5 protein-coding genes are annotated in these 47,274 nt (G+C 71.9%); 3 read left to right on the forward strand and 2 right to left on the reverse strand.

Features of this window, described 5'->3' with window-relative positions; all coding sequences use genetic code 11:
• Both ACFYY7_RS41095 and ACFYY7_RS41100 read right to left on the reverse strand, forming a co-directional pair.
• The coding region (locus ACFYY7_RS41095) for a type I polyketide synthase (RefSeq protein ID WP_388670194.1) at positions 1–13,622 on the reverse strand (13,622 nt) is incomplete at its 3' end.
• 25 nt (positions 13,623–13,647) lie between these two features.
• Entirely contained in the window at positions 13,648–24,831 is an 11,184-nt protein-coding gene (locus tag ACFYY7_RS41100) for a type I polyketide synthase (RefSeq protein WP_388670197.1), read from the reverse strand.
• A gap of 384 nt (positions 24,832–25,215) precedes the next feature.
• Here ACFYY7_RS41100 and ACFYY7_RS41105 point away from each other — a divergent pair, with 384 nt between their 5' ends.
• The 3 genes from ACFYY7_RS41105 to ACFYY7_RS41115 all read left to right on the forward strand — a co-directional run.
• A complete protein-coding gene (locus ACFYY7_RS41105; protein ID WP_388670200.1) occupies positions 25,216–26,502 on the forward strand; it encodes a 3-deoxy-7-phosphoheptulonate synthase in 1,287 nt (428 codons plus the stop codon).
• A gap of 288 nt (positions 26,503–26,790) precedes the next feature.
• Positions 26,791–36,924 (forward strand): type I polyketide synthase, encoded by a 10,134-nt coding sequence (locus ACFYY7_RS41110; protein ID WP_388670206.1) that lies wholly within the window; start codon positions 26,791–26,793, stop codon positions 36,922–36,924.
• A gap of 88 nt (positions 36,925–37,012) precedes the next feature.
• The coding region (locus ACFYY7_RS41115; protein ID WP_388670203.1) for a type I polyketide synthase at positions 37,013–47,274 on the forward strand (10,262 nt) is incomplete at its 3' end.

Here is a 47,274-nt window from a genome sequence, read left to right on the forward strand (position 1 = left end):
GTGGTGTCGGGGTGGTCCTCGTCGAGCCAGGTCTGGAGGCGGGTGAGGGTGTCGGTGACCCGGGTGTGGACGTCGGTGATCTGGTCGACGCCGGTGTCGGGGCCCGGGATCTCCAGGACTTCGAACTCCCCGGCCGGTGCGGTGTCCGGAACTGCGGGGGCCGGGACCCATTCGAGCTGGAAGAGCGAGTCGGTGTGGGGGTGGGGGGTTGCTCCGTCGATTTGTTCGGCTGTGACGGGGCGGAGGGTGAGGGCGTCGATGTGTCCGACGGGGGTTCCGGTGCCGTCGGTGAGGTCGAGGGTGATGGTGGCGTTCTGGTGGTGGGTGATGCGGGCGCGCAGGACGGGGGAGCCGATGGCGGTGAGGCTGACGCCGGTCCAGGCGAAGGGGAGGCCGGGGCCGTCGAGTCCGGTGGGGCCGCCGGTGGCTGCGATGGCGTGGAGGGTGGCGTCGAGGAGTGCGGGGTGGAGGCCGAAGCGGTTTGCTTCGTCCCAGAGGTCCTGGTCGAGGGCTACTTCGGCGAACACTTCGTCCCCGCGTCGCCATGCTGCCCGCAGGCCCTGGAAGACGGGGCCGTAGCCGAATCCGGCGGTGGCCATGTTCTCGTACAGGCCGTCGGTCTCGACGAGGACCGCGTCGCGCGGGGGCCATTCGGTGAGGGGGGTGGCTGGGGTGGCGGGTTCGGTGGAGAGGGAGCCTGTGGCGTGCAGGGTCCAGGTGTTGGTCTCGGTGCTGGAGTGGATGGTGACCGAGCGGCGGTTGTCGGCTTCGGCGGGGCCGACGACGACCTGGAGAGCGACCGTGCCGTGTTCCGGGAAGACCAGCGGGGCCTGGATGGTCAGCTCGTCCAGCACACCGCAGCCGATGCGCTCTCCGGCGTGGAGTGCGAGTTCGACGAACGCGGTGCCGGGCAGCAGGACCGAGCCGAACACGGCGTGGTCGGCGAGCCACGGGTGCGAGTCCAGCGACAACCGGCTCGTCAGCACGAGTCCGTCGCCGTCCGCGAGGAGAACCTCGGCACCCAGCAGCGGGTGCTCCGCAGCACTCATGCCGAACCCTGTCGGGTCCTCGGCCCTGGTGCCCGAGAGGAGCCAGTAGTGCTGGTGGTCGAAGGCGTAGGTGGGCAGGTCGGTGCGCTGGGCGCCGGTGTTGGCGTAGTACGTCGTCCAGTCGACGGCCCGGCCCCGGACATGGAGTTCTGCCACAGCCGCGACGAGCGCTGCGGTCTCGGTACGGTCCTTGCGCAGGGCGGGGAGGAAGGCGCCCTCGTCGTCGGTGACGCAGGACTGGCCCATGGCGGAGAGGACGCCGCCGGGCCCGAGCTCCAGGTACGTGGTCACGCCCTGGGACTCCAACTGCCTTACCCCGTCGAGGAAGCGGACGGCCTGGCGGACGTGGTCCACCCAGTAGTCGGCGGTCAGCAGTTCCTCGCCGGCGAGTTCGCCGGTGAGGTTGGAGACGATGGGGAGCTTCGGTGTGTGGAAGGTCAGGCCTTCGGCGATGGTCTTGAACTCGGCGAGCATGGGTTCCATGCGCGGCGAGTGGAAGGCATGGCTGACCCGCAGCCGCTTCGTCTTTCCGAAACCCGACGCGATGGCGAGTACGGCGTCCTCGTCGCCGGAGATGACGACAGAATCCGGGCCGTTCAGAGCGGCGATCGAGACACCGTCGACCAGCAACGGCAGGACTTCCGCCTCGGTGGCCTGGACGGCGACCATCGCCCCGCCCGTCGGGAGCGCCTGCATCAGGCGGCCCCGGGCGGCAACGAGGGCTGCCGCGTCCTCCAACGACCAGACGCCCGCGACGTGCGCGGCGGCCAGCTCACCGATCGAGTGGCCGAGGAGGTAGTCGGGGGTGACGCCCCAGTGCTCCAGCAGCCGGAACAGCGCAACCTCAACAGCGAACAGGCCGGCCTGGGTGTACACGGTCTGGTCGATCAGCTCCGACCCACCGAACACCACGCCCTTGACCGACGCGTCCAAGTGCTTGTCGAGTTCCGCACACACCGCGTCGAACGCGTCGGCGAACACCGGGTACGCCTCGTACAGTTCCCGGCCCATCCCGGCCCGCTGCGAACCCTGACCCGAGAACAGGAACGCCGAACGGCCAGCCTGCACAGCACCACGGGCGACACCTGCCGCCGTACCGCCGGAGGCCAGGACCGTGAGCCCCCGCAGGAGCCCCTCGCGGTCATCGGCCACCACCGCGGCCCGGTGCTCGAAGCGTGCACGTGTTGCGGCCAGGGACCAGGCCACATCGAGCGGGGACGTGTCGGTGTCCTCGCCGATCCGGGCCAGCAGACGCTCCGCCTGACCGGCCAGAGCCCTCTCCGACTTTGCCGACAGCACCCACGGCACTGCCGGCAGCGCGGCAACGAGGTTCTCGGCCCGCTCGGGCTCGGCCTGCGGCTGCTCGATGATCACATGCGCGTTGGTGCCGCTCACGCCGAAGGAAGAGACAGCGGCCCGGCGCGGACGGTTGCCCTGCTGCGGCCACTCGCGAGCCTCGGTGAGCAGCTCGATCGCACCTGACTCCCAGTCCACCTTCGTGGACGGGCGGCCGACATTCAGTGTCTGCGGCATGATGCCGTGGCGCATAGCCATGATCATCTTGATGATGCCCGCGACACCGGCGGCGGCCTGGGTGTGGCCGAGGTTGGACTTCAGCGAGCCGAGCCAGAGCGGCCGGTCCTCGGGCCGGTCCTGGCCGTACGTGGCCAGCAGGGCCTGGGCCTCGATGGGGTCGCCCAGCGCCGTGCCGGTGCCGTGCGCCTCGACGACGTCGACCTGGTCGGCGGAGACCTTGGCGTTGGCCAGGGCCTGGCGGATGACGCGCTGCTGCGACGGACCGTTCGGGGCGGTCAGGCCGTTGGACGCACCGTCCTGGTTGACTGCCACTCCCCGCACGACCGCCAGGACCTGGTGGCCCTTGCGGCGGGCGTCGGAGAGACGCTCTACGAGGAGCATGCCGACGCCCTCGGACCAGCCGGTACCGTCCGCGTCGTCCGAGAAGGACTTGCAGCGGCCGTCGGCGGCGAGGCCGCCCTGGCGCTGGAAGTCGAGGAATGCGGTGGGCGTGGCCATCACCGTCACACCGCCGGCCAGCGCCATCTCGCACTCGCCCGAGCGCAGCGCCTGGGCCGCGAGGTGCAGGGCGACCAGCGAGGACGAGCAGGCCGTGTCGACGGTGACCGCCGGGCCCTCCAGCCCGAGGGTGTAGGCGATGCGGCCGGTCACGACGCTGCCGGTGTTCCCGATGCCGAGGAACGCCTCCACGCCTTCGGGCACGGAGTTCGGCGACATCGCGTAGTCGTGGTACATCAGGCCGGCGAAGACGCCGGTACGGCTGCCGCGTACGGTCGCCGGGTCGATCCCGGCCTGCTCCATCGCCTCCCAGGAGGTCTCCAGCAGCAGTCGCTGCTGCGGGTCCATCGCCAGGGCCTCGCGCGGCGAGATCCCGAAGAACGCCGGGTCGAAGAGGCCCGCGTCGTGCAGGAAACCGCCCTCCAGGGCGAGTTCTTGGTGGTCACCGTCCGTATCGAGGAGACGTTCCAGGTCCCAGCCGCGGTCGGTGGGGAAGGCGGAGATGCCGTCGGTGCCGGTGGCGACGAGGTTCCAGAGGTCTTCGGGGGAGGTGATGTTGCCGGGGTAGCGGCAGGCCATGCCGACGATGGCGATGGGTTCGTCGTCGCCGGCAGTGGTCGTGGTGGTGGTCGTGTTCGTGGTGGTGGTTTCGCCGGAGAGTTCGTCGGTGAGGTGGTCGGCGAGTTGTCCGGCGGAGGGGTAGTCGAAGACGAGGGTGGCCGGGAGGCGCAGGCCGGTGACGGTGTTGAGGCGGTTGCGGAGCTCGACGGCGGTGAGGGAGTCGAAGCCCAGCTCGGTGAAGGCACGTTCGGCCGGGACCGCGTCGCCGGACGTGTGGCCGAGGACGGCCGCGACCTCGCCTCGTACGGTGTCCAGGATCAGCTGGGTGCGCTCGTCGGTGCCGAGGGTCAGCAGGCGTTGCACGAGCGCGGAGGACTGACTGCTGCCGGCCCGTGCCGCACGACGATGCGTCGTACGGATCAGACCACGCAGCAGGGACGGGATGGCAGGGGCCTTGCGGAAGGCCGCCAGATTCAGGCGGACCGGGGCGAGGACCGCCTCGTCCACGCGGAACGACGCGTCGAAGAGCTCCAGGCCCTGCGAGTGCGTGAACGGCGCGATGCCGTTGCGGCTCATCTTCTCGATGTCCGCCGCGTCGAGCCGGAGCATGCCGCTGTCGGCCCAGGGGCCCCAGGCGAGGGAGGTGGCGGGCAGGCCCTGGGCGTGGCGCTTGGAGGCCAGGGCGTCGAGGAAGGCGTTCGCGGCGGCGTAGTTGGCCTGGCCCGCGGAGCCCAGGACACCGGCGGCCGAGGAGAACAGCACGAAGAACGACAGATCGAGACCGGCCGTGAGCTCATGGAGATACCAGGCCGCATCAGCCTTGGGACGCAGAACACCCGCGACCCGCTCCGGGGTCAACGACTCCAGCACACCGTCGTCCACGACACCCGCGGCATGCACCACACCCGCCAGACCGCCCTCCCGGACGATCCCGGAAACCACACCCTCCAGCGCACCCCGGTCCGTGACATCACACTCCACCCACCGGACCGACGCCCCCAGCCCCTCCAGCTCCGCGACCAGCCCGGTGCCCGCCCGCCGCGACACCAGCACCAGATCCCGCACACCCCGCACCGTCACCAGATGACGCGCCACCAACCCACCCAGCGCACCACCCGCACCCGTGACCAGAACCGCACCCCCGGACCCGGAAGCCCCCGCAGCCCCGGCAGCGTCCGAGCCGACGGGGGGCACAGCAACCCGCCCCAGCCGGGGCACCAGCACCTCACCCCCACGAACCGCCACCTGCGGCTCACCCAGACCGACCAGACCCGCAACCCCATCGAACCCCGCGGGATCACCCTCCACATCAACAAGAACAATCCGCTCCGGATGCTCCGACTGCGCCGAACGCACCAGCCCCCACACCGCAGCCGCACCAAGATCCGAAACCTCACCCACCGCACCACACGTCACCACCACCAGACGGGCGGCCGCGTCCCGGTCGGTGGCAAGCCACTCCTGCACCTGTGCCAGTACGTCGACGACGGTCGTGTGCACGCCCGATACGACATCGGTGTCCGCCTCGGCGGTCGGCACGACCAGGACATCGAACTCCGCCGCGTCCTGCGCGGCCGGAGCGGAGCCGGTCGGTACCGGGGTCCACTCCAGCCGGAAGAGGGAGTCGGAACTGTCGCTCTGCGCGGCGCCGTCCAGCTGCTGAGCGGTGACCGGGCGCAGGACCAAGGATCCGATCCGGCCCACCGGCGAACCGGTTCCATCGGCCAGATCGAGCGAGACCGTGCCGTCGGTGGCGGTGATCCGGGCCCGCAGAACGGGGGACCCCACCGCGAACAGGCTCACACCGGTCCAGGCGAACGGCAGCCCCGGGCCCTCAAGACCGGCCAGGCCGCCGCCCACGCCGATGGCGTGCAGGGCGGAGTCGAGAAGCGCCGGGTGCAGACCGAACCGGCCCGCCTGCTCGACGGCGTCCTCGGGCAGGGAGACCTCGGCGAACAGCTCTCCACCGCGCCGCCACACGGCTCGCAGGCCCTGGAAGACGGGGCCGTAGCCGTAGCCGATCTCGGTCATGGAGTCGTACATGCCGTCGACCGGAACCGCCTCGGCGTCACGCGGCGGCCATTCGGCCAGCTCCGCGCCCGGGACGAGGGTCTCGGCAGAGACGACACCGGAGGCGTGCAGCGTCCACGTCCCGTCCTCGGCACCTGCGGGGGCCGAATGGACGGTGACCTGGCGCCGGCCGTCCGCGTCCGCCGTGCCCACGACGACCTGAAGCATCATGGCGCCGCGCTCGGGCAGGACCAGCGGAGCCTGCAGGGTGAGCTCTTCCAGGGCCCCGCAGCCGATGCGCTCCCCTGCGTGGAGTGCGAGTTCGACGAACGCGGTGCCGGGCAGCAGGACGGAGCCGAAGATCGCGTGGTCGGCGAGCCACGGGTGCGAGTCCAGGGACAGCCGGCTCGTCAGTACGAGTCCGTCGCCGTCGGCGAGGAGCACCTCGGCACCCAGCAACGGGTGCTCGGCACTGTGCAGACCGAATCCGGTGACATCACCGTTCAGCCCCGGCACGACCTCCGGCCAGTAGTGCTGGTGCTGGAAGGCGTAGGTGGGCAGGTCGATGCGTCGGGCGCCGGTGTTGGCGTAGTACGCGGCCCAGTCGACGGAGGCGCCGTGCGCGTGCAGCTCCGCCACGGCGGTGGTCAGCGCCTCGGTCTCGGTACGGTCCTTGCGCAGCGCCGGTACGAAGCCGGCGTCCTCCGTCACGCACGACTGGCCCATCGCGGAGAGGACACCGCCGGGCCCGAGTTCCAGGTACGTGGTCACGCCCTGGGACTCCAACTGACGCATTCCGTCGAGGAAACGGACGGCCTGGCGGACGTGGTCCACCCAGTAGTCGGCGGTCAGCAGTTCCTCGCCGGCGAGTTCGCCCGTGAGGTTGGAGACGATGGGGAACTTCGGTGCGTGGAAGGTCAGGCCCTCGGCGATGGTCCTGAACTCGGCGAGCATGGGTTCCATGCGCGGCGAGTGGAAGGCATGGCTGACCCGCAGCCGCTTCGTCTTTCCGAAGCCGGACGCGATGGCGAGTACGGCGTCCTCGTCGCCGGAGATGACGACGGAGTCCGGGCCGTTCAGGGCGGCGATGGAGACGCCGTCGGTGAGCAGCGGCAGGACTTCCGCCTCGGTGGCCTGGACGGCGACCATTGCCCCGCCCGTCGGGAGCGCCTGCATGAGGCGGCCCCGGGCGGCGACGAGCGCTGCCGCGTCCTCCAACGACCAGACGCCCGCGACGTGCGCGGCGGCCAGCTCACCGATGGAATGCCCGAGGAGGTAGTCGGGCGTGATTCCCCAGTGCTCCAGCAGCCGGAACAGCGCAACCTCAACAGCGAACAGCCCCGCCTGGGTGTACACGGTCTGGTCGATCAGCTCCGAGCCGCCGAAGACGATGTCCTTGACCGGCTGGTCGAGATGCCGGTCGAGTTCGGCGCAGACCGCGTCGAACGCGTCGGCGAACGCCGGGTACGCCTCGTACAGCTCGCGGCCCATCCCGGCCCGCTGCGACCCCTGACCCGAGAACAGGAACGCCGAACGACCACTCCGCACAGTGCCACGGACAACACCCGGCACCGACCGGCCCTCGGACACCGCCCGCAGCAACGCCTCACGGTCCTCACCGACCACCACCGCACGGTGCTCGAACGCCGTACGCGTCACAGCCAGCGAGTAACCCACATCGACCGGCGACGCAGCACCCACCAGGCCGAGCAACCGCTCCGCCTGACCCGCCAGCGCCTCCTCCGACTTCGCCGACAGCACCCACGGCACCACCGGCAACACCGACCCGACAGCCGAAGGCTCGACCGCCTCCGGCTCCTCCTGCGCCTGCTCCAGAATCACGTGCGCGTTCGTCCCACTGATCCCGAACGACGACACACCCGCCCGGCGCGGGCGTTCGCCCACCTCCGGCCACTCCCGCGCCTCCGCCAGCAACTCCACCGCACCCGCCGACCAGTCCACCTTCGACGAAGGCACACCGACATTCAGAGTCTGCGGCAGTACGCCGTGGCGCATGGCCATGACCATCTTGATCACGCCACCGACGCCGGAAGCGGCAGCCGCGTGGCCGATGTTCGACTTGATCGAGCCGAGCCAGAGCGGCCGGTCCTCCGGGCGGTCCTGGCCGTACGTGGCCAGCAACGCCTGGGCCTCGATGGGGTCGCCCAGCTTCGTACCGGTGCCGTGGGCCTCCACGGTGTCCACATCGGCGGTGGTCAGGCCGGAGTTGGCGAGGGCCTGGCGGATGACGCGCTGCTGCGACGGGCCGTTCGGGGCGGTCAGGCCGTTGGACGCACCGTCCTGGTTGACGGCCGAGCCGCGGATGACAGCGAGCACCTGGTGGCCGTTGCGGCGCGCCTCGGAGAGGCGCTCGACGAGGAGGACGCCGACGCCCTCGGACCAGCCGGTGCCGTCCGCGTCGTCCGAGAAGGACTTGCAGTGGCCGTCGGCGGCCAGGCCGCGCTGGCGGCTGAACTCCACGAATCCCGTGGGGGTCGCCATCAGGGCGACACCTCCGGCCACGGCCATCGTGCATTCGCCCGAGCGCAGCGACTGGGCCGCGAGGTGCAGGGCGACCAGCGACGACGAGCAGGCGGTGTCCACCGTCACCGCCGGGCCCTCCAGGCCCAGGATGTAGGAGACGCGGCCGGAGAGCACGCTGGTGGCCATGCCGGTGAGCAGGTGGCCCTCGGTGCCGGTGCCTTCGGCGGTGCGGCCGAGGTCGGCGCCGTAACCGGAGGCGGAGGCACCCGCGAAGACGCCGATGCGGTGGCCCCGTACGGATCCGGCGTCGATGCCGGCCCGCTCGAAGACCTCCCAGGACGCTTCGAGCATCAGTCGCTGCTGCGGGTCCATCGCCAGGGCCTCGCGCGGCGAGATCCCGAAGAAGTCCGCGTCGAAGCCGGGGGCGTCGTGCAGGAATCCGCCGTCGCGCACGTACGAGGTGCCGTGCGCCTCGGGGTCCGGGTCGTAGAGCGAGTCGAGGTCCCAACCACGGTTCGTGGGGAAGGAGCTGATGCCGTCGCCGCCGGAGGCGACGAGCCGCCACAGGTCCTCCGGGCCGGCCACGTCGCCCGGGAATCGGCAGGCCATGCCGACGATCGCGATCGGCTCGTCGTCGTCGCCCGCTCCGGCCACGGCTGCCGCGTCCCCGCCGGGCACCGTGCCGGTCACGAAGAGTTCGGACTCGATGAAGCGGGCCAGCGCGGTCGGGTTGGGGTGGTCGAACACCAGGGTGCTGGGCAGCCGTACGCCGGTCTCCTGGACCAGCCGGTTGCGCAGGTCGACCGCGGTGAGGGAGTCGAAGCCCAGGTCACGGAAGGCGCGGTCGGGACGGATCTCGTCGACGGTGCCGTGGCCGAGCACCGCGGCCGCCTCGGTCCGTACGAGTTCCATGAGCAGCGCCGTACGGTCGGCCGGGGACAACCCCGCCAGCCGGTCGCGCATCCGGGACTGGCTGTCGTGCGCCTCGCCGCCGGACGCGGTGTCCACGGATTCCCCGTCGGCCAGCGCGATGGCCTCCGGAAGCTCACTGAGCAGCGGTCGCGGGCGGGCAGCGGTGAACGCGGGCAGGAAACGGTCCCAGTCGACATCGGCGACGGCCACATGGGTGTCGTCGTGGTCGAGGGCGTGCTTGAGCGCGCCGATGGCGTGCTCGGGGGACATGGTGCGGATGCCGCGCCGGGCCAGCCGCTCGCCCTCGCGGCCGTCGGCGAGCCCGCCGCCGCCCCACGCGCCCCAGGAGACCGAGGTGGCGGCGGCACCGCGTTCGCGGCGCCGCTGGGCGAGCGCGTCGAGATAGGTGTTTCCGGTGGCGTATGCGCCCTGGCCCCGGCTGCCCCAGACGCTGGAGATGGAGGAGAACAGGACGAACGCGTCGATCTCGTCGTCCTGGTCGCGGAGCAGCTCGTCCAGGTGGGCGGCACCGGCCGCCTTGGCCCGTATCTCGTCCCCGAACGTGCCGAGGTCGATGTCGGTCAGCGGGGTGTCGCTGGCGATGCCGGCCGTGTGGAACACCGAGCGCAGGGCCGGGCCGCCGTCCGTCCGTACGGACTCCAGCAGCGCCGCCAGGGCCTCCCGGTCGGCGACGTCGCAGGCGACGACGGTCGCCGGGGCGCCCAACGTGCCCAGTTCGGCGACGAGTTCGGCCGCTCCGGGAGCCTCGGGGCCGCGCCGGCTGGTCAGGACGATCCGCTCGGCGCCGTTCGCGGCGAGCCAGCGGGCGGTGTGTGCGCCCAGGGCGCCGGTACCGCCGGTGATCAGAGCCGTGCCGCGCGGGACGAACGCGGGGCGCCCTGCCGGGGCGGCGCTGCGCGGGTCGTGGGCGAGACGGCGTACGAACAGGCCGGAGGAACGCAGCGCGATCTGGTCCTCGGTGCCGTCGGCGAAGGCCGCGCACAGCCGGTCGGCGGCGCGCTCGTCGAGCTCGGCGGGCAGGTCGATCAGACCGCCCCAGCGCTCGCCGTGTTCCAGTCCGATGACCCGGCCGAGGCCCCACAGGGGTGCCTGCGCGGGCTGGTGGAGGGACTCGGAGCGGCCGATGGTGACCGCGCCGTGGGTGGCGATCCACAGCGGGGCGTCGAGACCGGCGTCACCGAGCGCCTGGGCGAGGAGCACGGTCGCACGGGTACCGGCGGGGACGGCGCCGATCGCGAACGCGTCGTCGGAGCCGTTCGAGGCGTCGGAGGCGAGCGCCAGCAGCGAGAGCACGCCGGCCGGACCGCCCTCCACCTGCCCGGTCAGGAGGTCCGCGAGCGACGCGCGGTCCAGGCCCTGGGGGTCGACGTCGACCACGGTGACCGAGTCGCCCCGGTCCCGGAGCGCCTCCGTCACCCGGTCGACGAGTGCTCCGTACGCGGTCCGGGTGGGCGTCAGGACCAGCCAGTCGCCCACCGGGGAAGCGGGGCCGGCCGTGGTGGCCGGCTTCCAGTCGATGCGGTGGCGCAGCCCGTCGACGATGTCGAGATCGCGGTTGCGGCGACGCCACGCGGCCAGCGCGGGAAGCGCGGCGGCCAGCGGGTCGACGTCCACGGGACGCATGGCGTCGGCGAGGGCGGTGAGGTCCTCGCGTTCCACCGCTTCCCAGAAACGGGCCTCGTTGCGGAAGGTGGCCAGCACCTCGGCCGCGTCCTGCGCGGCGGTCGGGGTCGGCCAGAAGCGCTGCCGCTGGAAGGCGTACGTCGGCAGGTCCACCTGGCGGCTGCCCGTTCCGGCGTAGAAGGACGCCCAGTCCACGGCCGTGCCCCGGACGTGCAGCGCGGCGAGCGCAGCGGTGATCGCATGGGTCTCGGGCCGGTCCTTGCGCAGGGCGGCCACGAAGGAGACGGAGTCGGTGCTCCCCTCGTTCCCAGCAGTCCCAGCAGTCCCAGCAGTCCCCGCAGTTTCCGCGTCGGCGACACTGGCCTGGCCCATGGCGGTCAGCACGCCGCCCGGTCCGAGTTCGAGGAACGTGGTGACGCCCTGGTCGGCCAGCATGCGCACACCGTCGGCGAAGCGGACGGCCTCGCGGACGTGACGCACCCAGTAACCGGGGTCGCGGACCTCCTGCGAACGCAGCATGCGGCCGGTCACGTTGGAGACGACCGACAGCCGGGGCGGGTGGAACGTCAGGCTCTCCGTGACCCGGCGGAACTCGTCGAGCATGGGCTCCATGAGCGGGGAGTGGAAGGCATGGCTGACCTGCAGCCGCCGTGTTTTACGGCCCTGCTCACCGAGGGCGGCGGCGATCTCGGCCACGGCTTCCTCGGCACCCGAGATCACCACGGCGCGCGGCCCGTTGACCGCGGCGACCGACACATCCGCACGACCGTCGAGAAGCCCGGCCACCTCTTCCTCGGTGGCCTGCACGGACACCATCGCGCCGCCCGCGGGCAGCGCCTGCATGAGCCGGCCACGGGCGGCGACCAGCGCACCCGCGTCCTCAAGTGTGAGCACACCCGCCACATGGGCGGCCGTGATCTCGCCGACCGAGTGCCCGAGCAGGTGATCCGGGGTGACCCCCCAGGAGCTGACCAGACGGAACAGGGCCACCTCGACGGCGAACAGACCAGCCTGCGTGTACACGGTGGCGTCGAGCAGCGCCGCCTCGGCGCTGCCCGGCTCCGAGAAGACGACCTCGCGCACGGACAGGTCGACATGACCCGCCAGGTGCCGGTCCAGCTCGGCACAGACCGCGTCGAAGGCCTCGGCGTACACCGGGTACGCCTCGTACAGCTCACGGCCCATGCCGGGCCGCTGCGAACCCTGCCCGGAGAACATCAGGCCGAGCCGGCCCGGCACCGCCAGGCCGCGCACCGCGCCCGGCGCGTTCTCGCCCCGGGCCAGCGCCCGCAGGCCGTCCAGCAGGGTGTCCCGGTCCTCGCCCAGCACGACGGCCCGGTGCTCCAGCGCCGACCGTCCGGTGGCCAGCGAGAAGCCCAGGTCGAGGACGCGTCGCCCGGTGCCCTCGGCACCGTCCGCCGCGAGATGCGTCAGCAGCCGGTCCGCCTGGGCCGCGAGGCCCTGCGCGGAGGCGCCGGACACGAGCCACGGGTGCACGGCGACCGATCCAACCGATTCATCCGGGTTGGATACTGAGTCGGACACCGGGTCGGGAGCCTGCTCGACGATGATGTGCGCGTTGGTGCCGCTCACGCCGAAGGACGACACGGCGGCCCGGCGCGACCGGCCGGTCTCCGGCCAGTCGCGCGCCTCGGTGAGCAGCTCCACCTCGCCCGCCGCCCAGTCGACGTGCGGGGTCGGCTCGTCGACGTGCAGGGTGCGCGGCAGCACACCATGACGCATCGCCATGACCATCTTGATCACACCGGCCACACCTGAAGCGGCCTGCGCGTGACCCATGTTGGACTTCATCGAGCCGAGCCACAGCGGCTGTCCCGCCGAGCGCTCCTGCCCGTACGTGTCCACCAGGGCCTGCGCCTCGATCGGGTCGCCCAGCACGGTGCCCGTGCCGTGCGCCTCGACCGCGTCGACCTCCGCCGACGCCAGGTCCGCGTTGGCCAGGGCCTGGCGGATGACCCGCTGCTGGGCCGTACCGTTCGGGGCGGTCAGCCCGTTGGAGGCGCCGTCCTGGTTGACCCCCGTACCGCGCACGACGGCCAGGACCTGGTGCCCGTTGCGCACCGCGTCGGAAAGCCGCTCGACGAGCAGCACACCGACGCCCTCGGCCCAACCGGTGCCATCGGCGGCCGCGGCGAAGGACTTGCAGCGCCCGTCGACGGCGAGCCCGCCCTGCTTGCTGAACTCGGCGTACGCCTCGGGCACCGCCATCACGGCGACACCACCGGCGAGCGCGAGCTCGCACTCGCCGGACCGCAGAGCCTGGACGGCCATGTGGAGTGCGACCAGCGACGACGAGCAGGCCGTGTCGACCGTCACCGCCGGGCCCTCAAGACCGAGGGTGTAGGCGATGCGGCCGGAGACCACACTGCCCGCCGTACCGGTCAGGAAGTAGCCCTCGACGTTCTCGGAAGCGTTCTGCAGCTTGTTCTCGTACCCGGACACCGCCGCACCGGCGAATACACCGGTACGGGTGCCGCGCAACGCCGACGGAGCCACCCCGGCCCGCTCGACCGCCTCCCAGGCGGCCTCCAGCAGGAGTCGCTGCTGCGGGTCCATGGCAAGCGCCTCACGCGGCGAGATCCCGAAGAACCCGGCGTCGAACTCGGCGGCATCGGGGACGAACCCGCCCTCGTACGCACCCGAGCCCGCCGGACTCGTCGCGTACAGGGCGTCGATGTCCCACCCCCGGTCGGCCGGGAACGGGCCCACCGCGTCGCGGCCCTCGTCCACCAGCCGCCACAGGTCCTCGGGGCTCGCGACACCGCCGGGGTACCGGCAGCTCATACCGATGATCGCAATGGGCTCCCGGGCCGCCTCGGTGATCCGGGCGTTCTCCTTCCGCAGCCGCTCGGTCTCCTTGACCGACGCCCGCAGAGCCTCGAGAACCTTGTCCGCCGAAGTAGCCATCATGCACTCCACATTTCGCACGTCATCATGAGCCGTTGTCTCCCAGAGCCAGCTGGATCAGGCTTTCGGCGTCCATGTCGTCAATCGAGTCGTCGTCAATCGAGTCGTCCGCTGCCACGGCCGGGGCCGGAGCCGTTGCCGCGTCGGGCGCCGGAACAGGTACCGGCTCCGCGGCGCCGGTCGCCACCGGCAGGTCGAACTTGGTCCGCAGGAAAGCGGCGAGCACCACAGGGGTCGGGTGGTCGAAGACCAGCGCGGCGGGCAGCCGCAGCCCCGTGGCCCGGGTGATCCGGTTTCTCAGGTCCACCGCGGTCAGCGAGTCGAAGCCGAGGGTCCGGAAGGGCTTGTCGGGCCGTACGTCGGAGGGCCCGGCCAGACCGAGCACCGCCGCCGCGTGATCCCGTACCAGTTCGAGCAGCGTGTACTCCTGCTCGGGACCGGGCAGTTCGGCGAGTTCGGCACGCAGCACGGCCGCCGCGTCCTGCCCGGAGTCCTGACCGTCCGCCGCCTCCGTGGCGTCGTCCGTCGGCACCGCACCGCGCACCTCCGGCAGGTCACCGATCAGCGCACTCGGGCGCAGTCCGGTGAACGCCGGGGCGAAGTCCCGCCAGTCGATGTCGGCGACGACGACCGCCGTCTCCCCGTGCTCGACGGCCTGCCGCATCGCGGACACCGCGAGGTCCGGTGCCATCGCCGACAGGCCGAGGCCGCTGAGCGCGCCCCCGACACCGGCGCCGCCGGCCAGCCCGTCGCCCTCCCACCAGCCCCAGGACACGGACGTCGCGGACCGGCCCAGGGACCGGCGCCGGTGGGCCAGCGCGTCGAGGGACGCGTTGGCCGCCGCGTACGCAGAGTGCCGGGCATTGCCCCACACCCCGGAGATCGACGAGAAGAGGACGAACGCGTCCACGGAGTCGCCCAGCGCCTCGTCGAGGTGCAGGGCGCCGTTGACCTTGCCGGACAGGACGGTCGCGTAGGCGGCCGCATCCGTGTCCTGCACGGCCGCCGTGTCGTCCACGCCCGCCGTGTGGAAGACGCTGCCCACCGGGCGGCCCTCCGCCCGCAGCCGCTCGACGAGCACGTCGACCTGGTCCCGGTCGGCCACGTCACAGGCCACGACCGACGCGGAGGCACCGGCCAGGGCCAGCTCCTCCACCAGCTCCGCCGCTCCCGGACTGTCCGGACCGCGGCGGCTCGTCAACACGATGTGCTCGGCGCCCTCGGCGGCCAGCCAACGGGCGACATGCCCGCCGACGGAACCGGTGCCGCCGGTGACCAGCACCGAACCACGGGGCTCGAAACGGCGCACGGACTCGCCGAGCGAAGCCCGGCCGATCCGCCGGGCGAAGACGCCCTCGCCGCGCACCGCGGCCTGGTCCTCGGCGCCGTAAGCGCCGGACAGCACGGCGCACACCTGTTCCGCCACCGATGCGTCGCCCCCTTCCGCCGCCGCGTCGGGCAGGTCGATGAGACCGCCCCAACTTCCCGGCGCCTCAAGGGCGATGGCCTGGCCCATGCCCCACAGCTGTGCCTGCACCGGACTGCTTGCCGGATCGCTGTAACCGGTCTGTCCAATCTGGACGCCGCCACTGGTGAGGCACCACAGCGGTGCTCGCACGGCGGTGTCGTCGAGAGCCTGCACGAGGGCGAGCGTGCGGGCGGTCGCGGCCGGAAGCTCCGAACCCAGAGCCGGATCGGCACTCTCGTCCAGGGCCAGCAGCGACAGCGCACCGCTGTACGCGGGCGCGTCCCCGTCACCGAGAGCCGTCACCGCCTTGGCGATCCCCGCCCGGTCGCTCTGGTGCTCGGTGACCACCAACGGCACCACCCCGGCCCCCCGTTCGGCCAGCTGCCGGGAGCATTCGGCCACCAGCGCCCCGTCGGCCAGCGCCTCGGGCAGCACCAGCAGCCACGCGCCGGAAAGAGCACCGGGGGCACCCGAGGAAACCAACGGCTTCCAGGTGATCCGGTACCGCCACGAGTCCAGGGTGGTGAGAGCGGTAGCAGTCCGCCGCCACCCGGCCAGCGCCGGCAGTACGGCACTCAGCGGTCCGGCATCGACACCGCCCAGCTGTCGGGCGAGCGCCTCGGCGTCACCGTCCTCCACGGCCTTCCAGAACTCCGCTTCCGCGGTGGACTGTTCGGCCGTTACGGAGGTGGCGGAGGCGGTGGCAGGAGTCTCGGGCTCGTCCTTGAGCCAGTAGCGGGTGCGTTGGAAGGCGTAGGTGGGGAGGGTGGTGCGGGTGGCGTCGGTGTCGGCGAAGACGGTTGTCCAGTTGATGGTGGTGCCGTGGACGTGGGCTTCGGCGAGGGAGGTGAGGAAGCGGTCGAGTCCGCCTTCGTCGCGGCGGAGGGTGGCGAGGACGGCGGCGTCGGTGCCGGTGTTCTCGGTGGTGCCCTGGAGGCCGAGGGAGAGGACGGGGTGGGGGCTGACCTCGATGAATACGGTGTGGCCGTCGGTGAGGGCGGTGCGGGTGGCCTGTTCGAACTCGACGGTTTCGCGGAGGTTGTTGTACCAGTAGCCGGCGCCCATTTCCGTGCCGTCGAGGAGGGTGCCGGTGAGGGAGGAGTAGAGGGTCGTGCCGCCGGTCTGCGGTGCTATGCCTGCGAGGAGCTTCGCGAGCTCGGGTTCGATCTCTTCGACGTGGGCGGAGTGGGAGGCGTAGTCGACGTCGATCTTGCGGGCGCGGATCTCGTTGGTCTGGCAGTCGGTGACCAGCTCGTCCAGGGCCTCGGGGTCGCCGGAGACGACGACGGAGGAGGGTCCGTTGACGGCGGCGATGGAGATCCGGCCGTCCCAGGTGGTGATCTTCTCCCGTACCCAGGTTGCGGGCTGGGCGAGGGAGACCATGCCGCCGCGGCCGGCGAGGGCGGTGATGGCCTGGCTGCGCAGGGCGACGACCTTCGCCGCGTCGCTCAGCGACAGGATGCCTGCGACGGCGGCTGCGGCGATTTCGCCCTGGGAGTGGCCGATGACGGCTGCGGGTTCGACGCCGTACGCCCGCCATAGTTCGGCGAGGGAGACCATGACGGCCCAGAGGACGGGCTGGACGACGTCGACGCGGTCGAGGCCGGGCGCGCCGTCGGCGCCGCGTACGACGTCGAGCAGCGACCACTCCACGTACGGCTGCAGCGTGGCGGCGCATTCGGCCATGCGTGCTGCGAATGCGGGTGAGGTGTCGAGGAGTTCCACGGCCATGCCGGTCCACTGAGCTCCCTGCCCCGGGAAGACGAATACGGGGCGGGGTGAGGTCTGGGTTTCGGCGGTGGTGGTGTTGGTGGTGGGGTGGTTGTGGGTGAGGGCTTCGAGGGCGGTGAGGTAGTCGTCCCGGTGGGTGGCTGTGATGGCTGCGCGGTGGTCGAAGTGGGTTCGGGTGAGGGCGAGTGAGTAGCCGATGTCGGTGAGGGAGGTGTTTGTGTCCTGACGCATGCGGTCGAGGAGTTTCCCGGCCTGGGCGCGCAGCGCGGTCTCCGACTTGCCCGACAGGACCCACGGCACCGCCACCGGCGACGGGGCCGATGGTGTCGCGGGCTCGGTGTGCGGGGCCTCTTCCAGGATCAGATGGGCGTTCGTGCCGCTCATGCCGAACGAGGACACCCCGGCCCGGCGAGGGGCGTCGGTCCGTGGCCAGGCACGGTTCTCCGTGAGGAGTTCGATGTCGCCGTCGGTCCAGTCGACGTGGGTGGAGGGGGTGTCGATGTGGAGGGTCTGTGGGAGGAGGCCGTTGCGCATGGCCAGGACCATCTTCATCACGCCGGCGACGCCGGCGGCGGCCTGGGTGTGGCCGATGTTGGACTTGATGGAGCCGAGGAGGAGGGGCTGGTCCTGGGGGCGTTCGCGGCCGTAGGTGGCCAGCAGGGCCTGGGCCTCGATCGGGTCGCCGAGCTTCGTGCCCGTGCCGTGCGCCTCGACCACGTCGACATCGGCGGTGGTCAGACCCGCGTTGGCCAGGGCCTGGCGGATCACCCGCTGCTGCGACGGACCGTTCGGAGCCGTCAGACCGTTCGACGCACCGTCCTGATTGACCGCCGAACCACGCACCACGGCCAGCACCTCATGCCCCAGACGCCGCGCCTCCGACAACCGCTCCAGAAGCAGAACGCCGACCCCCTCGGCCAGCCCGAAGCCGTCCGCGGCCTCCGCGAACGCCTTGCACCGGCCGTCCGCGGCCAGCGCCTGCTGGCGGCTGAACTCGACGAAGGACGTGGGTGTTCCCATGACCATCACTCCGGCGGCCAGGGCCATCGTGCACTCGCCGTTGCGCAGCCCCTGGACGGCCATGTGCAGCGCGACCAGGGACGACGAGCACGCCGTGTCCACGGTCATCGCGGGGCCTTCCAGACCCAGGGCGTAGGAGATGCGGCCCGAGACGACGCTGCCCGCCGTGCCCGTCAGAAGATGGCCCTCGAAGCCGTTCGGCCGGCTCCGGGTCGTGCCGCCGTACCCGGAGGCCGCCGCGCCCGCGTACACACCGGTACGGGTTCTGCGTACGTCGACCGGGTCGATGCCCGCGTTCTCGAAGGCCTCCCAGGAGGTCTCCAGCAGCAGCCGCTGCTGCGGGTCCATGGCCAGGGCCTCGCGCGGCGAGATCCCGAAGAAGGCCGGATCGAACTGCCCGGCGTCCCGCAGGAACCCGCCCTCACCCACGTACGAGGTGCCCTGGCTGTCACCCTCCGTGTGCCGGAACACATCGAGGTTCCATTCGCGGTCGAGCGGTACGCCGCCGATGGCGTCGCGGCCCTCGGCGAGGAGCTGCCACAGGTCCTGCGGCGAACGGACCCCGCCCGGGAACCGGCAGCCCATGCCGATGATGGCGATCGGGTCGTCCGCATCGGCGGGGCCCGTGCCCGGCACCGCCGCAGCACCGGCCGCGACCGCGCCCGGCCGGGAGCCGACCAGCTCGGAGTACAGGTGGTCGGCGAGCACCTCGGGTGTCGGGTAGTCGAAGACCAGGGTTGTCGGGAGGCGTAGGCCGGTGGCGGTGTTGAGGCGGTTGCGGATCTCTACGGCGGTGAGGGAGTCGAAGCCGAGTTCGCGGAAGGCTCTGCCGGTTTGGATGGTGTCGGCGGAGGCGTGTCCGAGCACGGCGGCGACATGGGTGCGGACGAGGTCGAGCAGGGTGCGTTCGGCCTGTTCTGCGGGCAGGGCGGCGAGTTGCTGGGCGAACGAGGACGCCTCGACCGCCTTCGCCGCACCGAGGGAGCGGCGCGCGGGAGCCCGTACCAGTGCTTGGAAGAGTGGCGGCACGCCCGTACCCGTGGTCTCGCCGTGCCTGCGCATGGCGGCCAGGTCCAGGCGCGCGGCGACGAGCAGGGCCTGTCCGGTTGCGGTGGCCGCGTCCAGCAGGGCGAGGCCGTGGTCGGTGGGCAGCGGTTGCATGCCCGTCCGGGTCATGCGGGCGATCTCAGCGTCGCCGAGGTGCGCCGTCATGCCGCTGCGCTCTTCCCACATGCCCCAGGCCACGGCCGTGGCGGGCAGGCCCTGGGCCTGCCGGTGCTGGGCCAGCACATCGAGGAACACGTTCGCCGCCGCGTAATTGCCCTGCCCCGGACCACCGAACGTGCCCGCTCCACCGGAGAAGAGGATGAATTCGGCGAGTTCGTGGTGGTGGCGGGTGAGTTCGTGGAGGTTCCAGGCGGCGTCGGCCTTGGGGCGCAGGACGGTGTCGATGCGGTCGGCGTCGAGTTCGGGGATCACCCCGTCGTCCAGGACTCCGGCGGTGTGGACGATGCCGGTGAGGGGGTGTTCGGCCGGGACGGTGGTCAGGGCGGCGGCCAGTGCGTCCCGGTCGGCGGCGTCGCAGGCCACCAGCGTGACCCGGGCGCCGGCCGCTTCCAGCTCCGCGACCAGTTCGGCCGCGCCCGGGGCGGCGGTGCCCCGGCGGCTGAGGAGGAGCAGGCTGCGTACGCCTCGTGCGGTGACCAGGTGGCGGGCGACCAGGCCGCCCAGGGTGCCGGTGGCCCCCGTGACCAGGTACGTACCCTCGGGATCGGGGATGCGCGGCATCGTCACGACGACCTTGCCCACGTGCCGGGCCTGGCTCATGAACCGCAGCGCTTCCGGGGCCTGACGGATGTCCCACGCCCGCACCGGCGGCAGGCTCAGCACACCCTCCCGGAACAGTCCCAGCAACTCCAGCAACATGCCCTGAAGCCGGTCCGGACCCGCATCCAGCAACTCGAAAGCCTGGTACCGAACGCCTTCGTGGCTCTGTGCCACTGCCGCCGCATCCCGGATGTCGGTCTTGCCCATCTCCAGGAACCGGCCGCCTCGCGGCAGCAGACCGAGCGAGGCGTCGACGAACTCCCCGGCCAGGGAGTTCAGCACGACGTCCATGCCCCGCCCGCCCGTCTCCGCGGCGAAGGCCTCGGCGAAGTCGAGGGTCCGGGAGGAAGCGATCCGCTCGGCGGGAATGCCCATCGCGGCCAGGACCGGCCACTTCGCCTCACTCGCCGTGCCGTACACCTCGGCACCCAGATGCCGGGCCAGCTGCACCGCAGCCGTCCCCACACCCCCGGACGCCGCATGCACCAGCACCGAATCACCCGGCCGTACCTGCGCGAGGTCTACCAGTGCGTAGTAGGCGGTCAGGTAGACGGACGGGACCGTGGACGCCTGGACGTAGGACCAGTCGTCGGGGATCGGGGCGAGCATCCGGCGTTCGGTGACCGCGCTCGGGCCGAACGAGCCGGAGAACAGACCCATCACCCGGTCGCCCGGACGCAGATCCGTCACCCCCGGACCGACCTCCGCGACCACACCCGCCCCCTCGGCACCCATCGGCACCTCAGGGCCCGGATACATCCCCAGCGCGTTCAGCACATCACGGAAATTGACCCCCGCCGCCCGCACATCCACCCGCACCTGACCCTCGGCCAGCCCCAGCCCCAGCCCCGACCCCTCGACGGGCAGCAACGCCAGATTCTCCAGCGTGCCCTTGCCCGTGCTCTGCAACGACCACTCCGCCACACCCGACGGAACCACCAACCCACCACCAGCACCACCAACGCCACCAGCCGCAGCCCGCACCAACCGAGGCACGAACAACCGACCCTCACGCACCACAACCTGCGGCTCACCCAACCCCGCAACACCACCGACATCGACACCGTCACTGTCACCGTCGACATCGACGTCCACCAGCACGATCCGACCCGGGTTCTCCGTCTGGGCGGAACGCACCAGGCCCCACACGGAGCCCGCCCCCATGTCCTGGATCCCGCCACCGGCGACGGCCACCGCGCCCCGGGTCACCACGACCAGACGCGCATCCGTCTCGCTCTCGGCGGCCAGCCACTCCTGCAACCGGGTCAGTACGTGGACAACGCGCTCACGCACGCCCGGGAGCACATCCGTACCGGTCCGCGCACCGGGGACCGTCAGGACCTGGAACCCGGCATCGGCACCCGGATCCGTCGCCGCACCCGTACCCGCCTCCGGAGCGCCCGTGACCGGGACCCACTCCAGGCGGAACAGCGACTCGGCCGCCGCCCGGTTCTCCGCCTCCCGCAACTGGTCCGCGCTCACGGGCCGGAAGGCCAGGGACCGGACCGAGGCGACCGGAGCACCGGCGCCGTCGGCGGCCTCGACCGAGACGGCCTGGCCGCCCGCCGACGCCAGCCGCACCCGCAGCGACGAGGCGCCCGCCGCGTACAGCTCCACGCCTTCCCAGGCGAACGGCAGTTGCAGCCCGGCCTCACCCGGGAACAGCCCGCCCGCGCCCACCGCGTGCAGGGCGGAGTCCAGCAGTGCCGGATGCAGGCCGAACCGGCCCGCCTGGCCGGCGGTCTCCTCGCCGAGAGCGACCTCCGCGAACACCTCGCCCGCCCGCCGCCACACCGCCCGCAGGCCTTGGAACGCAGGGCCGTAGCCGTAGCCCGTCGCCGCCAGTTCCGCGTAGAAGTCGGACACGTCCACCGCCTCGGCGTCCTGCGGCGGCCAGACGGCGGCCCAGGACGCGTCCGACGGCTCATCCGCACCGCCGCCTGTGGTGGTGGCGGTCAGCACGCCGGCCGCGTGACGGGTCCAGGTCTCGGCGCCCTCGGCCTGCCCGTACACCGTCAGCGGGCGTGCGCCGGATCCGACGCCGTCCTCGCCCTCCGCACCGACGACCACCCGGACGACGGCCGCGCCGTTCTCCGGCAGCACCAGCGGGGATTCCAGGACGAGTTCGGACACGGTGCCGTGGCCGACCTGGTCCCCGGCCCGGACCGCCATCTCGACGAGAGCCGTGCCCGGGACGAGCACCCGCCCGTCGACCACGTGATCGGCGAGCCAGCCATGCGTACGGAGCGCCAGCCGGCCGGTCAGCACCACACCACCCGGGCCCGGCAGGTCCAGCACGGCACCCAGGAGCGGATGCTCCGCGCCCTCCAGGCCCACCGAGGCGACATCACCGGTGAACTCGGCCGCGCGCGGCCAGTACCGCTCGCGCTGGAAGGCGTACGTCGGCAGGTCGACGGTACGGGCATCGGTGCCCTCGAAGAAGGTGTCCCAGTCCACGTCCACGCCGAGCACCCAGAGCTCGGCGACGGACTGAAGCATCCGGTCGAGTCCGCCTTCGTCGCGGCGGAGGGTGCCGAGGACGGCGGCGTCCGTGCCGGTGTCGTCGATGGTGCCCTGGAGGCCGAGGGAGAGGACGGGGTGGGGGCTGACCTCGATGAATACGGTGTGGCCGTCGGTGAGGGCGGTGCGGGTGGCCTGCTCGAACTCGACGGTCTCGCGCAGGTTGTTGTACCAGTACCCGGCGCCCATCTCCGTGCCGTCGAGGAGTCCGCCCGTGAGGGAGGAGTAGAGGGTCGTGCCGCCGGTCTGCGGTGCGATGCCCGCCAGCAACCGCGCGAGCTCGGGTTCGATCTCTTCGACGTGGGCGGAGTGGGAGGCGTAGTCGACGTCGATCTTGCGGGCGCGGATCTCGTTGGTCTGGCAGTCGGTGACCAGCTCGTCCAGAGCCTCCGGATCACCCGAAACCACCACGGACGAAGGCCCGTTGACGGCGGCGATGGAGATCCGGCCGTCCCAGGCCGCGATCTTCTCCCGCACCCAGGCGGCAGGCTGGGCGACGGAGACCATGCCGCCACGGCCCGCGAGCGCGATGATCGCCCGGCTGCGCAGGGCGACGACCTTCGCCGCATCCCCCAGCGACAGGATGCCCGCGACGGCGGCCGCCGCGATCTCGCCCTGCGAGTGACCGATGACCGCCGCCGGCTCGACACCGTACGAGCGCCACACCTCGGCGAGGGAGACCATGACGGCCCACAGGACGGGCTGGACGACATCGACGCGGTCGAGGCCGGGCGCGCCCTCCGCGCCGCGTACGACGTCGAGCAGCGACCACTCCACGTACGGCTCCAACGCCGCCGCGCACTCTGCCATCCGCGCCGCGAACACCGGCGAGGAGCCGAGCAGCCCCACCGCCATGCCTGCCCACTGAGCGCCCTGGCCCGGGAACACGAACACAGGCTTGGCGTATCCGCCGACCGTGCCGCGGGCCGTGCCGGCGGGCAGGGTGCCACCGTCCGCGGCTTCCCCGGCCAGGGCCTGGAGGCGGTCCGTCATGTCCGACGTGCTGTCGGCGATCACGACCGCCCGGTGGTCGAACGCCGTACGCGTCCGGGTCAGTGAGAGGCCGATGTCGTTGAGGGCGGGCGCAGTCGGGGCGTCGAGCACATGCGTACGCAGCCGGTCCGCCTGGGCGGCCAGGGCCTGCGCCGAGCGTCCGGAGACGAGCCACGGCACCGGACCGGAAGCCGTGCCGTCGCGCCTGGCGGAAGGTTCGGCTGAGGGCTCGGCGGCGGTCTCGGCGGACGGCTCGGAGGTCTCGGCCGGTGGCGCCTCGATGATGGCGTGGGCGTTGGTGCCGCTCATGCCGAACGAGGAGACGGCGGCCCGGCGGGGGCGGCCCGGGGTGTCCCAGGTCCGCTCCTCGGTGAGCAGTTCCACCGCGCCGGCCGACCAGTCGACGTGCGTGGAGGGGCGGTCGACGTGCAGGGTGCGTGGCAGCACACCGTGGCGCATCGCCATGACCATCTTGATGATGCCGCCGACACCGGCCGCCGCCTGCGTGTGACCGATGTTCGACTTCAGGGAGCCCAGCCACAACGGCTGTCCCTCCGGGCGGTCCTGGCCATAGGTGGCCAGCAGGGCCTGGGCCTCGATCGGGTCACCCAGCGTCGTACCCGTGCCGTGCGCCTCGACCACGTCGACATCGCCCGCGCCCAGGCCGGCGTTGGCGAGGGCCTGGCGGATCACCCGCTGCTGAGCGGGGCCGTTCGGGACGGTCAGGCCGCTGCTCGCGCCGTCCTGGTTGACCGCGGAGCCCCGTACGACGGCGAGGATCCTGTGGCCGTTGCGCCGGGCGTCCGAGAGCCGCTCCAGCAGCAGCATGCCGACGCCCTCGCCCCAGCCGGTGCCGTCCGCGGAGTCGGCGAACGCCTTGCACCGGCCGTCGGCGGCCATCGCGCGCTGGCGGCTGAACTCCTGGAAGGTGCCCGGCGTCGACATCAGCGCCACACCGCCCGCGGCGGCCAGTGAGCATTCCTGCTCGCGCAGCGCCTGGCACGCCCAGTGCAGGGCCACCAGGGACGACGAGCAGGCCGTGTCCACGGTCGCGGCCGGTCCTTCGAGGCCGAGGGTGTACGAGACGCGCCCGGAGATGACACTGGCCGAACCGCCGACGACGAGATAGCCCTCGACGTTCTCGGCGCTGTTCGGCAGGAGGGTCGGGTAGTCCTGGCCGTTCGTGCCGACGAACACGCCGGTACGGCTGCCGCGCAGCGACTCCGGATCGATTCCGGCCCGCTCGAAGAGTTCCCAGGAGGACTCGAGGATCAACCGCTGCTGCGGGTCCATCGTGAGCGCCTCGCGCGGGGAGATGCCGAAGAAACCGGCGTCGAACTCCGTGGCGCCGTACAGGAAGCCGCCCTCGTCGCTGATCGAGGATCCGGGGCTGTCCGGGTCGGGGGCGGTCAGCGCCTCCAGGTCCCAGCCGCGGTCCTGCGGGAACGCCGCCACGGCATCGGTGCCCGAGGCCACCAGCCGCCACAGGTCCTCGGGGGAGTCGACCCCGCCCGGGTAGCGGCAGCTCATTCCGACGATCGCGATCGGTTCCTGCTCACCCGAATCCACTTCGCGCAGGCGTTGTTTCGCCTGGCGCAGCTCAGCGGTCATCCACTTCAGGTGATCAAGCAGCTTCTCTTCGCTTGTCATGGAAAATTCCCGCCCTCTTAGGAACCGTCGCTCTTCGTCCGCTCATGGCGATCACGCTTTGTCCGGATCGATGCCGATGGAATACGGACACGGCGGCCGACAGGCGGCGTCATCAAAAGCACCCATGATCGCCCTCAATGGTGGAAGCTATGTGGCTGCACGGGCGGCCGACAACCCCTAACAACGGGCCCGGAGCAGTCCCCTAATCGGCATCGACGCAGTGATTGAGCGGCGCCGGAGCAGCCATTCCATTAATCGTCGACCGGAATTCGAGGGCACCTGGATCAAATGTGTGGTGATTTTCGTCCGCGCGGCAGGACGCTCACTGTGCCTGCTGGTCCCTCCGGCGTACGCGACTTCCCTGCGACATGACGAGGCCGTCTGATGCAAACCTCCCCAGTCCGTCACTCCGTTGCCCAGCGACCCGTTGCCCAGTGCTCCGTTGCTCAGGAGCCCGTTTCCTGGCGCCCCGTTGCTCAGCAGCCCGGCTGGCCCGACACCGAGGTGCTCAGCAAGGTCAAGCACCGCCTGGCCGTGAGCCTCCCGCTCGTCATGCCGCGCGAGAGCGACCTGCTCAAGCACCGGCTGGCCGCGGTGGCCGAGGGCCGGGCCGTGCTGCTCCAGGGCGGCGACTGCGCGGAAAGCCTCGACACCTCCCTGTCGGTCATGGAGAACCGGCTCGACACGCTCTCCCGGATGGCTGCCGCGCTGTCCGGCCGCACCGCCCTGCCCGTCGTCGTGCTCGCCCGGATGGCCGGGCAGTACGCCAAGCCCCGGTCCAGCGCCGTCGAGGTACGCGACGGCGTCACCCTCCCCTCGTACCGGGGCGAGTCCGTCAACGGACAGGAGTTCACGGCGGCGGCCCGCACCCCGGACCCGTACCGGATGCTGCGCGCCCACGAGGCCGCCGCGGCGACCCTGAACCTCGCCCGCGCCCTGGTCGGCGGCAGCCCCACGACGACCCGCGGGCAGGTACCCGAGGAACTGTTCGTCTCCCACGAGGCGCTGCTCCTCGACTACGAGATGCCGTTGACCCGCATCGACCCGTACTCGCGCCGCCCGTACGCCGGATCCGGTCACCTGCTCTGGGCCGGCGAGCGCACCCGCGACCCCGATGGCGCCCACATCGCCTACCTGGCCGGGATCCGCAACCCGGTGGCGGTGAAGATCGGGCCGACGGCCGAGCCCGACGAGCTGCTGGCGCTGATCGAGCGGCTCGACCCCGACCAGGAGCCGGGCCGGCTCACCTTCGTCGTGCGCATGGGGGCCACGGTCGTACGCGAGAACCTGCCCCTCCTGGTGGAGAAGGTCGCCGCCTCCGGTGCGCGCGTGGGCTGGGTCACCGACCCCATGCACGGCAACACGTACACCGCGCCCTCCGGCCACAAGACCCGTGGTTTCGACGCCGTCCTCGACGAGATCACCGGATTCTTCGACGTGCACCGCGCGCTCGGCACCCACCCCGGCGGAATCCACCTGGAGATGACCGGGGAGGACGTGACCGAGTGCGTCGGCGGCCTCGCCGGAATCGGCCACGACGACCTGGCTTCCCGTTACGAATCCGCCTGCGACCCGCGCCTCAACCGCGAACAGTCCCTGGAACTGGCCCAGCGCGTCGCCGAGATCGTGGCCACGCGTCGCGTGCCGACCGCCGCCGCTGTCTGGACATGAACCCGCTAGAGAAAAACTCGGGAAACGATCCGGACCGCCCTCATAGGGGGGCCTCGGATCCCTTCAGGGGTTGAAGGCCACTCACCGGCTGGAATAGCTTCGCGTCGAGAGTTGTATTGAGGAGAATAATGCGGACCTGAGATCGGGTCGGGTCGGTCCTGATGTCGTCCTGAATCCCTTCGCGTTTTCCCTCGATACGGAGAAGAACTCCCAAAGACGCGATGCGCTGGCTGCTGCCCAGGGTGGGGATGAATGGCGAACGAAGAGACGCTTCGGGATTACCTGAAGCTGGTTGCGGCGGACCTGCACCAGACACGTCAGCGCCTGCGGGAAGCGGAGGCCCGCGACAGCGAGCCGATTGCCGTCGTCGCCATGAGCTGCCGGTATCCGGGCGGTGTACGGAACCCCGAACAGCTGTGGCAGCTGGTCGACTCCGGCATCGACGCGGTGTCGGACTTCCCCGAGGACCGGGGATGGAGCCGTGGCGACACCGGCCCCGGGCCCCAGGAGGGCGCTTCCTTCCGCGAGGAAGGAGGCTTCATCTACGACGCCACCGACTTCGACCCGGCGTTCTTCGGCATCTCGCCCCGCGAGGCCCTTGCCATGGACCCGCAGCAGCGGCTGCTGCTGGAGTGCGCCTGGGAAGCCCTGGAGACCGCCGGGATCACCCCCGACTCCCTCGCGGGCAGCCGCACCGGCGTGTTCACCGGAACCACCGGCCAGGACTACTCCCATCTGCTGGCCCCGCCCCCCGCGGGCACCGAGGGCTACATCCTCACCGGCACGGCGGCGAGCGTCGTCTCCGGCCGCATCGCCTACACGCTCGGCCTCGAAGGCCCCGCCGTGTCCGTCGACACGGCCTGCTCGACCTCCCTCGTGAACATCCACCTCGCCGCCCAGGCCCTGCGCAACGGCGAATGCACGCTCGCCCTGGCCGGCGGCGCGACCATCATGTCGACGCCCAGCGCCTTCGGCGGCTTCAGCGAGCAGGGCGGCCTTGCCGCCGACGCCCGCTGCAAGGCGTTCTCCGCCGCCGCGGACGGCACCGGCTGGAGCGAGGGCGTCGGAATCCTGCTGCTGGAACGGCTCTCCGACGCCCGCCGCAACGGCCACGACATCCTCGCCGTCGTACGCGGCTCCGCCGTCAACCAGGACGGCGCCTCCAACGGCCTGACCGCCCCCAACGGCCCCTCTCAGCAGCGAGTCATCCTCGATGCCCTCGCCAACGCCCGCCTGACCACCGCCGATGTCGACGTCGTCGAGGCGCACGGCACGGGTACGAGGCTGGGCGACCCGATCGAGGCCGAGGCGCTGCTGGCGACCTACGGCCAGAACCGGCCCGAGGACCGCCCGCTGTGGCTCGGCTCGCTGAAGTCGAACATCGGCCACACCCAGGGCGCCGCCGGTGTCGGCGGGGTCATCAAGATGGTGATGGCCATGCGGCACGGCGTCCTGCCGCAGACCCTCCACGCCGACGAGCCCTCGCCGCACGTCGACTGGTCCGCCGGTGCCGTCGAACTGCTCACGGAGGCCCGCACCTGGCCCGCGACCGGTGCGCCGCGCCGGGCCGGCGTGTCCTCGTTCGGGATGAGCGGCACCAACGCACACATCCTCATCGAGCAGGCCCCGGAGGCCGTCGCCGAGCCGGCGGAGGGGGCGGCGGACGGTACGGCGGGCGAAGCGAAGTCCGAAGCCACGGGTGGCGCCGCTGGTGGAGCCACTGATGGAGCCTCGGACGAAGCATCCAAGGCCCCGGCCCTGCGCACCCCCGCCGTACCGTGGGTGCTGTCGGCCAAGACCGAACAGGCCCTGGCCGCCCAGGCCGAACGCCTCCACGCGCACCTCCGCGACCACTCCGACATCCCGCTCGCGGACATCGGCCACTCCCTCGCCCTGACCCGGACGGCGTTCAACCACCGGGCGGCCGTGGTGGCCGGTGAGCATGCGGACTTCCTCGCCGCCCTTGAGTCCCTCGCCGAGGGCACACCCTCCGCCGCCGTGGTGAGCGGGACCGCAGGGCGCAGTTCCCGTCCGGTGTTCGTGTTCCCGGGGCAGGGGGCGCAGTGGTTCGGGATGGCGGTGGGGTTGCTGGGGTCCTCGCCGGTGTTCGCGGCGAGGATGGCGGAGTGTGCGGCGGCGTTGGAGCCGTACGTGGAGTGGTCGCTGCTGGACGTCGTGCGTGGCGCCGAGGGCGCGCCGGGGTTGGACCGGGTGGATGTGGTCCAGCCGGTGCTGTGGGCCGTGATGGTGTCCTTGGCGGAGGTGTGGCGGTCGTTCGGGGTCCGTGCGGCGGCGGTCGTCGGTCATTCGCAGGGCGAGATCGCCGCTGCGGCGGTCGCGGGCATTCTCTCGCTGGGCGATGCGGCGAAGGTTGTGGCGCTGCGCAGCCGGGCGATCATCGCGCTCGCGGGCCGTGGCGGCATGGTGTCGGTGGCGCAGCCCGCCGCCTGGGTGCGGGAGAAGATCGCGGCGTGGGACGGCCGGATCTCCATCGCCGCCGTCAACGGGCCTTCGTCCGTGGTGGTTTCGGGTGATCCGGAGGCTCTGGGCGAGCTGGTCAACGACTGTCAGGCCGATGACGTCCGCGCCCGCAAGATCGACGTGGACTACGCCTCGCACTCCGCGTACGTGGAGGAGATCGAGACGGAGCTGGCGAAGCTGCTCGCGGGCATCGCTCCGCAGTCCGGTGACACTGCCCTGTACTCGTCCCTCACGGGTGGTTTGCTCGACGGTACGGAGATGGGTGCCGGGTACTGGTACAACAACCTGCGCGAGACGGTCGAGTTCGAGCAGGCCACCCGCACCGCCCTCGGTGACGGTCACACGGTCTTCATCGAGGTCAGCCCGCACCCGGTCCTCACGATCGGCCTCCAGGGGACCATCGAGGACGTCGGCAGTGACGCGGCAACGATCGGCACGCTGCGTCGTGACGAGGACGAGGCGCAGCGGCTGCTGATGTCCCTCTCCGAGGCGCACTGCCACGGTGTCGACGTCGACTGGACGACCGCCTTCGGGACCGGCGCCACCCGCGTCGCCCTCCCCACCTACGCCTTCCAACGCACCCGCTACTGGCCCGAGTTCCAGTACGGAGCCACCGTCGCGGCCGCACAGACCGTCGACCCGGACGAGGCCCGCTTCTGGCAGGCCATCGAGCAGGGCAACCTCGAAGCCCTCGCCGGTGCCCTGGACGGCGCCGACACCGAGCCGCTGCGCGCGGCTCTCCCCGCGCTCACCTCCTGGCGCCGCAGCCGCCAGGAGCGCTCGACCATCGACTCCTGGCGCTACCGCGTCACCTGGAAGCCCGTCCCCTCGACCACGGAGGCCGCCCTCTCCGGCCGTTGGCTGCTCGTCGTGCCCGAGAACCCGGCCGACGGCGACGCCGAACTCGCGGACACCCTCGCGGACGGCCTGGCCCGGCACGGCGCCGAGATCGTTCGTACGACGCTCCGAGGTCTCCCCGACGCCGGGCTGCCGGACATCGACGGGATCGTCTCGCTCGTCGGTCTGGACGAGACCCCGCACGCCGAGTTCACGGCCCTGCCGGGCGGTCTCATCGCCACCGTCGACCTGGTCAAGCTCTTGATCGAGGCCGCGGGTCCGGCTCCGCTGTGGACCGTCACGCGCGGCGCCGTGGCCGTCGGCAGGTCGGACCCGCCGGCCGACCCGGCGCAGGCGACCGTCACCGGCTTCGGCCGTGTGGTCGGCCTGGAACACCCGGGCTGGTGGGGCGGCCAGATCGATCTGCCCGCCGTCCTCGACGACCGTGCCCTCGCGCGGGTCGCCGGAATCCTGGGCACCACCGGCGACGAGGACCAGGTCGCCGTACGCGCCTCCGGCGTCTTCGCCCGCCGCCTCGTCCGCGCCCCCTTCGGCGAGCTCGTACAGTCCTGGAACCCCCGGGGCACCATCCTGATCACCGGCGGCACGGGGGCCCTCGGCACGTTCATCGCCCGCTGGCTCGCGGACCAGGGCGCCGAACACCTCGTCCTGACCAGCAGGCGGGGCCCCGCCGCACCCGGCGCCGCCGAGCTGGAGGCCGAACTCACCGCCAAGGGCGTCCGCGCCACGATCGCCGCCTGCGACGTGAGCGACCGCACCGCCGTCGAGAACCTCGTCGCCGGCCTGCGCAGCCAGGGAGACCCCGTCACCGCGGTCATCCACACGGCAGGCGTGAGCCAGCTCAGCTCCATCGAGGACACCGACCACCCCACGTTCGCCGATGTCATCACCGCCAAGGCGGCCGGCGCACGCAACCTCGACCACGCACTCGGCGACGACCCGCTCGACGCCTTCGTCGTCTTCTCGTCGATCTCCGGAATCTGGGGAAGCGGCGGTCAGGGCGCCTACGCCGCGGCCAACACCTACCTCGACGCCTTCGCCGCGGACCGCCGCGCCCGCGGCCGCACCGCCACCGCCGTCTCCTGGGGCGCCTGGGGCGGCGCCGGCATGGCCAAGGGCGAGGCGGAGCAACTGCTCAGCCGCCGAGGTCTGCCGGTCATGGACCCCGACCTGACGATCAACGCGATGCGCCAGGCCGTCGAGCACGGCGAGACCACCCTGACCGTCGCCGACATCCGCTGGGACCGCTTCGTCCCCTCCTTCACCGTGGCGCGCCGCAGCCCGCTCCTCGAAGACCTCCCCGAGGTACGGGAGATCCTCGACGCGGCCGAGGCCGAGGCGGGCGGCGCCGAATCGGGCGTCACCTCCGCCCTCCAGCGCCGGCTCGCCGGGCTGACCCCGGCCGAGCAGCGCAACCGTATGGTGGAACTGGTACGCGGCGAGGCCGCCGCAGCCCTCGGCCACGCCGACGCGGGTGCGCTCGACACCGCGCGCCCCTTCCGCGAACTCGGCTTCGACTCGCTGACCGCCGTGGACGTACGCAACCGCCTGAACACCGCCAGCGGCCTGCGCCTGCCCGCCACCCTCGTCTTCGACCACCCCACGGTCGCGGAGCTCGCAGGTCACCTCCTCACCCTCGTCCTCGACGAGCCGGCCGGGGACCCGTCCGCCGATCAGTCCACGGCGCACTCCGCGGCTCAGTCCACAGCACTGTCCCCGACCGGGGCAGGACCGGACGAGGACCCGGTCGTCATCGTCGGCATGAGCTGCCGCTTCCCGGGCGGCGCGAACTCCCCGGAGGACCTCTGGCGCGTGGTCGCCCACGGCATCGACACCGTGGGCGACATCCCCGCCGACCGGGGCTGGCCGGGCAGCGACCCGGCCGACCGGCCGGTGGCCGCGGGCGGCTGGCTCGCCGGTGCGGGCGACTTCGACGCCGGGTTCTTCGGCATCAACCCGCGCGAGGCCCTGGCCATGGACCCGCAGCAGCGGCTGCTGCTCGAAGCCTCCTGGGAGGCCCTCGAACGGTCCGGGATCGACCCCTCATCGATGCGGGGCAGCCGCACCGGCGTGTACATCGGCGCCTCCTCGCAGGGCTACGGCAGCGATGTCACCCGTACCCCCGAGGGCACCGAGGGCTACCTCATGACCGGCACGGCCACCGCAGTGCTCTCCGGCCGGGTCTCCTACACGCTGGGCCTGGAGGGCCCGGCGGTGACGGTCGACACGGCCTGCTCGTCCTCACTGGTCGCCCTGCACATGGCCGTCCAGGCCCTGCGCGGCGGTGAATGCTCGGCCGCCCTCGTCGGCGGTGTCGCCGTGATGGCGACCGGTACGGTCTTCGCCGAGTTCAGCCGACAGGGCGGGCTCGCCGGAGACGGCCGCGTCAAGGCGTTCGCGGACGCGGCGGACGGCACCGGCTGGGGCGAGGGCGTCGGGGTCCTGCTCGTCGAGCGGCTCTCGGACGCCGTACGCAACGGCCACGACGTTCTCGCGGTCGTACGGGGCTCGGCGATCAACCAGGACGGTGCGTCCAACGGCCTGACCGCCCCCAACGGCCCGGCCCAGCAGCGTGTGATCCGCCAGGCCCTCGCCGGCTCCGGCCTGAGTGCCGCCGACATCGACGTCGTCGAGGCCCACGGCACCGGCACCACCCTGGGCGACCCCATCGAGGCCCAGGCGCTGCTCGCCACCTACGGACAGGAGCGGGCGGAGGACCGGCCGCTGTGGCTGGGGTCCCTGAAGTCGAACATCGGCCACACGCAGGCTGCGGCGGGTGTCGCGAGCATCATCAAGATGGTCATGGCGATGCGTCACGGGGTGCTGCCCCGGACCCTCCACGTCGATACGCCGTCCACCCAGGTGGACTGGTCGGCGGGCGCGGTGGAACTGCTGACCGAGGCCCGCGACTGGCCGGCCGGCGAGGAGCGGCCGCGCCGCGCGGGAGTGTCCTCCTTCGGGGTCAGCGGCACCAACGCCCACACCATCCTCGAAGAACCGCCGGCCGTCGCGCGCGGCACCGCAGGCGTCACGCCCCCCGGCCGACCGGCCCCGGCCACCGTGCCGTGGGTCCTGTCCGGCCGCGGGGAGAGCGCCCTGCGAGCACAGGCGGAACTGCTCGCGGAGCATGTGAGCGGGCAGACGTCCGCCGGTCCGGCGCCGCTGGACACCGCCTGGTCGCTGGCCACGGGCCGCGCACATCTGGAGCACCGCGCCGTCGTCGTCGCAGGCGACCGGGAGGAGTTCCTCACCGGACTGAAGGCGATCGCCGCAGGCATACCGGCCCCGGGTGTCGTCCGTGGTGCTGTGCGGGGTGGCCGTTCGGCGTTCCTGTTCTCGGGTCAGGGTTCGCAGCGCTCGGGAATGGGGCGTGAGCTGTACGAGGCGTACCCGGTGTTCGCGGACGCGTTCGATGCGGTGTGTGCGGAGCTGGACCGGTATCTCGACCAGCCGGTCAGGGATGTGGTGTTCGGTGGGTCGGAGCTGATCGACCAGACCGTGTACACGCAGGCCGGCTTGTTCGCTGTTGAGGTCTCCCTCTTCCGGCTGTTGGAGCACTGGGGGGTGACCCCGGGCTATCTCCTGGGGCACTCGATCGGTGAGCTGGCCGCCGCGCATGTGGCGGGTGTGTGGTCGTTGGAGGACGCGGCGGCGCTGGTCGCTGCCCGGGGTCGTCTGATGCAGGCGCTGCCGACCGGTGGGGCGATGGTTGCTGTCCAGGCCACGGAGGCGGAGGTCCTGCCGCTGCTGGTGGAGGGCGTGTCGATCGCGGCTCTGAACGGCCCGGATTCTGTCGTCATCTCGGGTGACGAGGATGCGGTGCTGGCCATCGCGTCCGGTTTCGGAAAGACGAAGCGCCTCCGGGTCAGTCACGCGTTCCACTCGCCGCGCATGGAACCCATGCTCGCCGAGTTCAGGACGGTCGCCGAGGGCCTGGCCTTCCACGCCCCGAAGTTCCCCATCGTCTCCAACCTCACGGGTGAGGTCGCGGGCGAGGAACTGCTGAGCGCCGACTACTGGGTGGACCATGTCCGCCAGGCTGTCCGTTTCCTCGACGGAATGCGTCAGTTGGAGTCCCAGGGCGTCACGACGTACCTGGAGCTCGGGCCCGGCGGCGTCCTCTCCGCGATGGGCCAGTCGTGCGTGACGGAGGACGCCGGCTTCGTACCGGCCCTGCGCAAGGACCGTACCGAGACCGAGGCGCTCACGACCGCCGTGGCGGAGCTGCACGCGCACGGCGCCTCCGTCGACTGGGCCGCGTACTACGCGAACACCGGCGCCCGACGCGTCGACCTGCCCACCTACGCCTTCCAGCACGAGCACTACTGGCTTCGTTCCTCGGGACCTGCACTCGGCGACCTCAGCCAGATGGGCATGGGAACCACGGAGCACCCCTTCCTCGACGCTTCCGTCAGCATCGCCGGATCGGACGGGCTGCTGCTCAGCGGCCGGATCGGGCTCGACACCCACCCCTGGCTCGCCGACCACGCGGTCATGGGCACGGTGTTGCTGCCCGGTGCCGCGTTCGTCGATCTCGCCGCCCATGCCGCGGCCGAGGCGGGCTGCGACCGCGTCGAGGAGCTGACCATCGCCGCCCCGCTCGTCCTGGGCACCGCGGACGCCGTCGTCCTCCAGCTGTGGGCCGGTCCCGCCGAGGACGGCCGACGCCCGCTGGAGATCCACTCCCGTCCGGCTCATGAAGCCGCGGCCCGCTGGACGCGGCACGCGAGCGGCGTACTCGTGACCGACACCGCCGGCCAGGCCGGCCTGGCCCTGACGGCGTGGCCGCCGCAGGACGCGGAGCCGGTACCGGTCGACGGCGTGTACGACTTCATGAACGAGATCGGCTACGGATACGGGCCCGTCTTCCAGGGCCTGCGAGCGGTGTGGCGCGGCAAGGACGAGGTCTTTGCCGAGGTGGCACTGCCCGAGGACGTGTGGGACGAGGCGGGCCGCTTCGGTCTGCACCCGGCGCTGCTCGACTCCGCCCTGCACGCCATCGGGGTCAGCGGCGGCTCTCTCGCCGAGGGGGGCCAACTGCCCTTCGCCTGGACCGGCGTGAGCGTGTACGCGGTCGGCTCGCCGGTGCTGCGGGTGCGGATCACCACCGCCGACAGCGGAGCCGTATCGCTCGATCTGGCCGATGCGGCCGGCTCGCCGGTCGCGCGGATCGACTCCCTCGTCATGCGCCCGCTGAGCGCCGGACAGCTGGCGCCGCCCTCCCAGGGCGGCTCCGACTCGCTGTTCCGCCTGGAATGGACGCCCGCCGGTGTCCCCACCTCTGCCTCCACTTCTGCCGATGCCGATGCCGATGCCGATGCCGATGCCGACGCCGACGCCGTGACGGTCCTCGAAGTGCCCGCGCTCGGCTCCGTAAGCGGCACCGACGTGGTGTCCGGCGTGCATGAGCGGGTGTCCGACGTCCTGAACCGGCTGCAGGACTGGCTGGGCGCCGACCACGACGACCGGGCGCGCCTGGTCGTCGTGACCCGCGGCGCGGTGGCCGCAGGCGGCTCCGAGGTCTCGGACCTGGCCGCGGCCGCGGTATGGGGCCTGGTGCGCTCCGCCCAGTCCGAACACCCGCACCGGGTCGGCCTGGTCGACCTCGACGACTCCGTCGAGGGTCACGACTTCCTCGCCGCTCTCGCAGCCTCCGGCGAGCAGCAGGCCGCGGTCCGCGCCGGCGAGGTGTACGTACCGCGCCTGGCACGCGTCGCGGACCCGGACCCGGACGCCCAGCCCCTCCCCGCCGTCGACGGTGCGGTGCTCGTCACCGGCGCGAGCGGCGGCCTCGGCGGCCTGGTGGCCCGCCACCTCGTCGAGACGTGGGGCGCACGGAACCTCGTACTCGCCGCCCGCCGTCCCGGCGGCGGCCCCGACGGCCCCGGACTCATCGCGGAAATCGAGAACCTCGGCGCCACCGCCCGCTGGGTGACCTGCGACGCGGGCGACCGCGCCGCGCTCGCAGCGGTCATCGACGAGATCGCCGCGCAGGACGGCGGCCTGGCCGGCGTCGTGCACGCGGCCGGTGTCGTGGACGACGGCGTCCTCGAATCCCTCACCCCCGAACGGATCACGGACGTGCTGCGGCCCAAGGCCGACGCGGGCTGGCACCTGCACGAACTCACCGCCCACCTCGACCTGTCCTTCTTCGCCCTGTACTCCTCCGCCGCCGGAACCTTCGGCGGACCCGGCCAGGCCAACTACGCGGCGGCCAACGCCTTCCTGGACGCCCTGGCCGCCGTACGCCGTGCCCAGGGCCTGCCCGCCACCTCGCTCGCCTGGGGGCCCTGGGGCGAGGGCGGCATGCTCGGCGAGCTCGGCGCGGGCGACATCGCCCGCATGAGCCGGGCGGGCATGGCCCCGTTCTCCGCGGAGCAGGGCCTCGGCCTCTTCGACGCCGCCGCCCGCGCCACCGAGCCGCACCTGCTCCTCACCCGGCTGACCCCGAACGAGTCGCAGGTACGCGCCGACATGCTGCCGCCACTGCTGCGCCCGTACTTCCGTACGGCCACCCGTCCGCAGGCCGCGGCCGGCCGGCCCGGTGCCGAAACGGCGGCGTCCCTCAAGGAGCAGCTGTCCCGGCACACCGACGACGAGCGCTACCGCGCGGTGCTCGACGTGGTCCGCGAGGCGATCGCCACCGTGCTCGGCCACTCCTCGTCCGCCGTGATCGAGGTGAGCAGGGGCTTCCTGGAGATCGGCTTCGACTCCCTCACGGCCGTCGAGCTCCGCAACCGGATCAACCAGGTCACCGGCCTCAAACTGGCGGCCACCCTGATCTTCGACCACCCGTCGCCGGAGGCGCTGGCCCGCCACCTCTCCGAGGAACTCGCCTCGGAGACCAAGGTGTCCGCCCTCGCGCTGCTCAGCGAACTGGACCGGATCGAAGCCTCGCTGGCCGTCGTCCCCGCGGACGACGACGACCGTTCCCAGGTCACGGAACGTCTGCGCGGTCTGCTCTCGGCCTGGACCGACAGCCGGCCCACGGCCGGTGACGGCCAGGACGACGCGACCGACCTCGAATCCGCGACCGCGGACGAGCTCTTCGACCTTCTCGACGGCGAGCTGGGACTTTCCTGACCCCTCGTGATCGTCCCCGCGTCGACCGGCGCGGGGACTTCCGCGCCCCCTGCGCCGCCCCCGCCTCGCTCTCAAGGAGTGCCACGTCATGTCGAACGAGGAAAAGTTCCTCGAGTACCTCAAGCGCGCCACGGCGGATCTGCGGGAGGCCCGTACCCGACTGCGTGAATTCGAGGACCGCGACCGCGAGCCCATCGCCATTGTCGGAATGAGCTGCCGCTACCCGGGAGGCATCGGCTCCCCCGAGGACCTGTGGCGGCTCGTCGAGAACGGCGGCGACGGCATCTCGGAGTTCCCGACCGACCGGGAATGGGACGTCGAGCGGCTGTTCGGCATCGACGAGGCGGGCACGTCCAACGCATGGGCCGGCGGCTTCCTGGACGGCGCCACCGAGTTCGACCCCGGCTTCTTCGGGATCTCGCCGCGCGAGGCCCTGGCGATGGACCCGCAGCAGCGGCTGCTGCTCGAAGCATCCTGGGAGGTGTTCGAGCGCGCGGGCATCGACCCTGCCACGGTCAAGGGCAGCCGTACGGGCGTCTTCGCCGGCCTGATGTACCACGACTACCTGACGCTCATGCAGTCCCTCCCCGAGGGCGTCGAAGGCTACCTGGGCACCGGCACCTCCGGCAGCGTCGTGACCGGCCGCATCGCCTACACCCTGGGCCTGGAGGGCCCGGCCGTTACGGTGGACACGGCCTGCTCGTCGTCGCTGGTCGCCCTGCACATGGCGATCCAGGCGCTGCGCTCGGGCGAGTGCTCCATGGCGCTGGCGGGCGGCGTGACCGTCATGTCGACGCCGGGCACCTTCGTCGACTTCAGCCGTCAGGACGGTCTCTCCTTCGACGGCCGCTGCAAGTCCTTCTCGGACGACGCGGACGGCACCGGCTGGTCCGAGGGCGTCGGCATGCTCCTCGTCGAGAAGCTCTCGGACGCCCGCCGCAACGGCCACCGGATCCTCGCGGTGATCCGCGGATCGGCCGTCAACCAGGACGGCGCCAGCAGCGGCCTGACCGCCCCGAACGGCCCGTCGCAGCAGCGCGTCATCCGCCAGGCCCTCGCCAACGCGCGCGTCTCCGCCGCCGACATCGACGTCGTCGAGGCCCACGGCACCGGCACCACCCTGGGCGACCCGATCGAGGCCCAGGCACTGATCAACACGTACGGCCAGGAGCGGGCGGAAGGCCGGCCGCTGTGGCTGGGCTCCCTGAAGTCGAACATCGGCCACACCCAGGCCGCCGCCGGTGTCGCGGGCATCATCAAGATGGTCATGGCCATGCGCCACGGCGTCATGCCCCGAACCCTCCACGCCGACCGGCCGACGTCCCAGGTGGACTGGGAGGCGGGCGCGGTGGAGCTGCTGACCGATGCCCGGGAGTGGCCCGGGACGGGGGAGCGGCCGCGCCGCGCCGCCGTCTCCTCCTTCGGCGTGAGCGGTACGAACGCGCACGTGATCCTGGAACAGGCGCAGGAAGAGCCGGTCGAGACTCCTGCTGTCGAGTCGGTGGTGCCGGTGAAGCCGGCGATGCCGGTGGTGCCTTGGGTGCTTTCGGCCAAGTCGGGGGAGGCGCTGGCGGCTCAGGCGGAACGGCTGCTGGCCCGGGTGGGTCAGGCGTCGTCGCTGGACATCGGCTACTCGCTCGCCCTGACACGGGCACGCTTCGAGCACCGCGCGGTGGTGGTCGGCGGCACGCACGAGGACTTCGTCCGCGGCCTGGAAGCGATCGCGGACGGCACGGTGCGGGGTGTTGTGGGGGCGGCCGGTCGGTCGGCGTTCCTGTTCTCGGGTCAGGGTTCGCAGCGGTCGGGGATGGGGCGTGAGCTGTACGAGGCGTACCCGGTGTTCGCCGATGCCTTCGACGCGGTGTGCGCGGAGCTCGACAAGCACTTGGACGAGTCGGTCAGGGATGTGGTGTTCGGTGGGTCGGAGCTGATCGACCAGACCATGTACACGCAGGCGGGGCTGTTCGCTGTTGAGGTTGCGCTGTTCCGGCTGCTGGAGCACTGGGGGGTCACCCCCGACTACCTGCTCGGCCACTCGATCGGTGAGCTGGCCGCCGCGCATGTGGCGGGTGTCTGGTCCCTGGAGGACGCGGCAGCCCTCGTTGCCGCGCGTGGTCGTCTGATGCAGGCGCTCCCGACCGGTGGCGCGATGGTCGCCGTCCAGGCCACCGAGGCGGAGGTCCTGCCGTTGCTGGTCGACGGTGTCTCGATCGCCGCTCTGAACGGTCCGGACTCCGTCGTCATCTCGGGTGACGAGGATGCGGTGCTGGCCATCGCTTCCGGTTTTGGGAAGACGAAGCGGCTCCGCGTCAGCCATGCCTTCCACTCGCCGCGCATGGAGCCCATGCTCGCCGAGTTCAGGACGGTCGCGGAGGGCCTGGCCTTCCACGTCCCGAAGCTTCCCATCGTCTCCAACCTCACTGGGGAACTGGCCGGTGAGGAGCTGCTGACGGCCGACTACTGGGTGGACCATGTCCGCCAGGCGGTCCGTTTCCTCGACGGGGTACGGCAGTTGGAGTCCCAGGGCGTCACGACGTACCTGGAGCTCGGCCCCGGCGGAGTCCTCTCCGCGATGGGCCAGTCCTGCGTCACCGGCGACGAGGCGGCCTTCCTCCCCGCCCTGCGCAAGAACCGCACCGAGACCGAGGCACTGACCACCGCCGTGGCGGAGTTGCACGCGCACGGCGCCTCCGTCGACTGGGCCGCGTACTACGCCAACACCGGAGCCCAGCGCGTCGACCTGCCCACCTACGCCTTCCAGCACCAGCACTACTGGCCCAAGAACTCCGTCCCGGCCGGTGATCTGACCAGCGTCGGTCTGAGCTCTTCCGAGCATCCTCTGCTCGTGGGCTCGGTCGCGCTCGCGGGCGAGGACGTCTCCCTCTTCACCAGCCGGCTGTCGCTGGACTCGCACCCGTGGCTCGCCGATCACGCGGTCTTCGGCTCGGTCCTGCTGCCCGGCACCGCGTTCGTCGAGCTTGCGCTGCATGCCGGTGAGCGCGTCGGCTGTGCGGTGCTCGACGAACTCACCATCCAGGCGCCGTTGGTTCTGCCCGAGCGCGGTGCCGCGATCCTCCAGGTCGTCGTGGGTGCCGGGGCCGAGGACGGCCGTCGTCCGGTCGCCATCCACTCCAGCCCGGCCGACAGCGTCGAGGACGAGACCTGGACTCTGCACGCGTCCGGTGTCGTCGCCGCCGAGGCCGTTGCGCACCCCGCTGTCGGGCTCGCCGAGTGGCCGCCGCGCGATGCGGTGGTCGTCGAGACCGGCGGACTGTACGAGGACATGGCCGGTTCCGGGTTCGGCTACGGGCCCGTCTTCCAGGGCCTGCGGGCGGCGTGGCGGCGCGGGGACGAGGTGTTCGCCGAGGTCGCACTCGACCAGGACCTCTGGGACGAGGCGGGCCGGTTCGGTCTGCACCCCGCGCTGCTCGACTCCGCCCTGCACGCCATCGGGGCGAGTGGTGGCCTGGGCGGCCTTGAGGGCCCGGGGCTGCCGTTCGCCTGGACCGGTGTGAGCCTGTCCGCGGTCGGCTCGCCCGTGCTGCGGGTCCGGATCTCGGAAGGCCGGAGCGGCGCGGTGGCGCTGGACCTCGCCGACGGTACCGGAGCCCGTGTCGGGCGCGTCGACGCGCTCGTCCTGCGGCCGGTGACGGCCGAACAGATCGAAGGGGCTTCGCCGCGCGAGGGCTCCGACTCGCTGTTCCGGCTGGACTGGGTGCCGGCTCCGACAGCCCCGGCCGCCGATCCGGTGGGGGAGTTCGATGTTCTGGCTGTTCCTGGCCCTGATGCCGACGCCGATGCCGATGTGGTTGCGGATGTCCACGGCCGTGTCACCGAGGTGCTCGCCCGGCTTCAGCGTTGGCTGACCGACGAGTCGTCCGCTCGTCTGGTGGTGGTGACGTGTGGTGCGGTGGGTGAGGTTTCGGATCTTGGTGCGGCTGCGGTGTGGGGGCTGGTGCGTTCGGCGCAGTCGGAGCATCCGGAGCGGATTGTTCTTGTTGATGTGGAGGGTGATCCCGCGGGGTTCGATGGGGTTGCGGGTCTGGTTGGTCTGGGTGAGCCGCAGGTGGCGGTTCGTGGGGGTGAGGTGCTGGTGCCCCGGCTGGGGCGGGTTGCTGTGTCCCCCGTCGGCTCGGACGCTGCCGGGGCTGCGGGGGCTTCCGGGTCCGGGGGTGCGGTTCTGGTCACGGGTGCGGGTGGTGCGCTGGGTGGGTTGGTGGCGCGTCATCTGGTGACGGTGCGGGGTGTGCGGGATCTGGTGCTGGTGTCGCGGCGGGCGGGGACCGGGCTGGTCGCGGAGCTGGAGGGGCTGGGGGCGTCGGTCCGGTGGGTGGAGTGTGATGTCACGGACCGGGGTGCGCTGGAGGGTGTGGTTTCCGGGATCGTCCGGGAGGGCGGTCTGGCGGGTGTGGTGCATGCCGCGGGTGTCGTGGACGACGGTGTGCTGGAGTCGTTGACCCCGGAGCGGGTCGCGGGTGTTCTGCGTCCCAAGGCTGATGCGGCCTGGTATCTCCATGAGCTCACGGCCGGTCTCGATCTGTCGTTCTTCGTGCTGTTCTCCTCGGCTGCCGGTGTCCTGGGCTCCGCGGGCCAGGCCAACTACGCCGCCGCGAACGCCTTCCTCGACGCCCTGGCCTCCAAGCGCCACGCCCAGGGCCTGCCCGCCACCTCCCTCGCCTGGGGCCCCTGGGCCGAGGGCGGTATGGCAGGTCGCCTCGACGCGGCCGACATCGCGCGCATGCGGCGCGGCGGCATCCCGCCACTGTCGGTCGAGGAGGGGCTGGCGCTCTTCGACCAGGCACTCGGAGCTGACGAGGCGGTCCTCGCCCCGGTCCGGCTGGACCTCGGTGTGCTGCGCAAGGCCCCTGTCGTTCCGCATCTGTTGCGTGGTCTGATCCGTACGACGCATCGTCGTGCGGCGCGGGCCGGCAGCGGTCAGTCCTCCGCGCTCGTGCAACGCCTGCTGACCCTCGGCACCGACGAGCGCACCCAGCTGATCCTGGACACCGTACGAGGCGAGGTCGCGGCCGTCCTCGGCCACGCGTCCGGCGAAGCGGTCCCGGCCGAACGTGCCTTCACCGAGCTGGGCTTCGACTCCCTCACCGCCGTCGAGCTCCGCAACCGCCTCAACACCGTCACCGGCCTGCGCCTCCCGGCCACCCTCGTCTTCGACTACCCCTCCGCCGGACAACTCGCCGACCACCTCACCGACGAACTCTCCGGCGAAACCACCACCACGAACACGACCACCACCACGACCACTGCCGGCGACGACGAACCCATCGCCATCGTCGGCATGGCCTGCCGCTACCCCGGCAACATCACCTCCCCCGAAGACCTCTGGAACCTCGTCGCCACCGGCACCGACGGCATCTCCGCCTTCCCCACCGACCGCGGCTGGGACCTGGACAGCCTTTACGGCGATGGCCCCCGGCACGACGGGGACGGCAGGTCGCTGACGCTGGAGGGCGGGTTCCTCTACGGCGCCCCCGGCTTCGACGCGGACTTCTTCGGGATCTCGCCGCGCGAGGCCCTGGCGATGGACCCGCAGCAGCGGCTGCTGCTGGAGGCGTCCTGGGAGGCGCTGGAGCGGGCCGGGATCGACCCGGCGACCGTACGCGGCAGCCGTACCGGCGTCTTCGCCGGCCTGATGTACCACGACTACGTCACCCGTCTGTCCGGTGCCGACGACACCGAGGGGTACCTCGGCACCGGCAATGCGGGCAGCGTGGTCTCGGGGCGTGTCGCGTACGCGCTGGGTCTGGAGGGCCCGGCGGTCACGGTGGACACGGCCTGCTCGTCGTCGCTGGTCGCGCTGCACTGGGCGATCCAGGCGCTGCGCTCGGGCGAGTGCGAGATGGCGCTCGCGGGCGGTGTGACGGTCATGTCGACGCCGACGACGTTCGCCGAGTTCAGCAGGCAGGGCGGCCTCGCTTTCAACGGCCGGTGCAAGTCGTTCTCGGACGCTGCGGACGGTACGGGCTGGGGCGAGGGTGTCGGGGTTCTGCTGGTCGAGCGTCTCTCCGAGGCCCGCCGTAAGGGCCACCAGGTCCTGGCGGTCGTCTCCGGATCGGCGGTCAACCAGGACGGCGCGTCGAACGGCCTGACTGCCCCGAACGGCCCGTCGCAGCAGCGGGTGATCCGCCAGGCCCTGGCCAACGCCAAGGTCTCCGCCGACCAGGTCGACGTCGTCGAGGCCCACGGCACCGGCACCTCCCTGGGCGACCCGATCGAGGCCCAGGCCCTCATCGCCACCTACGGCCAGGAACGCACGGAGGACCGGCCGCTCTGGCTCGGCTCCGTCAAGTCCAACCTCGGCCACACCCAGGCCGCCGCCGGTGTCGCAGGCATCATCAAGATGGTCATGGCCATGCGTCATGGGGTGCTGCCCCAGACCCTGCACGTGGACGAGCCCTCCACCCACGTCGACTGGTCGGCGGGCGCGGTGGAGTTGCTGGCGGAGGCGCGGGAGTGGCCGGAGGTGGGCGATCGCCCGCGTCGGGCTGGTGTGTCGTCGTTCGGGATCAGTGGGACGAACGCGCACGTGATTCTGGAGCAGGCGCAGGAACAGCCTGTTGAGGCGCCGTTTGTCGGGTCGGTGTTGCCGGTGGTGCCGTGGGTGCTGTCGGCCCGGTCGGAGGAGGCGTTGGCGGGTCAGGCGGAGCGGTTGCTCGGCCTGGTGGGCACTGCCTCGCCGGTCGATGTGGGCTACTCGCTGGCTGTGACGCGTACGGCGTTCGAGCACCGTGCGGTGGTGGTCGGTGAGGACCGGGAGGCACTGCTGAGGGCGGTGGCTGCTGGAGCGACGGCCGCGGGCGTGGTGAAGGGCCAGACAGTCAGCGGTCGTTCGGCGTTCCTGTTCTCGGGTCAGGGTTCGCAGCGGTCGGGGATGGGCCGTGAGTTGTACGAGGCGTACCCGGTGTTCGCGGATGCCTTCGACGCGGTCTGCGCCGAACTCGACCGGCACCTCGACCAGCCGGTCAAGGACATCGTCCTCGGCGGCTCGGAGCTGATCGACCAGACCGTCTACACCCAGGCCGGGCTGTTCGCGATCGAGGTTGCGCTGTTCCGGCTGCTGGAGCACTGGGGTGTCACCCCGGACTATCTCCTCGGCCACTCGATCGGTGAGCTGGCCGCCGCGCACGTCGCGGGCGTCTGGTCCCTGGAGGACGCGGCGGCGCTGGTCGCCGCCCGGGGCCGCCTCATGCAGGCACTGCCCACCGGCGGAGCCATGGTCGCCGTCCAGGCCACCGAGGCGGAGATCCTGCCGCTGCTGGTCGACGGTGTCTCGATCGCCGCTCTGAACGGTCCGGACTCCGTCGTCATCTCCGGTGACGAGGACGCCGTACTCGCCATCGCGTCCGGTTTCGGGAAGACGAAGCGCCTCCGCGTCAGTCACGCGTTCCACTCGCCGCGCATGGAGCCCATGCTCGCCGAGTTCAAGACCATCGCCGAGGGCCTGACCTTCCACGCACCGAAGTTCCCCATCGTCTCCAACCTCACGGGCGAGGTCGCGGGCGAGGAGCTGCTGAGCGCCGACTACTGGGTGGACCACGTCCGCCAGGCCGTCCGTTTCCTCGACGGAATGCGTCACCTCGAAACCCAGGGCATCACGACCTACGTGGAGCTCGGGCCCGGCGGTGTCCTCTCCGCGATGGGCCAGTCGTGCGTGACGGAGGACGCCGGCTTCGTACCGGCCCTGCGCAAGGACCGTACCGAGACCGCAGCGCTCACCACCGCCGTGGCCGAACTCCACGTCCGAGGCACCCGCATCGACTGGACGACGTACTACGCCGACACCGGCGCCCAGCGCACCGACCTGCCCACCTATGCCTTCCAGCACCAGCACTACTGGCCCGAGCCGCCTGCTGCCCCGGCCGAGGCCAAGGCTGCCGCCGACCCGGTCGACGCGAGCTTCTGGGAGGCCGTCGAGCGGGCGGACGTTGCTCAGCTGCTCGACACCCTCGACATCGCCGACGGCGACGACACGACCCAGGCATCGCTGGCGAACGTGCTTCCGCTGCTCTCCGAGTGGCGGCGCGAGCGGCGCAGCCACGCCACGCTGGACGACTGGCAGTACAGGATCACCTGGAAGCCCGTACCGACCACCGACCCCGAACTGCCGGGCCATTGGTTCCTGATCGTTCCGGAGGAGGCTGCCGAGGCCCCGTACGCGGAAGCCGTCGCCGCTGCACTCGTGGCGCATGGTGCCGATGTCACGCGTGTCGTCCTGGCCGACCGGTCCTCGCTCGCCGCGACCCTCGCCGGTGCACCGGCCGACGGTGTGGTCTCGCTCGTGGGCCTGCACGGTACGGCCGTTCTCGTCCAGGCGCTGGACGACGCGGACGTACGGGCGCCACTGTGGTGCCTGACCCGGGGAGCCGTCTCGGTCGGGGCGGCCGACCGGATCACCAGCCCCGAGCAGGCCGCCGTATGGGGCCTCGGACGGGTCGTCGGGCTCGAACTGCCGCAGCGCTGGGGCGGTCTCGTCGACCTCCCGGAGGAACTCGACGACCGCGCCGCCGCCCGCCTCTGCGCGGTGCTGGCGGCCACCGACGACGAGGACCAGCTGGCCGTCCGCGGCTCCGGGGTCTTCGTACGCCGACTGGTGCGGGCACCGTTCGGCGAGCCGGCACCGGCCTGGACCCCGCGGGGGACCGTTCTCGTCACCGGCGGCACCGGGGCTCTCGGCGGACGCATCGCCCGCTGGCTGGCCGGCAACGGCGCCGAGCACCTCGTCCTCACCAGCCGCCGGGGCACCGATGCCCCCGGCGCGGCCGAACTCCGCGACGAACTCACCGCCATGGACGTACGGGTGACCATCGCGGCCTGCGACGTCGCCGACCGCACGGCCCTGTACCGGCTTCTCGACGGACTGCACGAGGCGGGCGACAAGATCAGCGCCGTTCTGCACACCGCAGGCATCGGCCCCACCCGCGCCGTCACCGACCTCACCGACCTTGAGATCGATGCCGTTCTGGGAGCGAAGACAGGCGGAGCAACCCTCCTCGACGCGTACTTCACCGAAGACACCGCGCTGGATGCGTTCGTCCTCTTCTCCTCCAGCGCCGGTGTCTGGGGCAGCGCGGGCCAGGGCGCCTACGCCGCCGCCAACGCCCACCTCGACGCGCTCGCCCAGCAGCGCCGCTCGCGCGGTCTGGCCGCCACCTCCATCGCCTGGGGCGCCTGGGGCGGCGGCGGCATGGCCGACGGCGAGGCCGGCGAGCTGATGCGCAAGCGCGGGCTGCCCCTCATGGACCCGGACCTGGCCGTGCTCGCCCTGCAGCGCGCGGCGGTCGGCGACGAGCCCTGCGTGGCGATGGCCGACATCGACTGGGACCGGTTCACCCCCCGCTTCACCGCTGCCCGCCCGCAGCCGCTGATCTCCGAGATTCCGGAGGTCCGCAGCCTGCTGGCCGCGGTCGAGCGGGCCCGGGACGGCGAGGACGAGACCAGCTCCGCGTTCCTCGGCCGGCTGCGGGCCCTCTCCACGGCCGAACAGCACCAGACTCTGCTCAAGCTGGTACGCGGCGAGGCCGCCGCCGTCCTCGGCCACGCGACCGCCGAAGCCGTGCAGCCGGGCCGGGTGTTCCAGGACCTCGGCTTCGACTCCCTCACCGTGGTCGAACTGCGCAACCGCCTGAAGGCCGTGACCGGGCTGGCGCTGCCGGCGACCCTCGCGTTCGACCACCCGTCGCCCGAGGCTCTCGCGCACCACCTGCGGACCAGCCTCCTCGGCGACGACAACGCCACGGCAGCCAACGGCACGGCGCGCAACGGTTCGGCCGTGGCCGGAGCCGGATCCGCGGCCGACGACGACCTGATCGCGATCGTCGGGATGAGCTGCCGCTTCCCCGGCGGTGTGAACAGCCCCGAGCAGCTGTGGGATCTGCTGGCCGAGGGCCGCGACGCCCTCGGCGGCTTCCCCGTCGACCGGGGCTGGGACGTGGAGCGGCTCTACGACCCGGAGCGCGGCACGCCCAACACCTCGTACACGGACCAGGGCGGATTCCTCTACGAAGCCGGCTACTTCGACCCCGCCCTCTTCGGGATCTCGCCGCGCGAGGCCCTCGGCATGGACCCGCAGCAGCGGCTGCTGCTGGAGACGTCGTGGGAGGCGTTCGAGCGGTCCGGGATCGATCCGGCGTCGGTTCGTGGCAGCCGTACCGGTGTGTTCACCGGCACGAACGGCCAGGACTACGCCACCCTCCTCCTCGGTGTCACCGATGCCGACAGCCTCTCGATGACCAGCAATGCGGCGAGTGTGGTGTCGGGTCGTATCTCGTACACGTTCGGTCTGGAAGGACCGGCCGTGACGGTGGACACGGCCTGCTCGGCCTCGCTGGTCGC

It is taken from the genome of Streptomyces sp. NPDC001933 (genome assembly GCF_042890955.1).
Classification (GTDB): Bacteria; Actinomycetota; Actinomycetes; order Streptomycetales; family Streptomycetaceae; genus Streptomyces.

Excerpts from the sequence above, each read along its gene's own strand:
- ACFYY7_RS41100 (WP_388670197.1), bottom strand. The coding sequence starts at position 24,831 with ATGACAAGCGAAGAGAAGCTGCTTGATCACCTGAAGTGGATGACCGCT.
- ACFYY7_RS41105 (WP_388670200.1), top strand. The coding sequence starts at position 25,216 with ATGCAAACCTCCCCAGTCCGTCACTCCGTTGCCCAGCGACCCGTTGCC.